This is a genomic window from Gemmatimonadota bacterium (assembly GCA_009838845.1).
Classification (GTDB): Bacteria; Latescibacterota; UBA2968; order UBA2968; family UBA2968; genus VXRD01.
On the sequence record VXRD01000062.1, the window covers coordinates 1 to 43834 of the forward strand.

The 43834-nt window shown below is 51.2% G+C and carries 31 protein-coding genes and 1 pseudogene; 16 read left to right on the top strand and 16 right to left on the bottom strand.

Going from position 1 to position 43834, the window contains the following annotated elements; translation table 11 throughout:
- Positions 1–62 precede the first annotated feature (62 nt).
- The 4 genes from F4Y39_08700 to F4Y39_08715 form a co-directional block, all read right to left on the bottom strand.
- Positions 63–1523, bottom strand: a complete 1461-nt coding sequence (locus F4Y39_08700) for an arylsulfatase (GenBank protein MYC13790.1) — start codon at positions 1521–1523, stop codon at positions 63–65.
- Positions 1524–1535: 12 nt separating this feature from the next.
- Positions 1536–2663, bottom strand: coding sequence for a peptidase M19 (locus F4Y39_08705; GenBank protein ID MYC13791.1), 1128 nt, complete (start codon positions 2661–2663; stop codon positions 1536–1538).
- Positions 2623–3750, bottom strand: a complete 1128-nt coding sequence (locus tag F4Y39_08710) for a peptidase M19 (protein ID MYC13792.1) — start codon at positions 3748–3750, stop codon at positions 2623–2625. Before F4Y39_08710 ends, F4Y39_08705 begins: the two co-directional genes overlap by 41 nt.
- Before the next feature lie 167 nt (positions 3751–3917).
- The gene (locus F4Y39_08715) at positions 3918–4148 is read right to left on the bottom strand and encodes a hypothetical protein (GenBank protein ID MYC13793.1); all 231 of its coding nucleotides are present in this window, start codon (positions 4146–4148) and stop codon (positions 3918–3920) included.
- 187 nt (positions 4149–4335) lie between these two features.
- Between F4Y39_08715 and F4Y39_08720 the strand changes: the two genes are divergently transcribed.
- The 6 genes from F4Y39_08720 (at position 4336) to F4Y39_08745 (ending at position 13306) form a co-directional block, all read left to right on the top strand.
- Entirely contained in the window at positions 4336–5697 is a 1362-nt protein-coding gene (locus F4Y39_08720) for an adenosine deaminase (GenBank protein MYC13794.1), read from the top strand.
- A 294-nt stretch (positions 5698–5991) separates the two neighbouring features.
- Positions 5992–8373 carry an FtsX-like permease family protein gene (locus tag F4Y39_08725; protein ID MYC13795.1) on the top strand — a complete coding sequence of 794 codons (2382 nt, stop codon included), beginning with the start codon at positions 5992–5994 and terminating at the stop codon, positions 8371–8373.
- An 84-nt stretch (positions 8374–8457) separates the two neighbouring features.
- Positions 8458–9207 (top strand): phytanoyl-CoA dioxygenase family protein, encoded by a 750-nt coding sequence (locus F4Y39_08730; GenBank protein ID MYC13796.1) that lies wholly within the window; start codon positions 8458–8460, stop codon positions 9205–9207.
- 91 nt (positions 9208–9298) lie between these two features.
- Positions 9299–10612 carry a metallophosphoesterase family protein gene (locus tag F4Y39_08735; protein ID MYC13797.1) on the top strand — a complete coding sequence of 438 codons (1314 nt, stop codon included), beginning with the start codon at positions 9299–9301 and terminating at the stop codon, positions 10610–10612.
- Between the two features lie 28 nt (positions 10613–10640).
- Positions 10641–11957 (top strand): metallophosphoesterase family protein, encoded by a 1317-nt coding sequence (locus F4Y39_08740; GenBank protein ID MYC13798.1) that lies wholly within the window; start codon positions 10641–10643, stop codon positions 11955–11957.
- Between the two features lie 29 nt (positions 11958–11986).
- On the top strand, positions 11987–13306 hold the full coding sequence (locus F4Y39_08745) for a metallophosphoesterase family protein (protein ID MYC13799.1): 1320 nt from the start codon (positions 11987–11989) through the stop codon (positions 13304–13306).
- Here F4Y39_08745 and F4Y39_08750 read toward each other — a convergent pair.
- Positions 13303–14382 carry a Gfo/Idh/MocA family oxidoreductase gene (locus F4Y39_08750; GenBank protein ID MYC13800.1) on the bottom strand — a complete coding sequence of 360 codons (1080 nt, stop codon included), beginning with the start codon at positions 14380–14382 and terminating at the stop codon, positions 13303–13305. The genes F4Y39_08745 and F4Y39_08750 overlap by 4 nt on opposite strands.
- A 276-nt stretch (positions 14383–14658) precedes the next feature.
- Here F4Y39_08750 and F4Y39_08755 point away from each other — a divergent pair, with 276 nt between their 5' ends.
- The 5 genes and pseudogenes from F4Y39_08755 (at position 14659) to F4Y39_08775 (ending at position 22795) form a co-directional block, all read left to right on the top strand.
- On the top strand, positions 14659–15705 hold the full coding sequence (locus F4Y39_08755; GenBank protein ID MYC13801.1) for a D-TA family PLP-dependent enzyme: 1047 nt from the start codon (positions 14659–14661) through the stop codon (positions 15703–15705).
- A gap of 1758 nt (positions 15706–17463) precedes the next feature.
- Positions 17464–17598, top strand: a pseudogene (locus F4Y39_08760) (hypothetical protein).
- A gap of 526 nt (positions 17599–18124) precedes the next feature.
- Positions 18125–19024 carry a creatininase family protein gene (locus F4Y39_08765; protein MYC13802.1) on the top strand — a complete coding sequence of 300 codons (900 nt, stop codon included), beginning with the start codon at positions 18125–18127 and terminating at the stop codon, positions 19022–19024.
- Positions 19025–19162: 138 nt separating this feature from the next.
- Positions 19163–21865 (top strand): TonB-dependent receptor, encoded by a 2703-nt coding sequence (locus F4Y39_08770; protein ID MYC13803.1) that lies wholly within the window; start codon positions 19163–19165, stop codon positions 21863–21865.
- Between the two features lie 9 nt (positions 21866–21874).
- Positions 21875–22795, top strand: coding sequence for a dihydrodipicolinate synthase family protein (locus F4Y39_08775; protein ID MYC13804.1), 921 nt, complete (start codon positions 21875–21877; stop codon positions 22793–22795).
- 114 nt (positions 22796–22909) lie between these two features.
- Here the strand turns inward: F4Y39_08775 and F4Y39_08780 are convergent, their stop codons facing one another.
- The 10 genes from F4Y39_08780 to F4Y39_08825 all read right to left on the bottom strand — a co-directional run bounded on the left by F4Y39_08780 (position 22910) and on the right by F4Y39_08825 (position 32972).
- Positions 22910–23134 (bottom strand): type II toxin-antitoxin system HicA family toxin, encoded by a 225-nt coding sequence (locus F4Y39_08780; GenBank protein MYC13805.1) that lies wholly within the window; start codon positions 23132–23134, stop codon positions 22910–22912.
- Positions 23115–23444, bottom strand: coding sequence for a hypothetical protein (locus F4Y39_08785; GenBank protein MYC13806.1), 330 nt, complete (start codon positions 23442–23444; stop codon positions 23115–23117). Before F4Y39_08785 ends, F4Y39_08780 begins: the two co-directional genes overlap by 20 nt.
- Positions 23444–24706 carry a flagellar biosynthesis protein FlgA gene (locus tag F4Y39_08790; protein MYC13807.1) on the bottom strand — a complete coding sequence of 421 codons (1263 nt, stop codon included), beginning with the start codon at positions 24704–24706 and terminating at the stop codon, positions 23444–23446. The genes F4Y39_08785 and F4Y39_08790 overlap by 1 nt, the downstream gene beginning before the upstream one ends.
- 132 nt (positions 24707–24838) lie before the next feature.
- A complete protein-coding gene (locus tag F4Y39_08795; protein MYC13808.1) occupies positions 24839–25597 on the bottom strand; it encodes a hypothetical protein in 759 nt (252 codons plus the stop codon).
- A gap of 13 nt (positions 25598–25610) precedes the next feature.
- Positions 25611–26825: a hypothetical protein gene (locus F4Y39_08800; GenBank protein MYC13809.1), complete on the bottom strand. Its 1215-nt coding sequence runs from the start codon at positions 26823–26825 to the stop codon at positions 25611–25613.
- A 100-nt stretch (positions 26826–26925) separates the two neighbouring features.
- Entirely contained in the window at positions 26926–28176 is a 1251-nt protein-coding gene (locus F4Y39_08805) for a hypothetical protein (protein ID MYC13810.1), read from the bottom strand.
- A 47-nt stretch (positions 28177–28223) separates the two neighbouring features.
- Positions 28224–29618, bottom strand: a complete 1395-nt coding sequence (locus F4Y39_08810) for a sulfatase (protein ID MYC13811.1) — start codon at positions 29616–29618, stop codon at positions 28224–28226.
- 9 nt (positions 29619–29627) lie between these two features.
- The gene (locus tag F4Y39_08815; GenBank protein MYC13812.1) at positions 29628–30476 is read right to left on the bottom strand and encodes a TauD/TfdA family dioxygenase; all 849 of its coding nucleotides are present in this window, start codon (positions 30474–30476) and stop codon (positions 29628–29630) included.
- Positions 30477–30550: 74 nt separating this feature from the next.
- Entirely contained in the window at positions 30551–31594 is a 1044-nt protein-coding gene (locus F4Y39_08820) for a phosphoribosylformylglycinamidine cyclo-ligase (GenBank protein MYC13813.1), read from the bottom strand.
- 28 nt (positions 31595–31622) lie between these two features.
- Complete coding sequence (locus F4Y39_08825) at positions 31623–32972, bottom strand: CinA family nicotinamide mononucleotide deamidase-related protein (protein ID MYC13814.1); 1350 nt, start codon at positions 32970–32972, stop codon at positions 31623–31625.
- Between F4Y39_08825 and F4Y39_08830 the strand changes: the two genes are divergently transcribed.
- Together F4Y39_08830 and F4Y39_08835 are read left to right on the top strand one after the other, a co-directional pair.
- Positions 32907–33596, top strand: coding sequence for an ABC transporter ATP-binding protein (locus tag F4Y39_08830; GenBank protein ID MYC13815.1), 690 nt, complete (start codon positions 32907–32909; stop codon positions 33594–33596). The genes F4Y39_08825 and F4Y39_08830 overlap by 66 nt on opposite strands.
- Before the next feature lie 47 nt (positions 33597–33643).
- Positions 33644–36205, top strand: a complete 2562-nt coding sequence (locus F4Y39_08835; GenBank protein ID MYC13816.1) for an FtsX-like permease family protein — start codon at positions 33644–33646, stop codon at positions 36203–36205.
- A gap of 5 nt (positions 36206–36210) precedes the next feature.
- On the opposite strand, the gene F4Y39_08840 is transcribed toward F4Y39_08835, so the two are convergent.
- Positions 36211–36831 carry an arylesterase gene (locus F4Y39_08840; GenBank protein ID MYC13817.1) on the bottom strand — a complete coding sequence of 207 codons (621 nt, stop codon included), beginning with the start codon at positions 36829–36831 and terminating at the stop codon, positions 36211–36213.
- A 487-nt stretch (positions 36832–37318) separates the two neighbouring features.
- Between F4Y39_08840 and F4Y39_08845 the strand changes: the two genes are divergently transcribed.
- The 3 genes from F4Y39_08845 to F4Y39_08855 all read left to right on the top strand — a co-directional run bounded on the left by F4Y39_08845 (position 37319) and on the right by F4Y39_08855 (position 43473).
- Positions 37319–39787 carry an FtsX-like permease family protein gene (locus F4Y39_08845; protein MYC13818.1) on the top strand — a complete coding sequence of 823 codons (2469 nt, stop codon included), beginning with the start codon at positions 37319–37321 and terminating at the stop codon, positions 39785–39787.
- A gap of 127 nt (positions 39788–39914) precedes the next feature.
- Entirely contained in the window at positions 39915–42089 is a 2175-nt protein-coding gene (locus tag F4Y39_08850; GenBank protein ID MYC13819.1) for an ATP-dependent RecD-like DNA helicase, read from the top strand.
- Between the two features lie 184 nt (positions 42090–42273).
- Entirely contained in the window at positions 42274–43473 is a 1200-nt protein-coding gene (locus F4Y39_08855; GenBank protein ID MYC13820.1) for a hypothetical protein, read from the top strand.
- Positions 43474–43834: the final 361 nt, after the last annotated feature.

The following is a 43834-nucleotide window of genomic DNA, read 5'->3' on the forward strand; positions in this document are numbered from 1 at the left end:
AGTATATATTACCATTCGTCTATTCGTCTATTCGTCTATTCGTCTATTCGTCTATTCGTGCTTTATTTTAATGCGGCTTCTTTCCATTTCTGATAATTTGGCGACAGACTCAACGCGCCATCGGGCTGCGGCACGAGTTCCCCATTTTGTCCCCTCGGATCGCCCCGATTTTCATTCACCTCTGCCAATCGCCTGCGCCACATCGCAATGCGCGTTTCATACGCCGGGTCTTTGGACAACTCGCAGCATTCCAATGGATCGTCATCCAGATTAAAAAATTGTTCTTCTCCCGTGTGATGAAACCAGATATACTTCTCGTGCCCATCGGTCACATATTGCATGCCGTGTTCTCTTGTATAACACGTCGTATGCTCGCCCTGCACAAACGCACGCCATCCCTCGTCATCTCCTCGCGCAATATCCAGAAGAGACCGCCCATCCACAGACGCCGGTATATCGACCTCGGCAGCATCGAGCAATGTGGGCATCACATCGCGCAACTCCACCGGATGATCGTACTTCATCCCTCGCTCCACATCCCGCCATGTATCGGGATACTTCACGATAAACGGAATGCGTGCAGACCCTTCGTATGCATACGTCTTCCGCCAGTGGTGGTGGTCGCCCATCATATCGCCGTGATCAGATGTAAAAATAATCAGGGTATTGCTGTATGCTTGTGGGTCCCGATGGCGCAACTCGTACAGCACGCGCCCAATCTGGTGATCGATAAACGTGATATTGCCGTAATATCCCGCCCGCCCCCTATGCGTTTCGGCATCGGAACGGTGCGAACGCGGTGCATTGACATCCGCGATTTTTTTGTCGAACTCCGCAGCCCAGTCTCCCACAGCGGCTTTGGGGATATTGTCATTGTCGATATACATATCCCAATACGCCTGGGGCGCATCATAAGGCGAATGAGGCCGCGCAAATGAAAGCCACATAAAAAACGGTTTGGTCGGATCGCGCTGCTGCAAAAATTTAATCCCCTCGCTCGCCGTCCAGTGCGTCGGATGCAAATGCTCGGGCAAATGACTGGGCCGCGCCATCCATGAATTCCAATCGATACTGTGATCCCGATACCCGTAAGCACCTTCCTTGTGCTGATCAAAAAACAGATGATAATCGCTGATAAAATTTCCCGCCCGCCGGCCACTTTCATCCAGCACCATGTGGTGAAAACCATACAACCTGCGCTGCGGGGCATGATGCATCTTACCCACAGCCTGCGTGTGATATCCCGCTGCTGCAAGTTCCCCCGGCAATGTCGCCGGATATTCCAGCGGATGGCTCCCCGTCATTGTCAACCGCCCGTGATTCCATTGATCCATCCCCGTGATAATCCCCGCGCGTGCAGGCGTACACGACGGAACCGATGTATATGCGTGGGGGAAATGCGCCCCCCGCTCGGCCAATTCGTCGAGATACGGCGTCTCCAGCGCCGGATGCCCATCACACCCGAGGCAATCTCCGCGCTGTTGATCTGTTGTAATCAACAGCAAATTTGGTCGCTCTGACATTTTTGTATCCTCTCACCTTTTCCACACCGACTTCAACAACCGCACCCAATTTCCCGACAACACCTTTTGAATATCCTCTTCTGAATATCCGCGCCGTTCAAAAACAGGCACCAGATTCTGCAAATCGGCAATTGTATTTAAATCTCGCGGCGACTGTTCCTGGCCATACCCCCCATCCAGATCCGTCCCAATGCCTGAATGATTCGCATTGCCAGCAAGCTGACACACATGATCGATGTGATCAACCACAGTCTCGAGCGTCGCCTCTGTGGTCTGCTCATAACACGGCACGCCCCGCTTCCACTCTGGATCGAGCATCCACGCATCAAAAGCCGCGCCAATAACTCCGCCGCGTTCTACAATTGCGCGGATCATATCATCTGTCAACTGTCTTTGCCCCGGCGTCAGTGCCCGACAATTGTGATGGCTTGCAGCCACCGGCCCATCGTAATAATCGAGAATTTCCCAGAATGCCTGATCAGTCGTATGTGTCATATCCACAATAATTCCCGCGGCTTTGAGCGCGTCGAGCAATGGCCTGCCCCGATCCAGCAATCCCCCTTCCGTCCCTGTTCCGTGGCAATAAGAACTCACGCCATAATGCGAAATACTCACCATTTTCAAGCCCAAATCGCGCCATTCGGACACCTGATCGGGATCGAGAATCGGATCGGCACTTTCCATCGCCAGCACCAACCCGATAGGGGTATCTGCCGCAGGCTGTGCCCACGCCGCAACACACGTGTCCAGATCCTCAACTGTGTGAATCTGTCGGATAATTCCCCGTCGCTCCATTGCCTTATAAAAGGCGTAATGCCCCATCCCGACACCGTAACACTGCGTCTGATCCCACATCCCCGTACGCGTCCAGCGATCATTGGTATCAATACGCGACATCACCGTGCCAAACACAATCCCCACACGCCCCTTGTGCAACTCGGGAAACGTGGTTGTACACGACCCAAAACTGCGCGTAGTCAGTTCCGAATCGTGTACCCGCACAGTTGCCGCGGGTTGCGTGAGATCGCGATTGACCTGAATAGCGCAAAAAGCGAGGTCTAAGTGGCTATCGAAAATAAAGTAAGTATGATCGGACATGTCATCCCCAGGCTGTATTAAAAAACCGAACCAAATTCCCATGCGCAAACCCCTTCACGTCGTCTTCTCCATAGCCGTGATCGCGCATCAGATTTAGAAACCGCTGCAAATCGTCAATCGTATGATAATCTGTGGGCGAAAGCTCCAGACCAAATCCACCGTCCAGATCTGTGCCATAAGCCACGTGATCTGTGCTACCTGTCAGTTCGCAGATGTGATCGATGTGTTCGAGCACCGCCTTCATCGGTCGGGTTGCCGTGGTATAATGCGTACTCGGATCGTCCCAATTCCAGGCAGGAGACAGCATCTGCTCGGCAAAAACCATCCCAATTACACCCCCCCGGTCTGTAATCGCGCGGATCATATCATCTGACAAATGCCGCTGCCCCGGCACCAATGCGCGACAATTGCAATGGCTCGCATGCACTGGCCCCTTCCAATAATCGAGAATATGCCAGAAGGTAAGATCGGCCGCATGCGTCAGATCCAGCGCAATATCGGTCTCAGACAGCGCGTCCATCAGCGCGTAAGCCGGTGGATATAGCCCGCCCACCGTACCCGTGCCATGCCCATACGTATTGGCACCAAAATGCGTCAAAGATACAGAGCGCAGTCCCGCTTCATACCATTCGCCCACCTGATCGGGCCCCAGAATCGGATCGGCACTTTCCATCGACAAAATAAGCCCCACGGGCGTATCGTCCGATGGGTTCTCCCAGTCAGAAACACAGGCATTGAGATCTGCAACAGACTTGATAAACCGAATTTCGCCACACCGTTCCAGCGCCCGATAATACGCCAGATGAGATTGGCCTCTCGCATAAGCCACATCCTGTGTGCGCACCGCATTGTGCGTATTATCCTGTGGATTTTGCACGCGACACATAATGGTCGAAAGCATAATCCCCACGCGCCCTTTTCGCATCTCGGGCAAACAAACAGTTGGCGTAAACCGTTTGGGCTGTGGCCCCAGGCGTTTCTCCAGCGAATCTGGATGGTTTGACAATCCCCCCACCATACTGTCTTCGCGCTCGCGCAACACATATACAGACTGCGTGAGATCCCGGCGATAAAACAGTGCATTAAACGCCATATCGAGATGTCCATCAATAATTAAATATTCGCGCATATCCAATATCCCAATTCAAAGAGTTGCTCGCTCACGAGTAACGTAGCACGCAAATCGCTTAAGTGCAAGTACAAATAAAAACCCCATCTTAATTGGATGGGGGTTTTTTCTTGTAGTGCGTCAAGAGACCGCGCTTGTCGTGAACAAATGGCTTTCGACCCTCGACTTTATTTTGTCATATCTTCAATTTCGTCCTGCACGCGCTTGCGCCACTCGCGGTCGGCATCGGATTCTTTTTTCTTTTGCACACGTCTCTGTCTATACGGCTTACTCACGGGCTTATCTTCAACCACTTCAATAAACGGACCATCTTTGCGATTGCGACGTTTCCAATACCGAACGGATACCCAACACAGATAAATCATTGCAGCGATAAAAATCAACAACTGTGCGGTCATGTAAGCCTCCATTTACGCGATTATTTCACTTCATAAAATATCATAAATAATAAGCCGCGTCAAGCGGTGAATTGCCTAATTTGAGACATTTTTTATTTTGCAAATAGGGGCTTGTCTCACTCTATAAATTCTCTTAACTTTTTTAGATGCAACAGGCTCAAAACGCACGCATCCAAAGGAATAATACATGTCTCCACTCCACTTAGCTAAAACTTGCGAACTCCATGTCCATCCCGGCGGATGCTTGACCGCCGAAGACCTCATAGAACTCGGCAAAGACCTTTACGAAGACATTGACTGGACGCTCTTTACCGACGCCTACGAAGAAGCTTATGGCATTCGCCCGGATCCCATCGCACTCTATCGCGATGCCATCTCCAATCCAACCGTGGGACTTGCCAAATTTAAAGAACACTACATCTACACCGAAAAAGATGGGGGCGACTTTGGCCGGTTTAAAGCCAAATTCAACCTCATCAGCAGCCTTTTGAGGCATCCGCCCGAAAGACAGGAACTCCTGATCAAGGCGTTTTTCAAAGCACATGACCGGCATCGCAAAGAAGGTATCACCTTTATCGAATACCGTTGCAGCGGCGGTGGGGAAACGCGAGAGGGATTCATCGACTTTCACCGCACAAACGCCCAAATTCTCTCAAACGCATCGCAAAACAACACAACCGCGCGCTACATCGTCACTCTGCGCCGCCAGACCGCGCAGCAAGACTACGAATGGGTGCAAAAACTCATAGATGAAAACCCCGAACTCATACCCACCATCGTCGGCATTGACTTTGCCGATATAGAAGAAGGCTACCCCCCCAAAGACAACCGCGCACTCTTCCAACATGTACACATAGACAACCAGCAACGCCCCGAACGCGCCCTCGAAATCACCTATCATGTGGGCGAAAGCTATTTCGACAAATCCCTCGAAAGCGCGATACGCTGGTGTCACGAAGCCGCCGAAATGGGCGCCAGGCGATTGGGCCATGCCACGGCGCTCGGCCTCGACCCGGCAGTCGCGATTGCGCGCCGCCCCGATGCACACACCAAAGAACGGGTTAGCGAACGCCTCGACCAGATCGCCTACGATCTCACGCACGCCTCTGAACTTTTGGCCTTCGATATCGAAGTGAACGCCAGCGCACTCCAAACCGAACGACAAACCCTGAAAAATCGAACACCCGAAGAAATAGTCGAGCGCCCATATAATCCCCAACGCCTCGAAGAAATCCGCAACCGCCAGCAATTTGTTCTCAACCACCTCACAAAACTCGGCACAGTCATCGAAACGTGCCCCACCTCCAATCTCCGCATAGGCGGCGTGCCCGATCCCGCTCATCACCCCATCCACACATTCCTCAAATCAAATGTCAACCTCGTCATCGGCGCAGACGACCCCGGCATCTTCGACAGCCCGCTCGCCAGCGAAATCGACTGGGCACTCACCCACACCAACTGGACACCAGAAGCTCTGGACAAACGCCTCGGCGATCCCCGCCGGTTTCAACTGGGAAGCCTGCGCCACCACCACAGATCTGACAGTTAGACAAATCAATTCTTAAACGCCGAAAAAAGTGTACCATTTTGGAACTTACTCCAAAATAGTTGAAATAATTTGGAGCTATCCTCCTAAATAGTTCAGTTTCAAGGCATAGATTATTTGTGTACCAAGTGTCCGAAAACGGACACCACTGTATCATTATCGGACACTTATGTGGGAATGCCAATTTCCTATTTTTACTTAACCTGTTGAAAAATATACACAAAAAACTTTTGGCACGGTTATTGCTATTAAAAAATAACACTTGATAGCCTATCTTATATTTCAACAGGAGGAACCATGTTCAAAAATCACATCACCGTCGCCATCCGCACACTCTTGCGTCACAAAGTCTATTCTTTTGTCAACATCTCTGGACTCGCCGTTGGTATTGCGTGCTGCATGTTGATCATGCTCTTTGTACAGGACGAACTGAGCTACGATAGATTTCACAAAAATGCCAATCAAATCTATCGCGTTTTGTGGGACGGCCGATACGGCGACAACGAATGGACCATTCCCTATGTATCGGTACCCATATCTGAAACCCTGAAAGAACAATTTCCAGAGGTCGTTCACAGCACGCGATTGAGACGAGAAAGCCAAACCTTTCATCGAGAATCCAATTATGTCATCGAAAAAAATTTCTACTACGCAGAAAGCAGCTTTTTCGATGTCTTTACCATCCCCTTCATCGCGGGAGATTCCGCAACAGCACTCAATTCTCCCAACGCCGTCATTCTCACCGAACAAAGCGCGCAGCGTTACTTTCCCAATCGCGATCCAATGGGGCAAACTCTTGAACTCAACGATGGTACATCGCTCCAGGTCACGGGCGTGGTCAAAGAATTTCCACCCCAGTCCCACTTTCACTTCGACTTTCTCGCCCCCCTCGAAACACTCCCCATTATCGAGCGTAGAAAATCAGCCTGGGGATCGGCCACTGTTTATACGTACCTCGTGTTAAAAGACGGGGCATCTGCCTCTGAATTGCAAACCAAATTTACGGCTTATGTTCGCGAACACATCTTGAGCAAAATGCCACCCATGCCCGGCTACCACACCAACTACCTCATTCAACCCCTCACAGACATCCATCTATATTCGAACCTCAAATATGAAATCACTGCAAATAGCAATATCATGTATGTCTATATCTTTTCACTCATCGCAATTTTTGTCCTGCTACTCGCCTGCATTAACTTCGTCAACCTCTCCACAGCGCGTTCATCAACCCGCGCCCGCGAAGTCGGCGTTCGAAAAGTACTCGGCTCTCATCGCTCGCAACTCATCCGCCAATTCTTCTCCGAATCCACCATCTGCGTCGCCTTCTCAAGTATTCTGGCAATTGGTATGTGCGAATTGGGACTGCCACTCCTCAACAGCCTTGCGAACAAACACCTCACAATGGGCAGCCTGGTCGCGCCCCATGTGCTCATTGGATTATTCGCTCTCATCATCGCCGTCGGTCTTTCAGCCGGCATGTATCCCGCACTTTATCTCTCCTCATTCTGGCCTGTTACAGCACTCAAAGGATATATATCATCGGGCAAAGCCTATCTTCGCAATGGACTGGTCATCGCACAGTTTTGCATTTCCATCAGCCTCCTGGTCGGCACCCTCGTCGTTCGCGACCAGATTCATTTCGCACAAAATAAACACCTCGGATTTGACAAAGAACACGTCCTCATTCTTCAGGGAATACCGCGTACCATGACCTCCCCCAGACAAGCCATGACATTCAGAGACCAATTTGAAACGCTGCCGCAGATAGCTACAGCCTCACTCAATACGGGCATACCAGGGCGTGATTTTGATTCTATGCTCTTCGTTCCCGAACAACCGGCAAATTATGAAAAAACATCTCTCACATACACATTGGCAGATGAAAAATACGTCGAGGCATTGAATATAGAAATTGTAGAAGGTCGTAACTTTTCTCCCGCAGAACATGCAACAGATGTCTCTGCATTTCTCGTCAACCAATCCGCTGTCAAAGCCCTGGGGTGGCAAACCGCACTTGGGAAAAAACTCAAAAGAGGCAGCGGAATCGAAGGGACAATTATCGGTGTGGTATCCGATTTTCACATCGGCTCTCTCAAACAGGAAATTGAACCACTCGTCCTGCCCTATCTGCACCGATCCCCAATGTACCTCGCCATTCGCCTCCACCCCGGCAACGTCGCAGAAGCCATTTCTGCGGTTGAAGAAACCTGGAAAAAGCTCGCACCAAATCAGCCGTTCAGCTACACATTCTTAGACCAGGATTACGCCAGACTCTACAATCGCGAACAACAAATGTCCCACGTCTTCCAAATCTTTTCCGGCCTCGCCATCCTCATCGCCTGCCTCGGCCTCTTTGGTCTGGCTGCGTTTACCACCCAACAGCGCACCAAAGAAATCGGCATTCGCAAAATACTCGGAGCCTCTGTATCAGGCATTGTATGCTTACTCTCCAAAGACTTTCTCAAACTCGTCCTCATCGCCAATCTCGTCGCCTGGCCGATTGCATACTACGCGATGAACCAGTGGCTCCAGAGCTTCGCTTACCGCATCAACCTAAGCATCGGCACATTTATCCTGAGTGGCCTCATCGCCCTGTTCATCGCGCTTCTGACCGTCAGTTATCAAGCCATCAAAGCTGCACGAGCGAATCCCGTGGAAGCCTTGCGGTATGAGTAATAGCAGAAGTGATAGTCTGCCCCCAATCCACATGCTTGACATACTGGATTCAAAACCGTATTTTCCGCATCAAAGGAGAACACTGTGTTTGAACCCGGTATGAAAACATTTTACGATACCCACGGCTATCTCGTCGTAAAAAACCTCTTTGAAAAAGAAGAACTCACCGACGTCATACATCGCACCGACGAGATTATAGCCGACCCGGATCGCGCACCCGAAGGCATCTCAATTGGCCTTGAAGGCAATACCGTAACAGACAAATCAAATCCGGAAGCGCAAAATCACAGTGTGCGCGTTCTCGCATTTGTCGTGCGCTTTGACCCCACCTATCACCCCATTGCCAAACACCCCAAATTACTCGCACTCGTGCACAGCTTAATCGGACCGCGCATTCGCGTTTTTCGCGACCAGATGCTGCTCAAACCGCCGGGTGGTCAGGCGAAACCAGCGCACCAGGACCAGAGCTATTTTCGCGTACAACCCATCAATGGTCTCATCACCGCCTGGATTGCCTTAGACGAGGCCACAGATACCAATGGCTGTATGCGTTATGTACCCGGCTCACACAGACACGGCATCTTCGACATCACCCATGACCCGGACCGCCCCGTGCATCACATACCCGATACGAGAAAGATCGATCTCCCCGAATCCGTCGCCTGTCCCGTGCCAGCAGGATCTGTCATATTTCACCACGGCTGCACTCTGCACCACAGCGAAACAAATCACACAAACACATGGCGCAAAGCGCTCATCCTCCACTATGCCACAACCGATTCTCGCTCCGAACGCGAACAACTCAACAACGAAATCTCTCTTGAAATTGATTGAATAAAAGTTGCGTTTCGCCTTTTTAATTTGGAACGCATTGTATATCTTTGTAAGAGAAACATCGTTCCCACATCCTCACCAGGAGACCACCATGCGCCTGATCTATCTCATCCTTCTGACCCTATTCACAGTCCCGGCTTATGCAAACGAGCATTACCGTGCTGCCGTAGATTCTCTTCCCTCGCAAATTCCCGACCGCATTGTACTCAACTGGTCGGAAAACCCCACCACCACAGCATCGGTCACATGGCGCACCGACACGAGCATCACACAAGCCGAAGGACAGATCGCAAAAGCCAATGCCTCGGCCAATTTTACCACATGGTCCTGGAGCAAAAACGCGCGCACTGAAAAATGGGAACACAATGGAAATACTGCACATTTCCATTCGGTCACATTCAAGGGTCTCAAACCCAATACCCTCTATGCCTATCGCGTGGGCAGTGGCGATATCTGGAGCTCCTGGTATCAATTTCGCACGGCCTCAGCCGAACCTGATGAATTCACCTTCATCTATTTTGGCGATGCACAAAACAACCTGCTCGCTCTGTGGGCGCGCACCATCCGGACCGCAGTGCTCGACGCGCCCCATGCAGATTTTATTCTCCACGCAGGCGACCTCGTCAATCGCGCCAACAGGGACAGCGAATGGGAGGAATGGTTTGAATCTGGCGACTGGATCCATGCAAAAATCCCCAGCATTTCTACGCCGGGGAATCACGAATACTATAAAAATGGAGACAAACGCCATCTATCTGTTCTATGGCGTCCGCATTTCACCCTGCCAGAAAATGGGCCAGAGGGCTTTACGGAAACGACCTATTACACAGACTATCAGGGTGCACGCATCATCTCCCTCAATTCCAATGAAGGTCGTGAAGAACAGGCATCCTGGTTGGAACAAGTACTCAAAGATAACCCGAATAAATGGACCTTTGTCACATTCCATCATCCCGTCTATTCGGCGTCTGAAGGTCGCGACAATAAAGACCTGCGCGAAGCGTGGAAACCCATCTTTGACAAATACGCCGTCGATCTGGTGCTCCAGGGGCACGACCACTCGTATGCCAGAGGGAATAACATCGGCAACGGCGTAACCGTGCGCGACTCAACCAAAGGCACAGTTTATGTCGTATCGGTCAGCGGTCCCAAACAATACAAACTCAGAAAAGACCGCTGGATGACGCGCGGTGCGGAAAACACACAGCTTTACCAGGTCATCACTGTCTCGGGTGACACCCTGAGCTACCGCGCAATGACCGCAGTGGGTGAACTCTACGACGCTTTTGATCTGGTCAAACAGATGGGCAAACCCAACAAACTCATCGATCGCGCGCCTCAATCTCCCGAACGCCGTTGGGAAAATACCCTTGAAAAGAAAGACAAAGACGACAAAGTTTATTAGTGGTATTTTAAATCACTTAGAGAACCCTATGCGTCTAATCTGTCTCACCTTGCTGCTCCAGTTCACAATCCCTGCTTATGCAAACGAATATCACCGTGCTGCCGTAGATCGCGCGCCTAAAAAAATCCCCGACCACATTGTAATCACCTGGTCGGAAGACCCCACCACCACAGCATCGGTCACATGGCGCACCGACACGAGCATCTCACAGGCCGAAGGACAGATCGCAGAAGCCAATGCCTCGGCCAATTTTACCACATGGGCCAGAAACGAAACAGCGCGCACTGAAAAATGGAAACGCAATAGACTTGCCGCCCATTTCCATTCGGTCACATTCAAGGGTCTCAAACCCAACACCCTCTATGCCTATCGCGTGGGCAGCGATAAAATCTGGAGTTCCTGGTATCAATTTCGCACGGCCTCTGCCGAACCGGATGAATTCACCTTCATCTACCTTGGCGATGCACAAAACAACCTGCTCGCTCTTTGGGCGCGCACTATCCGAACCGCGGTGCTCGACGCACCCCACGCCGATTTCATCATCCACGCAGGCGACCTCGTCAACAATGCCAACAGGGACAGCGACTGGCATGAGTGGTTTGAATCTGGTAACTGGATCCATGCAAAAATCCCCAGCATTCCTTCACCAGGGAATCACGAATACTCTAACTATCAAGATGTGAGCAAACGTCGCCTATCTGTTCTATGGCGTCCGCAATTCACCCTGCCAGAAAATGGTCCCGAGGGCTTTACAGAAACCACCTATTACACAGACTATCAGGATGCGCGCATCATCTCGCTCAATTCCAATGTACGCCACAAAGAACAGGTCCCATGGTTGGAACAAGTGCTCGAAAACAACCCCAATAAATGGACCTTTGTCACATTCCATCACCCCATCTTTTCGGCGGGAGGCCGCGCCAATAAAGACCAGCGCGAAGCCTGGAAACCCATCTTTGACAAATACGCCGTCGATCTGGTACTTCAAGGACACAACCACACGTATGCACGAGGGAATAACATCGGCAGCGGCGCAACCGTGCGCGACACGACCAAAGGCACAGTTTATGTCGTATCGGTCAGCGGTCCCAAACAATACAGACTCAAAAAAGACCCCTGGGTGACGCGCGGTGGGGAAAACACACAGCTTTATCAAATCATCACTGTCTCGGGTGACACCTTGCACTACCGCGCAATGACCGCAGTGGGCGAACTCTACGACGCTTTTGATCTGGTCAAACAGATGGACAGACCCAACAAACTCATTGATCGCGTCCCTCAAACTCCCGAACGCCGAACAAAAAATACTCTGAAAAAGAAAAACAAAGACGATAAAGTTTATTAATCAATCAAAATTTTCACCCAAAGAACCCCATGCGCCTGATTTCTCTCACCCTTCTGCTCCTATTCACAGCCCCGGCTTATGCAAATGAATATCACCGTGCAGCCGTAGATCGCGCGCCTAAGAAAATCCCCGACCGCATAGTACTCACCTGGTCGGGAGATCCCACCACCACAGCATCCGTCACCTGGCGCACCGACACGAGCATCTCACAGGCAGAAGGACAAATCGCAGAAGCCAATGCCTCGGCCAATTTTACCACATGGGCCAGAAACGAGACAGCGCGCACAGAAAAGTGGAAACGCAATAGACTTGCCGCCCATTTCCATTCGGTCACATTCAAGGGTCTCAAACCCAACACCCTCTATGCCTATCGCGTGGGCAGCGATAAAATCTGGAGTTCCTGGTATCAATTTCGCACGGCCTCTGCCGAACCGGATGAATTCACCTTCATCTACCTTGGCGATGCACAAAACAACCTGCTCGCTCTTTGGGCGCGCACTATCCGAACCGCGGTGCTCGACGCACCCCACGCCGATTTCATCATCCACGCAGGCGACCTCGTCAACAATGCCAACAGGGACAGCGACTGGCATGAGTGGTTTGAATCTGGTAACTGGATCCATGCAAAAATCCCCAGCATTCCTTCACCAGGGAATCACGAATACTCTAACTATCAAGATGTGAGCAAACGTCGCCTATCTGTTCTATGGCGTCCGCAATTCACCCTGCCCGAAAATGGTCCCGAAGGCTTTGCGGAAACCACCTATTACACGGACTATCAGGGCGCACGCATCATCTCGCTCAATTCCAATGAACGCCACAAAGAACAGGCTCCCTGGTTGGAACAAGTGCTCAAAAACAACCCCAATAAATGGACCTTTGTCACATTCCATCATCCGGTCTATGCGGCATCTGGAGGTCTCGCCAATAAAGACCAGCGCGAAGCGTGGAAACCCATCTTTGACAAATACGCTGTCGATCTGGTGCTTCAAGGTCACAATCACACGTATGCCAGAGGGAACAACATTGGCAACGGCGTAACCGTGCGCGACTCAACCAAAGGTACCGTGTACGTCGTATCGGTCAGCGGTCCCAAACAACTCAAACTCAGAAAAGATCGCTGGATGACGCGCGGTGGGGAAAACACACAGCTTTATCAAATCATCACTGTCTCAGACGACACCTTGCACTACCGCGCAATGACCGCTGTAGGCGAACTCTACGATGCCTTTGATCTGGTCAAACAGATGGGCAAACCCAACAAACTCATCGATCGCGCACCCCAATCCCCCGAACGCCGTTGGGAAAATACCCTTAAAAAGAAAAACAAAGACGATAAAGTTTATTAATCAACGGTTGCATCTCCCGCTATATCCACCTCACACCCTTCCTCCTCACTGCGATAAATCCCATCCAAAATCGCCATCACCTGAAGCGACTGCTCGGCCGGTACTGGTGACGGTTTACCCTCTGCTATCGCCCTGGCAAACGTCATGCATTCCAGCGCGTGCGCTTTGGCGATATCTCCCGTATCTTGCAATGCGTATTTCTGATGTTGCTGTGTCTTGGAATCCGAATAATAAATCTCACAACTCGGCAAGTGTGCCCCGCCCTTCGTACCGTAAAGCCATATCTGCCGTTCTGACGGGGGACCCTGATGCAACATCCAACTCGTCTCCAGAATAAGCGAAGCCCCATTTTCAAACCGCACAAAAGCCGCAGCAAAATCCTCCACATCAAATTCTTTGGGAATCGCACCACCACTGCGTCCCATCGTACTAAAAGCGCCCTCTTGATGTGCCAACTCCGCCTTCGCCACACCCGTCACAGCTACGGGATTGGGATTGCCCATCAACCACAGAGTCAAATCTAAAACGTGAACGCCAATATCGATACACGGCCCGCCGCCGCTGTGCTTTTTCATAATAAAACCCGGGCGCGCGGGCACCCCTGACCGCCGCAACATCCAGCATCGCGCGTGATACACATTGCCCAAAACCCCCGTTTCCAATTCCTTCTTCATCGCCAGAGATGACCCGGAAAACCGCGACGACTGCGCGCACATCAACAACTTGCCCGACCGGTCGCGTGCAGCAATCATATCTTTCACCAATTGGGGGCTGGGTGCCAGTGGTTTTTCACAAATCACATGTTTGCCCGCATCCAGCGCGCCGATAGATAGTGGCGCGTGATAATTATTTGGTGTACACACATCCACAATATCGATCTCTGGATCGGCAAACAAATCTTCCGGATTCACATACAGTTTTTTGATCCCGTATTGTTCTCCCCATGTATTCAACACATCTTCGCTAATATCGCTTCCGGCCACCAATTCGGCGTGTTCTGAAGCTTGCCAACCCGGAATGTGCGTCCGCGCAATACCTCCCACCCCGACAATACCCACCTTCAATTTATCTGCCATTTTGCCTCCTCAGTTAAATTAGCATTCAGCCCCAACCCCCCAAGCGGTCAGCAGTCAGCTATCAGCCCGCCCGACCACCTAACCCCTTGTGTCTTTGTGTCTCTGTGTGAGACCTCCTCTCAAATAACAAAACGACCTGCACATTGTCAACGCAGACCTTTTTCGCTATAGATAAGATTAAACATATTTACAACCGCTTGACGTCCTTCCCTGACCAACGTACATTGCCTATCCCCGCACAGCACCATCTCTCACCTTTTAATAACAGATATTGCCATGACCATACACGACCTCGACACACCAGCGCTCACCATCGACCTCGATGTCCTCGAAAAAAATATTCGAGAAACGCAAGAGGCATGCGACAAATTCGACATTCCCCTTCGCGTACACACCAAAACCCACAAAATCCCCGAAATCGCCAAAATGCAACTCGCTGCGGGAGCCATTGGCATTGTCTGCCAGAAAGTAGGCGAAGCCGAAGCTATGGTTGAAGCCGGTATTCCCGACATCCTCATCCCCTATAATATTGTAGGACCCATCAAAGTCAAACGCCTTGCCGAACTGTGCAAAAGCGCAACCATGACCGTCGCTGTCGATTCGGAAATCACCGTGCGTGGTCTATCCGATGGCGCAACAGAAAACGATGTCACCATCAACATCCTCATCGAATGCGACACCGGAGGCAATCGCTGCGGCGTACAATCGCCCAAAGCCGCGCTTGAACTCGCGCAAAAAATTACAAACATGCCCGGCCTTCAGTTCCAGGGCATCATGACCTATCCCAGTCACGAACGCGCCAAAGCCTTCATCGACCAAACGCGCGACCTGCTTCAAAGCGCGGGCATCGCGGTCAACACCATCAGCGGAGGTGGCACGGGCTCTGCCGAAGTTTCCAAAGCCATTGGCTGCACTGAAACCCGTATTGGATCCTACGTCTTTGAAGGTCTGCGCCGCATCAACCGCGAAAACAACCCCCCCAACCCCATCACCTGTGCCGAACGCATGATAGTCACCATCGTCAGCACACCTGCACCCGACCGCGTCATCATCGATGGCGGGCAAAAAACATTCACCAGTTATGCCCCCACCCCTTATGGATACATCGTCGAACACCCCAATGCCAAAATCTACGGCATGTCTGTCGAACACGGCCACGTCGATATCTCAGAATGCAACCGCATTTTCACCGTAGGCGACCGCCTCTCCGTCATTCCCCTGCATCAGGGCATGACCACCAACCTCCACGACGAAGTCTATGCCGTGCGAAATGGCAATGTAGAACACGTATGGAAAGTTGCCGGGCGCGGAAAAGTACAGTAAAAATTTGACATTCCAAAAAATCATGTCCAAACAAACACATAAATTATCCAGACGCAAAGCAATCGCTGGCATTGGTATCAGTGGCCTTGTTCTTACACAGCGTGCATTGTCTCAGGAGATCGCCGTGAACACAACAAACAGTGCAACCATAACGCGCTACGCCACCGTTCAAGCTATGAGATCCTCGCCCGAAATCCGCGAAGGTGACTGGGTAGAAACCGCGGGCTTTTACATCCCCGGTGACGGCGGCGCAGCCCTGTATCATATCGAAAAAACGAATGAAAATATCCAGCCAAATGATGCCGACATCATCGTATTAGACAATGGCACAGTCGCCATCTTGCGCGAAAACAAAGCCGTGAACTACAAAATGTTTGGCGCGATTGGCGATGGTGAAAATGACGATGGCGTACAAATAACCCTGGCGCATAAATACGCCAACGCACACAAAGTCCCGATTGTGAATTTAAGCGGCGAATATTGGATCTTGCAAACCAATGACATACCCATCAAAACCAACGTCTCATGGGGACAAACAATTTTTCACATCGATGAACAGTACAACAGCCAAAGGGAGCCGCGCTTTGAAATTCTCAACGATCACCCGTCAAAAAAACTCACGCGAGACGAAACCATCAAAGCGGCTCTATTGGAAAAACTAAAACCCGGCGTGCAACTCATTCCCGAACTGGCACAATATGCAGGCCATCTCATCATCGCCGAAGATGACGATGACCGCATTGGCATTCGGGCAGGCAATTATTCAAAGGCCGGATGGGGGCGCGAAGAACTATTCTATGTTGAAGAAGAGGGCCGCATCATTGGCGATATAGCCTGGGAATTCAAAAACTTTACCGACATCACCGCCATACCCTGCAACGACAATTACCTCATCGTCGAAGGCGGCGGATTTTACTTTTCTGGCGACAGTGGAAGCGGTAGATCCTGGCGGTATCACCACCACGGCATCTCCATACGGCGCAGCCGCACCATCATCCGCGAACAATGGATGGGCCTGGAAAAAGGGAAACGAGATATCTCCATGCACCCCCGTCGCGGCTTTTACGTATTCAGCGGTGTTTACGACGTCACGCTGGAAAATATCCGCGCAATGCCCTGGGAGAAAAATCGCGAAGAAAAAGACAGAGTACTCGGTGCGGGCACCTACGGCATTGGCGGTGCGCGGATGCTCAATTGCACCTTTCGCAACATCACGGCAGAAGGCGGCTGGGTAGCCTGGGGTGTTTTTGGTACCAATCTCAACAAAAACTTCCGCTTTGAAAACTGCCGCCTCAACCGCATCGACGTGCATTTCCACTGCTGGAACCTCTACATCAGCAACTGCACCATTGGCTTCAAAGGCATCGCCCTGACAGGTGGCGGTGAATTGGTAATCGAAAACACCACGCGCCACGGCAACCAATTCGTCAATTTCAGGCGCGACTATGGAGCCAAATGGGACGGGCATATACGCATCCGCGGCTGCCGGTTAATGCCCAGTAGTAATGGCCGTGTCTCGGTCCTATCCTGTCGTCCGGCCGATTTCGACTACCAGTATCCCATAGGCTTTGCACGCACGGTCACAATCGAAGACCTGCTCATCGATTACAGCGCTGCGCCCGCATCAACTGCACCGTGCTGGCTAATGGACACTGTCCCCTTTTCCAAAACCAAAAACAATACCCGCCTCTTCTTTCCCCATCGTATTGAATTTCGAAACATCACCGTCGCAGGTAGAAAGCAAGGCGTTCGCCTCATCCGCATACCCAATCCACACTACTACGACCTGCGCCGCAATGGCGGCTACGATGGCACACAACTCCACGCCAACAGCACCCTCATCTGCGACAATATACAACTCGAAAAATTCACTCAGGAAATTGCCGACGATGATGAACAGGTACATATCCTGATCGGTGGAGAATCAGCGACCGACTATGCCGATGCACTCGCCCTCTATCCCAAAATGCGATTTACCGACTGTGAAAATATCAGTGTGTACCTGGGCAACTGCATTGCCAGTGCGACTTTTGAACGGTGCAGCCTGAACACCATAACCGCACCCAATTTGCGGGGCGAACTCGTATTTACCGAGTGCCATCTCCAGCCCGACGTCAAAAAAGTACCAGAGCAATTTTACATTTTGCAAAACACGTTGGGCACGCGCTTCACCAACTGCACCCTTCACGCGCCCATCGTCAACGGCACAATGAACCCGGACCTGATGGACCGCCTGGGCTTCATCAAAATCAACGAATCTGTACAACACTACCATCTCAATACAGCACTTGGGAATGATGTCATAGACCATCTCAAAAACTCGGGAACCACACTCATACCAGAATTTATCACCAAACTAAAACTGCACCACGATTTGGAATCATAGCTTCATTCCAATTTTTCAAAGGAGTACTCCGCCGTGAGAGACGTACGCTGGGAGCGCATGTTCCCCGATGAACTCGAAGCCGCATTCAAAGCCTGTCCAGTCGTCTATTTCCCCTATGGCCTGTGCGAACCACACGGCCCACAAAATGCTGTGGGACTCGACGCCCTCAAAGCCCACGGCATTGCCGTTCGCACCGCGCACAAACACGGCGGCATTGTCGCCCCGCCCGACTACTGGCATATCCACGAAATTGGAGGCTATGCCCTCTGGTCAGAACGCTCGGTTGGCAAATCCGAACGATCCTGGCTAACCTGTATGCCGCCCTGGCAACACTTCAAAAACATCTGCTATCACATCCGCCAGGCCGACACCCTCGGCTTTCAAGCGGCCATCTTCCTCACCGGGCACTACGGCCCCAACTGGCAAGACCTGAAAACCCTGTGTGAACTCATCCAGCCCCAGGTGGGCACGCGCCTGTATAGCCTGCCCGATTTTGAAGCCAACCAACCCGGCTTTGACAATGACAACAACAGCGGTGGCGACCACGCGGGAAAAGTCGAAACCTCTCTTCTTTGGGCCATTGAACCCGACTGTGTCGATATCTCCCGTTTACCGCCCAAAAGTGAACCCGGTCCGCACTTTGCCATGGGCCAAAATGTCCGCGAATCCAATCGCCAAATTGGCGAGCGCATGGTCAATGACGAAATCGAGTGGCTCGGCAACAAAGTTAGAGAATTACTCGCCGCGTATGAATCGGAAAAACCCACGCAAAAACTTCGCACCTTCGACCAGGTCGAACACATCTGGGAAACCGTTATCCGCCCCGAACTCCCCAACTTCCGCACGATGCAAACAGCGTGGTCGGACGACGCCACGCTCCCGGAAGACTCTGTCTGGTACGCCAACTGGAAAGTACCAGACCGCGAATGGTAAAATAAAACGGCCTGCATTGCCAATGCAGGCCGTATCTCATTGCAGAATTGTTTTACCCGATCACACTTGTTGTCAACCGAACATTGTATATATTTAGATTTATCGTAATAACATCGTCCAATACGCCACGCATAGCGTATGTTGCCCCATTTTTTACTGAGGAGATTCAATATGAAGCAACTGATTATGTTTTTCGCTCTGTTCTTTCTGGCCCACTCAACCCTATCTGCTGCCGAGTTAAAAGGCAAAGTACGCGATGCCGAAACCGGTGAAGCCCTGCCGGGCGCAAACGTGTATTTAGAAGGTGCTGGACGAGGAACTGCTACAGATCTCGATGGACAATTTGAGATCACCAGAGTCGGCGAAGGCAGCTATACACTCGTCATAAGTTTTGTAGGATATAAAGAATATCGCAACGCCATCGTTGTAAAAGCGGATGCTGCCGAGTTATTTATAGAACTCATGCCCGAAGCATTTCGAGGCAAAGAAGTCACCGTCGTTGCCGACCGCGCCAAACTGCGCGAAACACCCGTTGCCTTCTCAGACGTACCAAAAGCCGATATGGAGCGCAAACTCGGCTCGCGCGATCTCCCGATGATTTTGAATGATACGCCGGGCGTTTATGCAACCGAGCAAGGTGGAGGCCCTGGCGATTCTCGCATCAATGTGAGGGGATTCGACCAGCGCAACGTCGCCGTCATGATCAACGGCGTGCCAGTCAACGATATGGAAAACGGCTGGGTCTATTGGTCCAACTGGGATGGCCTGAGCGATGTCACATCGTCAATCCAGGTACAGCGCGGATTGGGCGCCTCAAATCTGGCAATAGCCTCAGTGGGTGGCACCATGAACATTGTCACCGACATCGCCCGCCAACAGCGCGGATTCAAAATCAAACAGGAAGCGGGAAACAACGCCTTTTACAAAACCACAGTTAATTTTTCATCGGGTTTGATGAACGGCAAAACCGCTTTCACCCTGGGCCTCACGCGCAAAATCGGCGATGGCCTGCCCGATCAGGCCTGGACATCGGCGTGGTCCTATTTTGGCGCACTGAGTTTTTTCGCGTCTGAGACACACAAAATTGACCTGTTTGTCGTAGGCGCGCCACAACGCCATGGGCATCGCCTCTACAAGCAATCTATTGCAACCTTTGATGCCGATTACGCCCGATCTCTGGGCATTGATGTTTCGGATGCGAGAAACTACGGTATCGATTACAACCCCAACTGGGGACGCTCGCCATTCTCATCCTATCAGGAGTACTACAACGGCCAGGTACACGATGCGCGCGATAGCGAAATCATCATGGAACGCGAAAATTTTTACCACAAACCCCAGATCAATTTGAACTGGTACTGGACACCCAACGAGCAGTTCATCCTGTCCAATGTATTTTATTTTTCGCGCGGCAAAGGCGGCGGCACAGGGCGTTTGGGTACCAACCCGCGCTCGCTACCCGATGGCAGCATCAACTGGCAACGCGTTGCCGATGAATTGAACACCCAAACAGCATCGGAAGCCCATCTCGATCTGGTAGGTGCAGGCGAAGTAGGTGCCAATGAAATTGCGGCGAGAACCGTCATACGAAACTCGGTCAACCAGCACTTCTGGTATGGATATTTGGGCACAGCTGAACACCGTTTGAGCGACATCTATACGCTGGCTTTTGGTATAGATTTGCGCTATTACAGAGGGCAGCACTGGCGCGAAGTACGCAATCTGCTCGGCGCCGATTATTACGTCTTCCCCTGGGATAACAATGCCACGACCTCCGTCAAGCGACTCGGCGACAAAGTCTCCTACCACAACGATGGTCTCACGCGCTGGGGGGGTGGTTTTGCACAACTCGAAGGTCGGTTTAACGACTTTACGGCATTTTTGAGCACATCTGCGTCCATAACAGGTTATAAACGCATTGACTATTTCCGTGCCAAGATCAATGGCGACTGGGATCAGACCGACTGGGAGAACTTCAAAGGCTACACCGTAAAAGTGGGCGGCAACTACAATGCAACCCCCGTAGTCAATATGTATGCCAACATCGGCTGGCTTTCAACAGCCCCCAAATTCGACTCCGTTTATCACTACGACAACAGCCTTTACGACCCCACCTTCAATGAAAAAGTCGCCTCATTTGAGTTGGGCACCGGGTATTTCAAACGCGGCGTAGTGACAGCAAACACAAATTTCTATTACACCAGATGGATAGACCGTTCGTGGCCCAAGAGCATTTACAGCGAAAAACTCGACCAGCGCTTCCGGTTTTTGCTAAACGGCATTGACGCGCGGCATACAGGCATAGAGTTCGACCTGAAAGCGCGTCCCCATTCCATGCTGGAAGTGCGCGGCATGTTATCGCTGGGCAATTGGGAATGGCTCAACGATGCCAATGTCACATTTTCCCCTGAAGAAGACCCATCGGCCATCGGCAACTTTCAAGTCTATGCCAAAGGACTAAAAGTGGGCGACTCGGCGCAAAAAACCCTTGCACTGAGCGGCACAATATTTCCCAAACGCGGCCTCTACGCCTCGCTGAATCTGCGGCGATTTATGGATCACTATGCCAAATTTGACCCCGCCAACCGAACAGATGCCAGCGACCGAAAACAGTCCTGGCAACTCCCGAATTACAACCTGATAAACCTGCATGCGGGCTACACCTTGCCCGGCAATACATTTGGCAATGGCAAAGTGAAACTGCAATTACACGTCTTCAATTTGCTCGACGAACGCTATATATCCGATGCAGACGACGGCAATAATCACGACGCAGCAAGTGCCCGCGTATTCCTTGGCCTATTGCGCCGCTGGAATATTTCACTATCGTACGATTATTAGCAGCCAGCAATTCTAACACAGGAGACCTCCGTGAGCGATCCCATCCGCGGCATCTTGCCCGTATTACAAACACCCGTTGCCAAATCCGGTGACTTCGACATCGAAAGCATGGAGCGACAGATCGACTTCTGCATCGCCGCAGGTGCAGGTGGCCTGGTCTTTCCCGTGCTCGGAGGTGAATTTCAATATCTCTCCGACCGCGAGCGACAAACCCTCGTCGAAATCGTCGTCAAAAAAACCGACAAACGCACCCCCGTCATCACCGGTGTGGCCGGCACAAATATCTCCACAGCCACTGAACACGCCGCCCATGCCGGACGCGCAGGTGCCGACGCCGTCATCGCCATGCCACCCTATATGGGCAGCGGAGGACCCGACGAAAATCTCCGCTACTTCGAGGCCATTTCCAGCGCCGGACAATTGCCCATTTTCATCCAGAACGCAGGTGCTGGCATGCAACCTCCTGCACTCGTTCGCCTGCTCACCGAAGTCGAGCACCTCATCTACGTCAAAGAAGAAGCCAATCCCAGCGCACATCACATCAGCGCCATCGTCGCCGAAGCAGGGGATCACTGTCAGGGCGTTTTTGGCGGGGCATGGTGCCGCTGGATGATCTCAGAAATGCGACGAGGCGCCAGTGGCTTTATGCCCGGCGCCCCGGTTGTGGATATTCATGTCGATATCTGGGATGCTTTCCAAGCAGGCGATGAAGACAGAGCACGCGATCTCTTCGATCAACTCCTTCCACTCACCAACCTGATCCAAATCCTCGGTCTCCGCCTGGTCAAAGAAGTACTCATTCGCCGAGGCATCTTCAAAACGAGCGGTATGCGCGCGCCCGGCAGCACACAATTGGACGACGACGACCACCGCGAACTCGACGCCATCCTCACAAAACTTCGCCCCCTATTCCGCACAGAGGCGTCGTAGATAGGAACGCACCTTCATGTTGATGACTTTGATTCGATAAAAGGCGTGCAAACAGTCTTCCCGGACGCGCAATTTGGTACCGAGCAGGGCTTGGATCTTTTAAGAGGAGCCATTCTACATCAATTCCCGAAATTTTTCTTCATTAATTCCCGCCTGCCGCAGCATTTCATAAAATAGCCACCGCGGAATATCTCGTCCATGTTTGTGGCTAATGCGAACACGCAAAATCGTTCCATTTACGAGCACTTTGCGCCAAGTCTCGTGTTTCCGAGATCGAATTTTTGCGAATCCCAAAACGCGCAACACTTTGCGAAATTGGTCAAACCTGTACACGGCCATGTTGAATTTCAATTAGCATGCGAATATCCCAAGCATCGTTACAGGCTGCAATCGCCTGGATATAAGGTAAATGATGGGCGCGATTGGGACTGTTTTGATAAATTTCTAAGTCCTCCAAATATTCCTCAGCATAATCCTGCATGGCTTCCAGCATATCTTCCAGTGCTTCATCGGGCGTTGCCATTTCAGTCACCAAATCCAATTCAGGACAGAAAGCGCATACCATCGCGTCATCTCGAGCAAGAATTATTGTCAATCGTTTTTCAAAAAATGAAATTTTCGGTGGCAAAAGCGATTGTTCATTGTTCATTATTCGCTCCTTTCCACAAAGCGTTGTACCATTTCCTCGCGGAGGCGGAGAATGGCGTTGTTTTCGTCCAATTCGACGTCGGATTGGTGTATGGGGTGTCCTGCGGCGATTTTGCGTTTTAGTTTGAGATTGTGAGCTAGGCCGATGGGCAGAGTGTTGGATATGCAAGCCTGATCAGCCGGCATGAGTTTGCCGTACACGCGGTAGCCGCCTTCGCCGTCCAGGACTTCTCCCTGGGGGAGATCGCGTTTTGCAGTGGCGACAACGTCTGCATTAAAAACAACGGGCGCGCCGCTGGCTTCGCCGCGCAAGCCAGCGCGCAAGACGCTGGTGGTAAGTTCCATGCCAACCAGGTGGTAGGGGCGATAGATGGCCGTGTAGCGTCCCGTGGAATCAGTGGGAAGGCCGTATTCGGAGAAGCAGCGGCGGATGTAGTCGCCGGGAGCTTCGATGGTGACGTAAACACCCCAGCGTAGATCCCGATCGACAGGGGTTCCATCTCGTTGCAGGCTGGAGACGACTTCGACGGTTCCCTTGTGAGAAAGTTGACCCCCGTCGCTATGAGGCCGGCAAATATCTGGCAACTGATCAATGCCGCAAGGCGGAAACTTCAGGCCTGCGGGCTGGGGATTCAGGCCAGTGGCATTTGAGACAGCGGCCATTTCAATAGCGGATTTTGTCCCGTCCAAAAAAGAGTTAAACATACGGGGGTTCAGATCACCCTCTGCAACAGTTTCTGCATCGAAACCGTAGTGCTCCCAGACAGTATCAGGAGTGGATGCGTGGTACGCAGACCGGTATTTGGTGCCCTTGCCAGCGCAGACAATGTCGAAGCCATTGGTCTGTGCCCATTCAACCAATTCACAGATCAAAGCCGGTTGATCGCCATAGGCGAGGGTGTACACGAGACCAGCAGATGCTGCACGTTGAGCCAGGAGGGGACCGACCAGAACGTCTGCTTCGACATTGACCATGACCAGGTGGCGCCCGTGTTCGATGGCTTGAAGGGCGTGGTGGATGCCTGCGAGAGGATTGCCAGTGGCTTCGACCAGAACGTCCAGACCGTCCGCCCGGATGAGGGCATCGCCGTCATCGGTGAGATAGGTGGCACCAGTTTTGAGGGCGTGATCGAAGTGGGTTGCGGAAAATTGTTCGGGCGGCCACTCAGCACGCGTGAGAGCATCACGCGCCCGGTGCAGGGATAGATCGGCCACACCCAGGACGTGCAGACCCGCAACGCGACGGGCCTGGGCCAGGAACATGGTGCCGAATTTTCCAGCGCCGATGAGGCCCACGCGAAGGGGGTTTTTAGACTCGGCCCGGGCAGTTAGCAAGTGTAAGAGTTGACCGTTGGCCAAAGGATTCCCCACAAGAGAAAATTATGAGAGGCTCAATCAGGCATTTTCAAAGCAGTCTGCCATGTCGTTGAGAAAATGATCCGGATCTACTTTGCGATACTGTTCGACATAACGATGATCGGTCTGTGGGTTTTCGAGAACCTGTCGCCGAAGAAAATGTGGAATTGATAGGCCATCTATGTCGGACAGTCTATTGAGGCTCGACTGAAGGAGATCTTGCACGTTTTGTGCGGTATGGATTTCGATATTGGGTTCGGAGGTGTTGTAATAATAGACAGCTTTCAGGTGAGTACGGAGCATTTTGACCGCATAAGCAGGTAGAGATTTTTCTTCGCGATTTGGGCGGAAGGCTTCGGGCCAGAACAGGCGGTTGATCTGAAGGTCAAACGCTTTCTTGAGCATGCCGGAAACGCTGCCGTGGGCGGGAATCCATTTTGAGTCGGGCCAGACGTCTAAATTGCCCCAGGGACCGCCCAGCGTATTTTTCTCAAGTGGCAGGCGTCCACATCCCGAGTTGACGCCTTCTCGGGTGATGTCCAGGATGGCAAAGTGCTGGGGATAAATAAAAAAATCATCCGTGCGAGCGCGCCAGATATCGTAAAAGGCAGTGGTCAGTGACAGAAGTGCATATCCGACGTGTAGTATGCCATCTTCGAGATGGGGAGAGATGACACCCGTGCGGTCCAATTCGTGGTAGTCCGGACAGAAGGTCTCAAAATCGACGCAAGTGAGGCCGTTTTCGCCAGATTGCCAGTATTCAAAATCCTGAGAGATTAAGAGGGTGCTGGTGTGCATAAGAAAAGACCTACTATTTTTCCATAAACGGACCCTGCTGATCGATGCGTTGCAGAGTTTGTTTGAACTTGTCGGAACCGTCGTCTTCCCAGACATCCAGGCGAATGCCCCGGATGTTGCCTTCGGGGAAACCAGTGAGGCGGGCAACGTTTGGGAATCCTCTGGTATAGAGCTTGTGGCCATCGGGTAGATGCAGGATGCCAATAGTGGGGGGAATAACAGTGGGTTTGTTGGCAGCGCATCTGGCCAGCGCGTCTTCATCGACCTCTACGCCGAGGCCAGCGCCTTTGGGTACCGGAGAGGAACCGCCTGCGACTTCGATGCGCTGTTTGACAACGTCTTCACCGTACTGGTCGTCCAGGTTGGTAGAATGAGCCACGTTGGGAATCACGGCGCCCATATGCAGAGCCATGGCTTTGGTGAGGGTACCGCCTGTGAGCTGGATGACAGAGGAGACATTGGCCAGGGCAGTAGCAAATCCACGCACGAGGGTAGAGCCAATGCCGCCTTCGCCGATCATGTAGGCATCGGCGCAACCGCGAATAATCTCCTGGCCTCCGCCGAGTTGGGGGACATGCATGAGCAGTGGCAAACTGGTTTTCTCCCTCAGAAGGCGCCAGCCTTCGACATCGGATAAGACCAGGGGATCTTCGATCATACCTACGACGGGGGACTTCTCCAACTCCTGCAAAATGCGCAGGACAGCGGCAAGCGGCCGATTGTGATTGAAGTCGTAATGCATCTTGAAACCGGGCGGAGCAACCTCCTCAACAGCTCTGGTTTGTTCGTACACGTCGTAATAGGCGCAAGTGTGGATTTTAAAGATCATATACCCTTCTTCCACGGCTCGCTGAACCTCTTTGGCCAGGTCTTCCGGGGAGGCCGGGCGAGTCCAGGCAGCTACGGGTACGCGGTCGCGTATCTTCTGACCCATGAGTTTGTACGCGGGAATTTCAAGGTATTTGCCCATGGCATCGTAGAGAGCGCCCATCAGGCCGCTGTTGAGATCGGCGTTGATAAAGTCAAAAGGATCGCGGTCGATCAGGTGTTTCACAGTGGATTTAGAAGGGGCCTCGCAGCGTGCATCGCCATAGCCGACAATACCATTGTCAGTCGTAATTTTAAAAATGGTACGATGGTTTATATTGAAAAACCGGGCTTTCTGGTCGGCATTCCGGTCGGCGATTTTGGGATAGATGGGGATGATGTCGATGTCGGTGATTTTCATGATCGAATCCTCCGAGTTAAGTAGAGGCTGAGTGGTCCGACGATGGGAAAGACGCCTTTAAAGGTTACGGATGCCATCGATGGGTTCTCCTAACTGTCATTCACGTCAGGGCGGGTATGGCTGCCTCGCGTTTTGCCAGCGTGGCATGGGCTTTTTTAAAAGTCGCGCTATCGTCGTCTTCGATAACTTCCAGGGTAACACCGCGTTCAAATCCGGGGATGCTACCTGCGTAGAAGGTCTTCTGGTAGATGGCTTCATCGGTAAATTCCCAGATGCGTTTCTGTTTGGCCGCACCGGGCCACGAGATGCGCAGGATGCGTTTTTTTCCTCGGTAGAGCCTTTTAGGTGTGGGTGTATCGGGATCGACCGCGTATTTTTCGACAGCTTTTTCATCGACTTCAATGCCCAGGCCAGGGGCATCGGAGACCTGGATGTGACCGTCAATCACGTCGAGGCGTTTTTTAAGCAAATCGTGTTTCCAGAGTTCGTGACAGGTAATATAGGGCAACTGGGCGTGGGAGAGGACAGAGCCGAGGTGTACGGCGAAGGCAGTGGTAATTCCAGTGCCGACCATTTGTAACCAGAAAGGTTTGTTGAAAGCAGCGGCGAGCGCAGCCTGCCGGCGGACTTCTGTGACACCGCCGCCAATAACAAAGCCATCGCAGGCGTGGGCGTGCAAATATTCTTCCCGGAAGTGTTCGACGACGGGTTTGCATACGCGTTCGCGAAGAATTCTCGCGCCGATGAGATCGCCATAAAGGTAGAAGGGACTTTCGTAGATGCCGACATTGGGGTGATTGTCGAGCTGCTGGAGGATAATCTCCGCTTTTGCCTGATTGAGCAGAAAACCGTTGAAATCTATGTCGAATTTGTAATCTGCGGGTACGAGTTTGCCCACGGCTTCGACCTGCTGGAGGATGTCTCGCCAGGGGCGGGCTTTCATTTTGAAAGAAGTGTACCCGCGTTTGAGAGATTCTCTGGCCTCCGCGACCCAGTCGGCAGGTGACATGTCAATGTCCCACCAGGAGATGGGGCATCGGTCGCGCAATTTGGTGCCGAGCAGGGCATGGACAGGCACATCAGCGGCCTTTCCAACAGCGTCCAGAACAGCGAGCTGTGGACCAAAGCCGATGGCGTCGTTGTGCATGATCTGGAAGGGATTCTGGCCGATCAGTGTATGCACATCGCTAACAGACAGGCTATCTCCATAGCCCACGATCCCCTCATCGGTTTCAATACGGTAGAGATAGACCCGTTCGTCGTGAGTCTGAGCGCGGTGCATGGCGCGTTCGACCCGTTTGCAGTAAAAGGGAATATTGAGGCTAAGACGGGTTGCGTTTGCGATTTTCATGACGGATTTTCTCCAGGTTTTGAGAGGAATTGTCCATCGCTCAATCCCTACTGGCGGCGCAAAGATTCTGCGGTAGGTGCTTCCACTTTGGGTATCCAGGCTGCGTGTGCATCTATGATGTCCTTATACTGCGCATCTCCTGCGAGATTTGTCCATTCGAGACTGTCATTTTCGTGATCGTAGAGTTCTTCAGTTCCATCTGAATAGCGAATATATCGCCATCGTTCAGAGCGCACACTGTGATTGCCCCGAATATGCGTGGTCAGCGCGGGTCGATCCCATTCTCGGTCGGGCTGCGCCATCAGGGGTTTTAAGCTCACACCATCCAGACCATCTCTTTGGGGCAAGCCGCAAACGTCAATAAATGTTGGATACAGATCGACCAGACTGACCGTGCGGTCGCATCGTCCGGGTGCCATACCCGGTGCTGAAATCATAAGAGGCACGCGCGTAGCCTCTTCCCAAAGAGCAAATTTGCGCCAATGGAGTTTCTCGCCCAGGTGCCAGCCGTGATCTCCCCACAGAACAATCATCGTGTTATCGGCATAAGAACTATTGTCGAGTGCATCCAATAATTCCCCGATCATATCATCGGCAAATCGAATACAGGCGAGATACCCCGCAACAGCCCTCCGCCAATTGTCCGTCTCAGTCACATTTTTGTGATCATCCCGCCGCGTGACAAAGGATCGCCCGATGGGAGGCACATCGTCGAGATCGTTTTCGTCTATATTGGGCAATGTGATATCGTCTGGGGGATACAAATCAAAATACTTTCTGGGCACGTACCACGGTAGATGCGGGCGATAGAGACCACAGGCCAAAAAGAAGGGTTTGTCGTGCTTCTTATTCAGCATCTCCTTGCCCCACTGCACCACTTTCCAATCGTCCATTTCCTCCACTGGCACATCTATTGGTCCCCAATCAAACCTGCCTTGATCTGGAAGACCATTCAGCGGTGGATTGGGAGGCAGTGGGTCCCGTCCCTGGGGAACATAGTCGTGATAGGATACCACATCAGCAGGTCTCCCTTGCCGCGTGATTTTGCCTCTACCCGCAACATAATATCCATTGCCCATAAAATGCTGCATCAGAGTTACGGCATCCGGGTCCTGCTGCCGGAATGAATGGGCATTTTCATACACCCCCGTTGTCGTGGGCAATTTGCCAGTCACCAGGCTACCACGCGAGGGATTGCACGCAGGCGCATTGCAATACGCACGGGTAAATAAAGTACTTCGACTCGCCAGGCGATCTAAATTTGGCGTTACAGAATCCGGGTGTCCCCCCAAACAGCCAATCCAATCATTGAGATCATCCACAGCAATAAAGAGCACATTGGATTTTTGTTGTGCGAAAAGCGATGAGGGAAAAGCACTTGCGGCGAGTACAGCGGCAGTACTCGTAAAGGTAGTACATAAAAAATCGCGACGCGTTTGCATGAGCTACTCCTAATTTAACGGCACACCCTCAACCGTGATGCGGTGCATGAGGCGTCGCTGTCCCTGGTAATCATTGAGAGCGCAATGCCAGGTCGCGCGGTTATCCCAAATAGCGAGAGTATCTCTTTCCCAGCGAATGCGGCATGTAAAATCCGGTTGGGAACCGTGCTGGTACAAATACTGAAGCAGAGGTTGGGATTCTTCTTTTTTCCATCCCTCAATTTGAACCGTGAACACGGGATTTACGTAAAGAGCTTTGCGACCTGTAATGGGATGCCTTATGATCAGGGGATGAACAGCATCCTGCGTGGCGAGTTCGGGATTGCCAATGCGACCGCTCTGATCGGGCTTTCTGCCGTTCATTACTCCAAAAACATGTCGGCTGGAGTGCAGGGCATTTAAGTTTTCGAGCGTTTTCCGCAACCCCGGCGAGAGAGTTTCGTAAGCCCTGTACATACTGGCAAACATCGTATCACCACCAAACTCGGGAACTTCGCGTGCGTAGAGAATCGAGCCGAGTGCGGGAATGGTATCGTAAGAATGATCGGTGTGCCAGTTGCGCCCAATATTGGTTTCCTGGTCGGGTTCTTTTCGCACTTCGGCGATGATGGGATTTTCCGCTACGCCCGTAAAAAATCGGTTGACATTGATACCCCCCCAGCGTCGGGCAAATGCGATGTGTTGTTCCTGCGTGAGGGACTGATTGCGAAAGAGAACCACGCTGAAATCCGCAAAAGCCCGATGAATTTCAGCAAATTGTTCTTCACTGATCCCCGACGCAACGTCAACGCCTTCAATTTCAGCGCCAAGTGCCCCAGATAGGGGCTTCACATCGATGGTGCGATATGGTGTGTCCATGTATGTCCTTTCTCAATTATCCCACGCAAAGGGAACCGCTCGTTCTAAAGTTTTAGATCTCATATCCTATCCCTTCACCACCGAACTTTTCCCGTGAATACAACGCCTTCCTCGCCTTTGACAATGCGCCCGATTGGATACACATGGCATCCCGCGCTTTGCAGGTGTGCGTTAATCCTCGCCACAGAATTCTGGGCACACACAAGTGTCATCCCCACACCCATATTAAAAGTCCGTAGCATATCGTCTTCTGGAACCAGACCCTCGGCGCGAATCGTTTTGAAGATGGGGAGAATTTGAAGTGACGAGAGATCAATCACAGCCCGACAGGTTTCGGGAAGAATGCGAGATAGATTATCCTGGATACCGCCACCGGTAATATGTGCCATCCCCTTCAACCCCTCGTCCTTAAACAGCCCCTTTAGAGGCTGATAATAACACTGGTGCGGGCGCAAAATCATATCGAGAAAGGACTCCCCCTGAATATCTCGATCTTTCAACTCCGGCTTATTCTTTAACAACGCCCTGACAAGCGTATAACCATTGGTATGCAGTCCATTGGATGCAAGCGCGAGAACCGCGTCTCCCTCCTCAATCGCAGCGCCATCAATAATACTGTCCCTATCGACAACTCCAATAGCCGAAGCACTTAAAATATACACCCCATCTTCGACAACCCCTGGTTGAACAGATGTTTCTCCACCTGTCAATGCACATCCCTGTGCCTCACAAGCATCGGCAATCCCACCAACGAGTGCTTTGACAACGGGGGGATCGAGTTTGCCGCAGACAATACAATCTTGCACATAAAAAGGATCGGCACCCATAACAATAATATCGTTGATCAAATGATTGACCAGATCATAAGCAATAGACGTGACACTTCCGTGTTCAAACGCCAACTTTTGCTTTGAACCAGGCTCCTCGGTTTTCAGCACGAGAATGGGGTGATCATATCCCTCAAAACGGCCATCAACCAGACTACCAAAAGCCCCCAATTTATTGAGCACTCTCGAATCGCCACGCCCGATATCTGAAGCCATATCTCTTTTAACAGCATCAGTTTCATCAATATTGACGCCACTCTTAGAATAAGACAAAGACTCGTTATCCGGCACTGCGTTCCTCCTATTTATTCTATTTCATTTAATCTGCTGGCGAAGCCAACTTGCCCAACACCGCCCGGCGCACCAGATCCAAACCCTGAATCACCAACCATCGGCGGATATGATCCGAATCCTGAAAGCGGCGACTTGCAATACACGTTCGCGCTTGTGGATCAGAGCCATAAACAGCCATAAACGTTGCGCCACCTTCATAAGGACCAACTATCGCCAGCCCCACACCATCCTCGGGCGCAACCTCCTGAGCCATCGCTTCGGTCAAAGCGCGAGGGTCATCCTGTCCATCCATATTAGCATCTCTTTGCGCGGCCACCACATCACCTGCGCCATTCTCTTTGAACTCCCGCACGACCTGGCCATCTGTCAGCGTATCCACCACCCCAATCTTCAACCCTTTTTCCCGCAACAAATCGCCCACAACCTCGGCCACTGTCTCTTTCCCCGTACCGTAAATCGCAACCCCCAACCGCTTCCTGAGTTCCGCTTCCATCGGCGCAATCAACGCATCGGCATCTTCCTCTGTATCCGCTTTCGCCGCCACGCGCACATCAGTCTGCCCAGCATGCGCCGCCAATCCCACCGTTGGATTGCTCTCAGTCATCAGATCCCCAATTGTGCGATCAATATTGCTCTCGCCCACCGCACAGGTTCGCAACACACGTACCTTTGTAATTTTGCTCCCGCCCATGCGGTCAATCAAAATTGGAATCACGACCTTGTGCAACATATAATCCAATTCCCTCGGCACACCTGGAAGCGAAATCACACAGCCGCGCCCTTTAACATCTTCACTCAAAAAACAAGGCGCCGTGCCCATGGGATTCTCCAGTGGTATAGCGCCTTCGGGAATATACGCCTGTCGCTTGTTATTATCTGCCATCTCACGGCCAAAATTGCGAAACCGCGATGCAATCTGATTTTCCAATATCTTGCTGTAAACAAGCTTGCGTCCCGTTGCACGCGCCACACATTGCCGCGTCATATCATCCACCGTAGGACCAATACCTCCCGATGTCAGAATTACATCTGACCGATCCAGCGCGACATCCAAAACGCCGGCAATCCGATCTTCATTGTCCCCCACAGTCGTTTTATACAACAAATCCATTCCAATATCGCGTAGCGCTTTGGCAAACATCGTGGCATTGGTATCTACAATTTCACCCAACAACAACTCCGTTCCAATCATCACAATCTCAGCTTGCATGTCTCCTCCACTCATTTTTTGCACATAATGGAACTCTATGTTATGTTTTGAGGTCTCACAAAGGTAAGAATTACAACCAGAGACGCAAGGGGTAATCAGTTGAGCCATCCAAACGCAGCACTCGCAGTTCAAAACCTCACCCGCACCTACACGAGTGGGGGGCATCCACTCACCGTTTTGGACAACGTCACATTCACCATCCCCAAAGGCCAAACCTGTGCGATAGTAGGGCCTTCGGGCAGTGGAAAAACCACGCTACTCGGATTATGTGCTGGACTTGATCGTCCATCATCGGGCACAGTCACCCTTCACAACATGGCCCTCGACAGCCTCGACGAAGATCAACGCGCAGCCGTGCGAAATGAATATGTGGGCTTTGTCTTTCAGAGCTTTCAACTCATCCCCACCCTCACCGCCATTGAAAATGTTGCGATTCCTCTCGAGCTACGCGGTAAAAACGGTGTGTTCGGCGAAGCGAGAGAATTGCTCAACCGCGTGGGATTGGGCGACCGCTTGACGCATTATCCCGCTCAGCTTTCGGGGGGTGAACAACAGCGCGTGGGCATTGCACGCGCCTTTATCAACCAACCGCACATCTTATTTGCCGACGAGCCTACGGGCAACCTCGACGCCGACAGCAGTCATACCATCGCCAATCTGCTCTTTGACCTCAACCGAGAAGCGGGCACAACCCTCATCCTCGTCACGCACGATCACGACCTCGCCGCACGCACACAGCGCATCATCCGCCTGCAAGGAGGCAAAGTGGATCAGGATGTGCAGGATTAAAGGATGAACAGGATACCCTTCCCCATTCCTAAATTTTAATTTTTACTATGGATCGAATCACCAGCGTTAAAAATCAGACCTCCAGCCCACTATTCAACGCCTGGACCTGGCGCATGGCCTGGCGCGATAGCCGCACGTATCGTCGCCGCTTGTTGCTCTTTATTTCATGCATATTGCTCGGCGTGGGTGGCCTCGTGGCCGTTCGTGCTCTGGGCGATAACCTGCAACGCGTTGTCGAAAATGAAGCGCGCACACTTTTAGGTGCTGATTTACGCGTCAGCAGCCAGCGCGCTTTTGCGCCTGCGGTTGACTCCCTATTCAACTCATGGGGTGGGGAACAATCCCGAGAAGTGCGCTTTGCCTCAATGGTCTTCTTTCCCAAAAACGGCGGAACCCGCCTGGTACAGGTGCGCGCGCTACAAGGCGACTTTCCCTATTACGGCACATTTGAAACCAATCCACTACAAGCGTCGAAGACCTTTCAGCATACCCATCACGCACTCCTCGACGATGGCTTGCTCGTCCAATTTGGCGTTCAGGTCGGCGATTCCGTGCGAATTGGCAACCACACCTTTGTCATAGGCGGACGCATCACAAAAATATCGGGCGAGGCCATGGCCTTTGCCACAGTGGCACCTCGTGTGTACATCCCCTTATCGCATCTCGATAAAACGGGCCTCATCAAATTTGGCAGCCTGGCGTCTTATGTGGCTTATTTTAAGTTTGATAGCAGCGCGAGAATCGGATCCATCCAGCGCGAACTTCGCCCCTATCGCGGGGATCAAAATTTGCGGACCGAAACCGTTGCCAGCCGTCAAAGACGCCTCAATCGCATATTGGATAATCTCTATATCTTCCTCAGTCTTGTCGCCTTTGCCGCCCTCTTGCTCGGATGTATCGGCGTTGCCAGTGCCATTCACGTTTATACACGCCAAAAAATAACAACCGTCGCCATCCTGCGCTGCATGGGCGCGCAATCGAATCAGATCCTCTGCATTTACGCCATCCAGGCCATCGCCCTGGGTCTTATTGGCACGGGGTGCGGTTCTCTCCTCGGTGTGGGCATTCAGTATCTCCTGCCCGGTGTTCTCGCACAAATCCTGCCCATTGAACTCGATATTCAATTTTCCTATTGGGCGATCATTCAGGGCACCGGCATTGGCCTGAGTCTGTCGCTGCTCTTCGCCCTGCTCCCCCTGTTGCCGATACGTCGAACATCGCCCCTGCACACCTTGCGGGCATCTTTTGAAAATGTGCGATCCAAAATAGATCCTCTGCAAATGATGACCATCGGCGGGATCTGTCTCATTGTCGCGGGATTGGGCATTTTGCAAACCAGCAGTATCCTCATGGGAATTGGTATTGCCATCGGATTTGGCATTGCCTTTGGACTGCTCATAGGCGCATCGTGGCTCATTATCAAAACCGTTCGCCGCTTCTTTCCCACAACCTGGCAATACGTATGGCGACAGGGCCTGGCCAATCTCTATCGCCCACACAATCAGACCGTAATTCTCATGCTCGCACTGGGCCTGGGCACCTTTCTCATCACCACGCTCTATATTGTGCAACATGCCCTGCTCGCTCAAATTGCCATCGCAGGGAGCGACAACCGTCCCAATTTTGTTCTCGTCGATGTGCAAACTGATCAGATTGAAGGTGTAAGCGCGTTGCTTCGCAAACAGAGCCTACCCGTCATCCACCATGCTCCCATCGTCACCATGCGCCTGAAGAGCATCAAAGGTCAAGATGCGCGTTCCTACGGCAGAATACACGATGTGCGGCGCTGGGCAATTCAACGCGAATACCGCTCGACCTATCGAAATCACCTCTTCGATTCAGAACGTCTTGTAGGTGGCACCTGGATCGATGCAGAACGTACAGAAGAACCCATCCCCGTTTCATTTGAGCGCGACATTGCCCGCTCGCTTCGCGTCTCGCTCGGCGATACCCTGACCTTCGACATCCAGGGTGTGTCCGTTCAAACCACAGTACAAAGCCTGCGAGTGGTTGACTGGCAGCGCATTCAGCCAAACTTTTTTATCGTCTTTCCCAAGGGCGTGCTCGAAACCGCTCCCCAGTTTCACGTCTTGACCACGCGCATCAACACAACGGAACAATCCGCTGTGTTGCAACGCACGCTGGTTCAACAATACCCCAATGTCTCGGCTGTGGACCTCGGCCTCATTCTCAAAACCGTTGACGATGTACTCTCACAAATCGCCTTTGTCGTGCGCTTCATGGCACTCTTTAGCGTGATTACCGGACTCATTGTGCTAACTGCCGCAGTCACCACCAGCCGCTATCAACGCATTCGTGAAGCCGTTTTGCTGCGCACTTTGGGGGCATCTCAAAAACAGATTCGCCGCATACTCTTGCTGGAATACACTTTCCTGGGCGCACTCGCTACCCTGACTGGACTCATACTCTCTATTGGCGGTGCCTGGGCTGTCACCATCTTTATTTTTGACATTCACTTTGCCCTGCCCACTGCGGCCATTGCCGGCGTCTTTATCCTCGTCACCGCGCTCACCATCTTTGTCGGCATGCTCAACAGCCGCGGCATAGCCGACCGCCCTCCACTCGAAATTTTGCGAAGCGAAGTGTGAGTTTCTCACTTCTTTTCCAGAACCGGTTTAAGCACGCGCCACACGGTTTCCGCTATAATCCGATGTCCCGCAGCATTGGGATGAATGCGGTCTGGCAGATTCAGTTCAGGAATCCCACCGACACCTTCTAACAAAAAGGGTATCAAAGGCACGCGATTCTTTTCAGATAGAGCAGGGAACACTGCGCGGAAAGCCGTCGTATATATATCTCCCAAATTTGGTGGTGCTTCAATACCCATAAGTATGATTTGAATATCTGGATACTTCTCTTTTGCGCGATCTATAATCCCCTGCAAATTTTGCTGCATTTCAGTCGTGGGAATCCCCCGCAAGCCATCGTTGCCCCCCAATGCCAGCACCAGCACATCGATTTTTCGCCGCAACAACCAGTTGACCCGCCGCAACCCTCCCGCCGATGTTTCGCCACTCAGTCCGCCATTGATCACATCAAACGCCCACCCGAGCGAATCAATCTTTGCCTGAATCAGCGCGGGAAAAGCCTGCGTTTTATCCAGACCATAACCCGCAGTCAGGCTATCTCCCAAAAACAAAACCGTCTTGCGATCCTCTTCAGCATGAGCTGTCCATATCAATCCGAGTAAAACAACGATGAGAAACCGCTTCATTTTTTATCCTCATTCATATCTATGAGCCCCAATCCATTTTCTCCCTTGACCCCAAATATAAGATTGGCTATATTTTTTGCCGACTGGCCTGTAAAAAAAACAATATTTTCGGAACGCCCAGCGTTTCAGCAGCGTTGCCATACCAGTCCACGAGGCACCTGCTTGTTCCTTGCGTCAAATTTCGCGATTTGGTGAAGGGACGGGTAGGTGCTTTTTGTTTTTCAGGAAAATTTCAATTTGTGACGCGGTTGGCCCGAAGGCAACCATTTCGTGTACCAAAAAGAAAGGCCCTCGCGCGAGTTCTTGGCGGGACGGCGCGAGGACCCCAGATCACACCGACAGGTACATGTGGTGTGTCAATGCTTTTGGGCCAACCTCTTTTCCGTTGTGACGTAGCCGTTAAATGTTGTGTTTCAATAATATACAGATTTTATAGTTTGTGTGTTCCGCGAATTTGAGACATTTGAAAAAAAAGAAATAAAAACCTATGCTAAAAAATTATATGACCGTCGCCATTCGACATCTGTTCAAGTACAAAATTTATACGCTTATGAACGTCTCTGGATTGGCGATTGGCATGGCCAGTTTTATTCTGATGCTGTGTTTTGTCCAGCACGAATTGAGTTACGATCGCTTTTATCCAAATTCGGATCGCATTTATCGGGTTATTCGGGAAACGCGTTCAACCGGTGCAGACCAGGCACACTACGAGGCAAATACCTCCGGCGCGCTGGCCGATGCGCTGATGCGCGATTTCCCAGAAGTTCAGCGAGCGACGCGCATGGGGCGTCACGAGATTATGTTGAGGTACAAAGATAAATTTTTCCAGCAGAAGTTCGATCTCGTTGATGCGTCTTTCTTTGACATTTTTCAAATTCCCTTTCTAAAGGGCAACCCTCAAACCGCGCTTCAAGAGCCATATACCATTGTTTTGACTGAGAAGATAGCTCGAAAATATTTCGGCGATGAAAACCCCATGGGTAAAATTCTCACGGTTGATGGGCGGTTCTGGCATGGCGAATTCAAAGTGACGGGCATCTTGCGCGATTTGCCTACCAATACGAGTTTGCAAATCGACTTTCTACATTCAACTGTTGGTGACTCCTATATTCAAGACAAATGGACAAGATGGGAAGATGTGCAAAACCGTATGTTTGTCACATATATCTTGTTGCATCCAAACGCAAAATCTGCCGACTTGGAACGCAAACTGCCCGATTTGATCAACCGCTACATAGGTCCTCAAGTTCGCGCGACCACAACCTATCACTTGCAATCCCTGAATCGTGTACATCTTTATTCAAATGTCGATTATGCTATTGAAACAGAAGAGAATATTCGACAAGCGATTGTCAACCGGGGCCATGGCATACAGGGAGATATTCGACAGGTTTACATGTTTGCCTGTGCGGGAGTTGCCGTGTTGGCGATTGCGTGCATCAACTTCATGAGCCTTTCCACAGCCCGTTCAACGAATCGCTCTCGAGAAGTCGGCATGCGAAAGGTTGTGGGCGCACATAGGCAGCAGTTGATCCATCAATTTCTGAACGAATCTATTCTCATCGCGTTTTTTGCCCTGCCCTTGGCCGTTATGATAGGCAAAGCCGCTCTTCCTTTTCTCAACACCTTTCTAAATCGCGACCTGAATCTGAATATCCTCAACGATTGGACGCTCTTATTGGGGCTAATAGCGGTCACCCTGTTTGTCGGTCTTTTGTCGGGAAGTTATCCTGCACTGTTTCTGTCGAAATTTCATCCTATTGAGGTGCTCAAAGGCACCGGAAAGATGAGAGGTCGAGAAACATCATTGCGTAAGGGCCTCGTTGTTATCCAGTTTGCGATTTCCATTTTGCTGATTGTTGCCACAATAATGGTATCGCGCCAACTCGTGTATATAAAGACAAAAAAGCTGGGATTCAACAAAGAACACATTGTGGTTTTGCCCATCTTCATTACGCATCGGGGGGCCAGGACAGACCCCAATGAGCGTTTGGCTTCGCGTTATAACGTGGTCAAACAAGTCTTTTTGGAACACCCCAACGTGCTCAAGGCGACCGCTTATAATTTTCCTTTTGGTATGGGCACCAACCGTCTGCGTTTGATTCGTGCAGAAGGCATTCAAGATCGGGAAATTCACATGGCGTTTCAGCAAGCCGATGAGGATTATCTCGACACATTTGAAATCGAACTTCTTTCTGGTCGTAACTTCTCTACGGAAATGAGCAGCGATTTTACCGAAGCAATTCTTCTCAACGAGTCGGCAGTGAAATATTTGGGCTGGAAGAAATCGCTTGACAAACAAATAGAAGTCGTGTTTTTGCCTCGCAAAGGGCGTGTAATTGGGGTAATTAAAAATTATCATCATCAATCCTTGCGAGAAACAATCGGTCCTATGGGCATTTATATGCGAACGGGTTTTTATTCTTATCTCGCACTCAAAATTCAATCAAAAAATATTTTAAAAACGATTGAATTCCTGGATAAGACCTGGCAGCGTTTTGTCCCCAACCGACCTTTCACGTTCTGGTTCATGGACGACCAACTGAATACGATGTATCAAAAGGAAGTGCGTCTTGGACAGGTACTTCATGCTTTTACTATCCTGGCCATTTTTATTGCTTGCCTCGGTTTGTTCGCCCTATCTGCTTATACTGCTGAACAGCGCACCAAAGAGGTCGGTATTCGGAAAGTTTTGGGCGCAACAGTATTGAATATTGTTCTGTTGCTTTCAAAGGATTTTGTAAAACTGATCCTCATCGCCAATCTGATTGTCTGGCCTGTCGCTTATTATGCCGCACAACGCTGGCTTGAGAATTTTGCTTATCGGATTGATTTTGGAATAGGTGTTTTTTTGTTGAGTGGCGTTCTTATGCTGATGATTGCTTTATGCACTGTGAGTTATCAAGCCATACGAGTTGCTGTATCTAATCCCGTGGATACTTTGAGAGATGAGTAAATGACTCAGCAAAAATGGTGAGAGTAAACGCCATATCGAGAGCAACTTGTAAAACCGCGGCAAGTGTCGTATAATTCCTCTACCACTCCGATTGTGTGATGGGAGAACATGTTCGCCGAGGTTTTATATGGCTCAGCTTCGCGGAATTGTGGATCGCATTACATTTCAAAACGAAGAGAATGGATACACGGTTGCCCGTTTGCAGGTAGAGGGATTGGCCGCATACAACAACCGTCCGGCGACCATTGTGGGCGAAATGCTGTCTATCAACCCGGGTGAGACCGTGGTTTTGGAAGGCGAATGGACAACCCATAAGCAATATGGGGCACAATTCAAAATTGAATCCTACCAGACCGTGCATCCATCTACAGTAGAGGGAATGCGGCGGTATTTGGGTTCGGGATTGATCAAAGGCATTGGGCCAGTCACGGCAAAGCGGATTGTGGATCACTTTGGAAAAGAAGCTCTCGATGTCATCGAAAGAGATCCCAAACGACTGGTCGAAGTCGAAGGATTGGGAGCCAAACGCGCAAAGTGGATTATCGAAGTCTGGGAAGACCAGCGCGAAATTCACAATGTAATGCTATTCTTGCAATCGCACGAAGTGGGCACGGGATACGCCGCAAAAATATGGAAAAAGTACGGGCATGAAGCCGTTGAATTGATTCGGGAAAATCCCTATCGCCTATCTGTAGATGTTTGGGGCATTGGCTTTTTGACGGCAGACCGCATCGCGCAAAAAATGGGCATACCCGCGCATTCAGACCGGCGCATCCAGGCCGGTCTTTTGCATGTACTCAATGAAGCTGCAGACAAAGAAGGGCATGTTTTCTTGCCCGAAGACGCGCTCATTGAATCGTGTGCCGAAGCACTCGATGTCCCTGTTGATGCAATCCCACCATGCGTAGCGCAATTACTCTCCGAAGAATTGATAATCGTTGATGACAAGCGGGTGTATTTGCCACATTTGTACTATGCCGAACAGGGCGCGGCAACGCGGTGCTATCAATTATCCCAGGTACAACGCATTGAACTGGGCAATATCCCAGCGGAGATCAGAGCCATAGAACAGCGCGACGGGGTCACATTCGCGCCCCGTCAAAAATTGGCATTGGAAAAGGCATTGTCGCACAATTTGCTGGTGTTGACGGGGGGGCCGGGAACGGGTAAAACAACGACCATTAAGGGACTCATCGCACTTTTAGAGACGCGAAACAAAAAAATCGCACTGGCAGCGCCAACGGGACGCGCGGCCAAGCGGATGTCTGAGGCGACCGGGCATGAGGCCAAAACCATCCACAGATTGCTAAAATTTAGCCCATCTGAAATGGCGTTTGAGAAAAATTTTGAGAACCCCCTGGAGATCGAAGCCCTGATTGTCGATGAAATATCCATGGTCGATACGGTTCTGATGAACAGTCTATTGCGCGCTGTTCCAATCAGCGCTTCGGTGGTCCTGGTAGGCGACGTCGATCAGTTGCCATCGGTCGGCGCAGGAAATGTGTTGAAGGATGTCATTGCATCTGGCATTGTCGAAGTCGTGGAACTCAACGAGATCTTTCGGCAGGCACAAACGAGCCGCATCATTACCAATGCCCACGCGATCAATCGCGGCGAAATGCCATACTTACAGAATGATCGCGATGCGGATTTCTTTTTTCTCGAAGTCTCGGAACCCGATCAGGTCGTAGAGATGGTTTGTGGATTGTGTGCTGCACGCTTACCGCGCACATATCGTTTGGACAGTATTGAAGATATCCAGGTACTCGTGCCGATGTATCGAGGGGAAACCGGCGCGAATAATCTCAACCAGGTCTTGCAAGACGAGTTAAATCCCAAAGGACAGGAGATGACGCGGGGCGGTATCCGCTTTCGAGTGGGCGACAAAGTGATGCAGGTGCGAAATAACTACGACCGCGATGTTTTTAACGGTGATATTGGGCGCGTCCAGGGAATAGAGGATGATATATTGCGCGTGCGATTTCAGGACCGCGTCTTAGAATACGAGTTTTCGGAATTAGACGAGTTGGTGCTGGCCTATGCCATGAGTGTACACAAGAGCCAGGGTGCAGAATTTCGCGCCGTGGTAATGCCCTTGACCACGCAACACTATATGATGTTACAGCGCAACTTGTTGTACACAGCCATTACTCGGGCGCGAGAACTGGTCGTACTCGCAGGAACAAAACAGGCTCTGGGGATGGCTGTTCGCAACAATCGGGTTGCAGAGCGACACACGACCCTATCGCAGCGCATTCGAGCTGGACTCGTCGAAGAACCTGTTCAGGGAACTTTGCTGTGATAAGCGGATGTTTTTTTAGGTTACGGACACCGCCGCTATGATGACGGGCGGGCACAGGGGCACCGCCCCTACGATGGGTATGATTGTCCTATATCTATGTCGATACTCGTTTATTGTCTAAATTTTTATCGTATATTATACTTAGGTGATCTCCGGTTGAAAGATTTGTATCCAGGAGGCTAATATGCTGTCGAGATGGTTGGTTGGTATAGCGATAATTGTCGTTATAGCAAGTGGTGTTGAAGCCACAGATATCGAGTTTGGAGGGCAAGTTCGGCCTCGCACGGAATTTCGAGATCCCGTTGGCAATGGGCACGACGTATTCACATCTATGCGTACTCGACTGAATATCACAGCGAATTTAGATCAAGATGTGAATGTTTTTATCCAGTTACAGGATGTGCGGTTGTGGGGCGAAGAAAGCAACACCTTCACCGATTATAATGCCGACAATTTCGACTTTCACCAGGCGTATATGGATATCAAAGATATGGGCGGATCGGCCCTATCTCTCCGCATTGGACGACAGGCGATAGGACTCGGCGGACAGCGGATAATCGGCGCAGTCGAATGGGCACAACAAGGGCGTGCCTTCGACGGTATTATCGCAACCGCCAGACCCCAATGGGGCACAGTTCAAGGCGTTGGCGTTCGCCTATCCGATACCACCGCCAAAGATATAAACGGCAATGCCTATCTGGCCGCTTTGTATGCTACTGTAACCAGAACGAGCACATCCGCGGATTTTTACGGCATCTACCACCACGTATCCCCCAAAGGCTTCAATAGAAGTGATAATACGCGGCTATGGACACTCGGCGCGCGCATTTACGGCGAAAAGGCAAACTGGACCTACCGCGCCGAAGGCTCTTTCCAAACAGGCGAACGGCGTGGGCCAAATGGCTCGGCATTTATGTTTGGCGGCAGACTGGGCACAACACTGGGCAAAGGTAGCCTGACCCTGTGGTATGATTATTTATCTGGCGATGGCAATGAGAAAGACAGCAAATGGAAATCATTTGATACGCTCTTTGCAACCAATCACAAATACTACGGATTTGCCGATTTATTTCTCAATATTCCCGTCCACACTCAAAATCTCGGCCTTCAGGACTTTGCGATAAAAGTATCCGTACCGCTGGATGAGGCAGAGCAGTTGCGCTTGGCAGCGGACGGACATGTGTTCTTCCTCGCCCAAAAAGGCAATATGGAATCGGGTCATCTGGCAGATGAACTCGATTTAACACTATCATATCAATACAGCGAAAATGTAACCTTTATGACCGGTTATACAATTGCCCTGGCGCGAGATGCCATCAAGGCGCTGGGCCGATTGAATGAGAACATGCACTGGGCGTATGTGATGAGCAATGTCTCATTTTAATTTTTAGAGAACTTGAGAAAGACTCTGAAATAAAAAAGCCGACCTGAAAACAGATCGGCTTTTCAAATCTCAGCAAATTTGTGATCTCCACATTTTACCTGATTATTTAGTTTTCCCCAAAGGCACTGGCAAAGATCAGAAAATCAGAAAATCCAATGGTGCCATCTCCGTCCAGATCGTACCGCGCATCATATCCCGCATCGCCACGACTTAATCCAAATAGTGCTACAAACTGCAAAAAATCGCCAAAACCAACAGTCCCATCGCTATCAAAGTCGGGATTGGGAGTTTGCGGTTGAACTGTGCCATACGGCGACATATCCCACAGCAGAACCGTGCCATCCCATGACCCTGATGCCAA

Excerpts from the sequence above, each read along its gene's own strand:
- F4Y39_08815 (MYC13812.1), bottom strand. The coding sequence starts at position 30,476 with ATGGACACACCATATCGCACCATCGATGTGAAGCCCCTATCTGGGGCA.
- F4Y39_08790 (MYC13807.1), bottom strand. The coding sequence starts at position 24,706 with ATGTTCCTGGCCCAGGCCCGTCGCGTTGCGGGTCTGCACGTCCTGGGT.
- F4Y39_08850 (MYC13819.1), top strand. The coding sequence starts at position 39,915 with ATGGCTCAGCTTCGCGGAATTGTGGATCGCATTACATTTCAAAACGAA.
- F4Y39_08835 (MYC13816.1), top strand. The coding sequence starts at position 33,644 with ATGGATCGAATCACCAGCGTTAAAAATCAGACCTCCAGCCCACTATTC.
- F4Y39_08735 (MYC13797.1), top strand. The coding sequence starts at position 9,299 with ATGCGCCTGATCTATCTCATCCTTCTGACCCTATTCACAGTCCCGGCT.
- F4Y39_08715 (MYC13793.1), bottom strand. The coding sequence starts at position 4,148 with ATGACCGCACAGTTGTTGATTTTTATCGCTGCAATGATTTATCTGTGT.
- F4Y39_08805 (MYC13810.1), bottom strand. The coding sequence starts at position 28,176 with ATGAAAATCGCAAACGCAACCCGTCTTAGCCTCAATATTCCCTTTTAC.
- F4Y39_08845 (MYC13818.1), top strand. The coding sequence starts at position 37,319 with ATGCTAAAAAATTATATGACCGTCGCCATTCGACATCTGTTCAAGTAC.
- F4Y39_08855 (MYC13820.1), top strand. The coding sequence starts at position 42,274 with ATGCTGTCGAGATGGTTGGTTGGTATAGCGATAATTGTCGTTATAGCA.
- F4Y39_08705 (MYC13791.1), bottom strand. The coding sequence starts at position 2,663 with ATGGGAATTTGGTTCGGTTTTTTAATACAGCCTGGGGATGACATGTCC.
- F4Y39_08740 (MYC13798.1), top strand. The coding sequence starts at position 10,641 with ATGCGTCTAATCTGTCTCACCTTGCTGCTCCAGTTCACAATCCCTGCT.
- F4Y39_08750 (MYC13800.1), bottom strand. The coding sequence starts at position 14,382 with ATGGCAGATAAATTGAAGGTGGGTATTGTCGGGGTGGGAGGTATTGCG.
- F4Y39_08785 (MYC13806.1), bottom strand. The coding sequence starts at position 23,444 with ATGAACAATGAACAATCGCTTTTGCCACCGAAAATTTCATTTTTTGAA.
- F4Y39_08700 (MYC13790.1), bottom strand. The coding sequence starts at position 1,523 with ATGTCAGAGCGACCAAATTTGCTGTTGATTACAACAGATCAACAGCGC.
- F4Y39_08780 (MYC13805.1), bottom strand. The coding sequence starts at position 23,134 with ATGGCCGTGTACAGGTTTGACCAATTTCGCAAAGTGTTGCGCGTTTTG.
- F4Y39_08840 (MYC13817.1), bottom strand. The coding sequence starts at position 36,831 with ATGAAGCGGTTTCTCATCGTTGTTTTACTCGGATTGATATGGACAGCT.
- F4Y39_08725 (MYC13795.1), top strand. The coding sequence starts at position 5,992 with ATGTTCAAAAATCACATCACCGTCGCCATCCGCACACTCTTGCGTCAC.
- F4Y39_08825 (MYC13814.1), bottom strand. The coding sequence starts at position 32,972 with ATGCCCCCCACTCGTGTAGGTGCGGGTGAGGTTTTGAACTGCGAGTGC.
- F4Y39_08745 (MYC13799.1), top strand. The coding sequence starts at position 11,987 with ATGCGCCTGATTTCTCTCACCCTTCTGCTCCTATTCACAGCCCCGGCT.
- F4Y39_08755 (MYC13801.1), top strand. The coding sequence starts at position 14,659 with ATGACCATACACGACCTCGACACACCAGCGCTCACCATCGACCTCGAT.
- F4Y39_08770 (MYC13803.1), top strand. The coding sequence starts at position 19,163 with ATGTTGCCCCATTTTTTACTGAGGAGATTCAATATGAAGCAACTGATT.
- F4Y39_08810 (MYC13811.1), bottom strand. The coding sequence starts at position 29,618 with ATGCAAACGCGTCGCGATTTTTTATGTACTACCTTTACGAGTACTGCC.
- F4Y39_08800 (MYC13809.1), bottom strand. The coding sequence starts at position 26,825 with ATGAAAATCACCGACATCGACATCATCCCCATCTATCCCAAAATCGCC.
- F4Y39_08710 (MYC13792.1), bottom strand. The coding sequence starts at position 3,750 with ATGCGCGAATATTTAATTATTGATGGACATCTCGATATGGCGTTTAAT.
- F4Y39_08795 (MYC13808.1), bottom strand. The coding sequence starts at position 25,597 with ATGCACACCAGCACCCTCTTAATCTCTCAGGATTTTGAATACTGGCAA.
- F4Y39_08720 (MYC13794.1), top strand. The coding sequence starts at position 4,336 with ATGTCTCCACTCCACTTAGCTAAAACTTGCGAACTCCATGTCCATCCC.